Source organism: Heyndrickxia sp. FW510-T9 (genome assembly GCF_058781025.1).
Genome location: NZ_JBYSWK010000023.1, coordinates 1 through 43281 on the forward strand (window position 1 = coordinate 1; position 43281 = coordinate 43281).

Below are 43281 nucleotides of genomic sequence, written 5' to 3' on the forward strand. Positions count from 1 at the left end.
AAGGAACTAATATTTCACAATAAATACAAAACAAGAGAAGAAGCAAGAAAGAGCATTATTGAATATATTGTAAGCTTTTATAATTACAAACGTATTCATTCAACCAATAATTATATGTCTCCAATGGCATATGAGAAGCTATATTTTAAGCAACTATCTAACAAGGTGGGTTAGAGCCGTTACCTCGATATAAAAGTAAGGGAAAATCCCTTACTTTTATATCGAGGCCAGCAAGCGAATGCGCGGTAGGGAATTGTTAAAAATCTCAATTTGATTTGTCCATTTTCTTGACATAGTATCATTCCTTCATTAGTTCGGAGATTTATTTACTTTTTTCGATGCTCTCCCCCTAATTTACTACTCACCTCTTTAAGATCAGCATTCTTATAAAAGCTATTTTTCCGGGATTGTGAGGTTAATGCTTCAAGAGTTATTCTTTATTAATTTCACATTTTCCCCAAAGAAATTCTTCAACAAGCAGGAATTCCACTACTATTTAAGGAAATTAACATTAGAAAAGGAGGAATCATAATTGATTAAAAAAGAGCTGACCATTCCAATGAAAATTCTCTGTGACGTCGCATTACTAGATCGTCTACCGCAAAATCATCCTCAAAGAAATAAGGTAGAAATCGATTTTGCTAGGCAATTAGCTGGGTATCGTGGAGAAAAGAATCTGCGTTATCATTTAAACCTACTTCCGGAAAATGAATACCAAATTTTATTCGACCTTCGACTTAGTGTTCTAAATATTGATTTCCAGATTGATTGTCTTCTGCTATCCCCTTATTTCTCCACTATTTTAGAATCCAAAAACATCGCTGGCACCTTAATTTTTAACTCAAAATCCGAACAATGCATACGAATCTATAACGGAAAAGAAGAGGGATTCCCAAATCCAATTCTCCAAGCTGCGAGACATCGGTTACTACTTCAAAAATGGTTGAAACAGCATAAGTTCCCACCGCTTCCAATTGAATCTTTTGTTTCGATAGCCTTCCCTACCACTCTCATCAAATCCACAAATGACGATTATGCCATTTACGAAAAAGTCATTCAAGCTGAAGGTGCAATTCATAAAGTTGATAATATAAAACAGCTGTACAAAAAGGGAGTACTTAAGTCTAATCAGTTAAATGCATTATGTGAAATGCTAATTAATAAGCATTCACCACCAAATATGAATATTCTCGAAAAGTTTGAAATAAATGAAAGAGATTTAGTCAGAGGTGTAAAATGCCCGACTTGTCTATCAACAATAATGAATCGTAAATATGGAACATGGTTTTGCCCACGTTGTCAGACACATTCTAAAACAGCACACGTTCAAACTCTTGTAGACTATTTTCTTCTTTTCGGACCAAGTATAACAAAAAAACAATTTAGTGAGTTCACCCTTCTATCCAATCATAAAACCGCAGCATATTTATTATCCACTTCAACATTACCGAACACTCACCATGGAAATAAAAATTCTTACTACCCACCTTCGACCAATTGGTATTATGAAGATCCACGAATTAAAAAACTTTTATAGTGGTTACAATTGTCCGTTAATCAATAGTAATTATGACATTTGTCACCTGACATTCATGACATCTCTTACTAATCATAAACATCCATTAATAATAGAATAATCTCATAAGCTATGGAGGTGTCGTGGAAATGGTGGAAATTGTAAGTGTTCGGAATGTATCGAAAACATTTCATGAAAAAAAAGCAGTGAGCGATGTTTCTTTTTCCATAAAAAAAGGAGAGGTGGTTGCAATTCTCGGACCGAATGGTGCTGGTAAAACAACCACGATTTCGATGTTACTGGGGTTGCTGCACCCTACAAACGGTGAGATCAAGTTATTTGGTTTAGACCCAGCTGAAAAAAAGGTTCGTGAAAAAATCGGAACCATGCTGCAGGAAGTAAGCGTGATGAATGGGTTAAAAGTAAAGGAGTTGCTGGAGTTAATCAGAAATTATTATCCGAATCCTCTTTCTCTAAAAGAATTGATACATCTAACTGGTTTAACAGAAACAGATTTAAAAACCCGTGCAGAAAAATTATCCGGTGGTCAAAAGCGTAGACTTAGCTTTGCACTCGCTCTTTCAGGAAATCCGGATTTAATTATTTTTGATGAACCGACTGTTGGGATGGATATCACTTCAAGGAATCGCTTTTGGAAAACGATCAACCAGCTGTCCGAACAAGGAAAAACAATTATCTTTACCACTCATTATTTGCAGGAAGCGGATGACATAGCGGAAAGAATATTGTTATTTCACAATGGAGTGATAATTGCGGATGGAACTCCTACTGAAATTAAAGCTAGACTCACAAAACAAGCCGTTTCTTTTACTACAGACGATTTATTTCATTCATTAGAAAGATTGAACAAACATGCTGTTGTAAAAAATATTCATCGAAAAAATGATCGGGTGATTGTTCAAACGGATGATACGGATGCGGTTCTAGCTTTACTTTTTGAGGAAAAAGTAGGAGCACGGCAAATTCAAATTGAAAACGGAAAACTTGAGGAAGCTTTTGAACAGCTGACAAGTGAACACAAGGAGGTTATGTAAAATGAAGATTTTGCGATTGCAATGTAAAGCGGAGATATTACGGGTTTTGCGAAATCCATACTTTGTGTTTTGGTCCTTATTAATGCCTATTGTATTCTATTTTATTTTTACAAAGGTCGTAAACACAGGTGGACCAGATAAAGCTGAATGGCAAGCACATTATCTAATGTCGATGACAGCCTTCAGTGTAATGGGATCCTCGATTATGACGCTTGGGATTAGGATGGTGCAGGAGCGTCAGCAGGGCTGGGCAACTTTCATGAGGTTAACCCCTCTACCTGATACGGTTTACTTTTTTGCACAAATGATGGGGCAATCGGTTATCCACTTATTTTCCATTATTGTTATTTTTACAGTTGGTGCGATTATAAACGGTGTCTCTCTAACGATATCAGAGTGGATTTTCAGCGGAATGTGGATCTTGCTCGCATCCATTCCTTTTCTTGGATTAGGAACACTTATCGGATTAATGAGAAGAGTAGAAACTGCTGCAGGGGTGAGCAATGTTATTTATATGGGCATGGCAATTGCCGGGGGCATGTGGATGCCACTCGAAATCATGCCGAAAATCATGCAGTCTATTGGAAAATGGCTTCCATCCTACAATTTTGGAAATGGCGCGTGGGCGATTGTGCAAGGTAACGCACCTGAATGGAGAAATATTGTAATTCTAATAGCTTATCTCGTCTTGTTCATGCTACTATCAAAATATATTAGAAGAAAACAAGAAGCGGTGTGATCAGATAATGAACAAACTTAAGAAGTTCCGAGTTTTCCCTGAAAGATTCGGATTTTTCCCTTATGTATTTTTAATTTATCTCGCCTTACCCGGATTCTCTTTGTTACAAGAATCTGGCATAAAAATGGGCATCGGATACACTTTACTCATTGTATTCTTCATTACGTATCGTCAGCTATATTTCTGTATGCAAAAACCCAGCTTTACGTATTGGCTAGCAACAGAATTAGTCATTATTCTTATTTTTGGTTTGTTTTACGATCCTAATTATCTATTTATGGGATTCTTCCCAGCTAATTTTATCGGTTGGTATAGTGACAAGAAGAAATTTAATATAGCATTAATTGGGTTAATCATTGTTGAGATCCTTCCTATTATCCTCTCAGGAGTTCTTGCAGATCTAAGCAGATACTTATATTTTGTACCATTTATCATCATAATGCTTATTTCGCCATTTGGAGTAAGGTCTATGAACAGAAGGATGGATCTTGAAAAACAACTAGATCAGGCTAATGAACAAATTAAAGAGCTGGTGAAACGGGAAGAAAGAGTTCGAATCGCCCGTGATCTTCATGATACACTTGGCCACACCCTGTCATTAATTACTTTAAAAAGCCAGCTTGTTGGAAAATTAACAACGATTAACCCTGATCGTGCACAACTGGAGGCAAAAGAGATTGAGCAAACTTCCCGGGCTGCGTTAAAACAAGTCCGCGAGCTTGTTTCCCAAATGAGAGCGATAAGAGTGACAGAGGAGTTAACGGAGGTTCGGGAGATTTTTCAAGCAGCGGGAATTGCTTATCATTTTCAAGGTGATTCAGAATTACAGGATGTTCCTCTCCTTACACAAAACATGATAAGTATGTGTTTAAAGGAAGCAGCGACAAATGTAGTGAAACACAGCAAAGCACGCAATTGTTTCATTACTATCTCCTCTTCTCTTGAAAACATTAAAATTATGATAAAAGATGATGGAATTGGACTTTCGAATCTATATATAAGTGGAAATGGTATCAAAGGAATGGAAGAGCGACTAGCCCTTATTGATGGGACGATTACATTAACGAACGTAGATGGTGCCGTTTTAGAAATGGTTGTTCCGCTTGTACAGAAAAAAGAGAAGGAAGGTGCTGCCATTTGATTCGCATTTTTATCGCAGAAGACCAGCGTATGTTGCTCGGTGCACTAGGTTCCCTCCTTGATTTAGAAGAAGATATGGAGGTTATTGGGCAGGCCTTAAATGGAGAAGAAGCATTAACCTCTATCATAAAACTTCAGCCGGATATATGCTTAATGGATATTGAGATGCCTTTAAAAAGCGGTCTTGAAGTAGCTGAGGCATTAAAAAAATTAGATCTATCATGTAAAATTATTATTTTAACAACCTTCGCCCGTCCTGGTTACTTTGAGCGTGCCGTTAAAATCGGAGTAGATGGATATTTATTAAAGGATGGTTCGATTGATGAACTTGCAGATGCAATTCGTAATGTAATGACTGGAAAGCGAATATTTTCACAGGAGCTTATGTTTGATGTTATACGTGAGGAAAATCCGTTAACATCTAGAGAGCAGGAAATTTTGAAATTAGCTTCTGAAGGAAAAACAACAAAGGAAATTACCTCCATTCTATTTCTATCCTCTGGAACTGTTCGAAACTATATGTCGGAAATTCTGCAAAAATTAAATGCAAAAAATAGAATTGAGGCGATTAGTATTGCTGAGGAAAAAGGATGGATCTGAATGAAATGGAAAATAGCCATTGTCTCTATTATTTTTATTCCTATTCTTGTAATCTGTATTCTTTTTATCAAGTTTGAAAAACTCCCTGTATATACTTTTAAAGGTCAGAACCTTTATTATCAACATATTATTTTTAAGACGGATACAGATCTGTTCAAAAAATATGTAAATGAAAATCTCCAAACGGATGGTGTCATTGGGAAAACAGCAGACAGTAAGTTTTTTTGGTTTAAAACAACCGTCTATAAAGTAAAAGGGTTTGATAAGAATGATGTTGTTATTATCCGTGGCTTAATGTTTGATGATATTTTAAAAAGACAAAAAGACTGATGAAATCTCTCATCAGTCTCTTCTATTTGTCTAACTTCTGCTCCTATCAACTAGCAAACTTCCGGTCTTCTCTCTAAGATAAGTCAACATCGGCTCCTGAAAAACCTCGCCGTGTTTCCTTTATCTCAGTCGAAGCCCTACAGGTGAAATTAAAGTGCAAATTTCACTCGTTTGTACGTCGATGAACAGTCGCCTACGCTTTTCTATTTATGATGCATTTTAAACTCTAAAAATAACTCATTGTAGTGAGCTAGCATTTTCTTCCCAAGGTTTTTGTATACTTCAAGATTCTTCGTTTTTGTTAAATCTGGGTAAAAACGCTTGTCATTCGCTATTTCCTTTGGCAAATACTCCATCGCCTTTTTATTCGGAGTTGAGTAGCCAACGTATTCAGCATTTTTTGCAGCATTTTTAGGATCGAGCATAAAATTAATGAATTTATGAGCACCATCAACATTTTTGGCGGTTTTTGGAATGACCATATTGTCAAACCATAGATTAGAACCTTCCTTCGGCACTACATAATCAAGCTTATCATTCTGATCGATGATTTCTGAAGCATCTCCAGACCAAACTACACCAACCGCCGCTTCCTCATTAGCAAGCAGCATTTTAATCTCATCTCCAACAATCGCTTTAATGTTAGGAGTCAACGTTGCCAACTTACTTTTTGCTTGCTGAAGATGAGCTTCATTCGTATCATTCAAAGAATAGTGTAGGCTGTTGAGCCCCATTCCCATTACTTCCCTTGCACCATCAACTAAAAGGATTTGATTGCGAAGATCCTTACTCCATAAGTCATTCCAGCTCGTTAATTTTTTGCCGCCAAGCATGGAAGAATTATAGACTAGACCAACCGTCCCCCAAAAGTATGGAATGGAGTATTTATTATTTGGATCAAAGGACAGATTCATGAAATGTGGATCAATATATTTCAAGTTTGGTAGCTTCGAATGATCTATCGGAAGTAGCATATGTTCCTTTTTCATTTTATCCACTGCGTATTCAGAAGGTACGGCCACATCAAAAGTGGTACCTCCTTGAGCAAGCTTCGTCATCATCGCTTCATTTGAATCAAAGGTTTGATAAATGACTTTAATCCCTGTTTGCTTTTCAAACTTTTTAATTAAAGATGGGTCAATATAATCTCCCCAGTTATAAATCGTTAGCGTGTTTCCACCCGAAAATCCTTGAGTGGCATTAAGACGCGACACTAAAAACATCAATGCGAACGATACAACAAATATAATGATAAAAAAACGTGTGAGCGACTTCATTTCTTAACCCCCATTCCACTTGGGCGATTATTCCGTTGGTTAATAAAGTAATACCCGATAACAAGAATAATAGTAAACAAGAAAATAAGGGTTGAAAGAGCATTAATCGATAAGGAAATCCCTTGTCTTGCTCGTGAATAAATCTCCACGGAAAGCGTAGAGAAGCCGTTTCCTGTTACGAAAAAAGTTACCGAAAAATCATCAAGCGAATACGTAAGAGCCATAAAGAATCCAGCGAAAATTCCTGGGGTTATGAAAGGCAATATTACCTTTGTTAACACTTGCCACTGGCTCGCTCCTAAGTCTCTTGCAGCATCAATAAGTGTTGAACTCATCTCTTGCAATTTCGGCAGAACCATGATGACGACTATCGGAACACTAAACGCGATATGTGATAATAATACCGATGAAAAGCCTAATTTTATGCCAACAATCGTAAATAAGATTAAGAAGGAAGCACCGATGATTACATCGGGACTTACAATTAATACATTATTCAAGGTAAGTAATGTATTTTGGGTTTGTCGTCTTTTTACATATGTGATAGCAAGCGCCCCAGCTACACCTAATATTGTCGAAAGTGCTGCGGATAAAAGGGCAATAATAACTGTGTTTATTACAATAATAATAAGCCGTGTATCTTGAAAAACATCTTTATACCACTTTAGTGTGAAACCATGAAATCCATGCATCGTTTCTCCACTATTGAATGAATAGAACATTAAATAAAAAATCGGAGCATACAGGATAATAAATATGATAATCAAATATAAATTCGATAGTTTCTTTTTGCTGTTTTTCATATTATATCCCTCGCTTCCGAATTCCTGTTACAGCCATGATAATCGCCATCAAGATGATAAGGAAAACGGCAATGGTTGAACCCATACCCCAATCCTGTGTAACAAGAAAATGTTCTTCAATCGCTGTACCCAATGTAATAACGCGGTTACCCGCAATTAGTCGAGTAATCATAAATAGTGAAAGTGCCGGAATAAAGACGGCTTGACACCCAGATTTTACCCCATCAATAGTTAACGGGAAAATAACCCTTTTAAAAGTGGTCCATGCGGATGCGCCAAGATCCCTTGAAGCATCAACAAGTGAAGGATTCAATTCTTCCAACGAATTAAAGATTGGTAAAATCATAAATGGAATAAAGATATACACCGATACAAAAATAAAACTGAAATCGGTAAATAATATTTGCTTTGCCCCAATTCCAAGGAGCTTTAACAAAGAATTTGCTGTGCCATATGTTCCAAAAATACCAAGAAAAGCATAAGCCTTTAGAAGCAAGTTAATCCATGTTGGCAAGATAATTAATAATAGCCATAGATGTTTGTGCTTTGTTTTTGTTAATAAATAGGCAGTTGGATAGGAAATCAACAAACAAAAGGCAGTAATCAATAATGCATACCAAAAGGAGCTTAACGTCATTTGCATATATACCTTTGTAAAGAAATGACGATAGTTCGCGAACGTAAAATGACCCTCAATATCGAAAAAGGAATAATACACAATCAAAAGAATCGGAGCAACCACAAAGAGCACAATCCAAAGTACATAAGGAATCAAATAAAAATTACGTGTTCTACTTTTCATGGCCAGCCTCATTATACGCTTCGAGACGTTTATCAAATTCTTCCTCTGTCTCTCCAAATCTCATGACGTGGATCGCTTCTGGATCGAAATCTAGCCCAATCTCATCCCCTACTACTGCTTTTTTCGTCGAATGGACAAGCCACTCATTACCCGCTTCATCAAAGCAGCATATTTCATAATGAACACCACGGAAGAGCTGAGAATCTACACGAACCTGTAGTTTCCCTTGGTCTTTCTTCGTAATTTCTAAATCCTCTGGACGAATAACTACTTCAATAGCTTCATTTGACCTTAATCCTTGATCCACACATTCAAACGTTTTTCCTACGAATTCTACTTGAAAATCTTCTACCATTTTACCTGCAACAATATTGGACTCCCCGATAAAATCAGCCACAAAACGATTGATTGGCTCATCATATATATCTATTGGTGTTCCACTTTGTTGAATTTTTCCTTTATTGATAACAAAAATCTCATCGGACATGGCAAGTGCTTCTTCTTGATCATGCGTGACGAAGATAAAAGTAATTCCTAATCGTTGCTGCAATTCTCTTAACTCATACTGCATTTCGGTGCGCAGCTTTAAGTCCAATGCAGAAAGAGGCTCATCCAATAAAATCACCTGAGGTTCATTCACAATCGCGCGCGCAATGGCGACACGCTGCTTTTGCCCTCCTGACATTTCCCTAATTTCACGAGTTTCATAACCTTCGAGATTGACAAAGCGAAGTGCCTCTTTGACTTTAGCTGTGATCTCACTATTTTTCATTTTTTTAATCCGCAATCCAAAGGCTACATTTTCAAAGACATTTAAATGTGGAAAAAGTGCATAATCTTGAAAAACAGTGTTCACTTGACGCTGATTTGCTGAAAGCTGATTAATGATCTTCCCATCAAAATAAATTTCGCCTTGAGTTGGCTCTATAAATCCCGCAATCAACCTTAAGATCGTTGTTTTTCCGCATCCTGATGGACCAAGTAATGTATAAAATTTCCCTCGCTCAATTTCAAAGCTAACATCATCTAATACAGCAGGGTCATCATCATATTGCTTAGTCACTCCTTCAAAGCGAATAATCGTTTGTTCTACCATATAAGACACCTCCTTATAAATACGAATCTGTTGCTACAAGCAGCAATTCAGACTCTCCGTTATAGTCATTGCTAATTTGATGTATATCTGAAGCATGGAAGTAAATCACTTCGCCTGCTTTTGCATAATATATTTCTCTACCAAGCTGTACCTTTATTTTCCCTTTCAATACATAGGCAAACGTTTCTGAAAGTGATGGCTCGAATTGTTTGAATTCCCCTTCTTCCTGAAAGGTAAGGCGAATTGGCTCCATTTCCTTCTCATTTGATTCCGGAACAAGCCACTGGATATGGTAACCACGTTCTTCATCAATGAAATCGGTGAGATCTTCTTCCCCATACACAACCTTCTGTTCTCTTTCCTCTTCATCGAAGAACTGCTTAGGTGTGCAACCCAAAACTTCGAGTATGTTGAAAAAAGTTTCAATAGAAGGCGAGCTTAGGTCACGTTCTATTTGCGAAATATAACCTTTGCTTAAATCTGTCCGTTCCCCTAGTTCTTCTTGCGTCAGACCTTTTTTTAAACGCAGATTTTTAATTTTTTTCCCAAATTGCATTGTATGACCTTCCATCATGTTTATTAATACTAAACTTAAAGTCAATAAAGTTTATATATAGTAAACTTACAGTTTACTATTACCAATAAAATATTATATCTAACTATCGGAAAATTACAATGACTTTTTCGAAAGAATTTTATGGTAATAACTTTTCGCTATCTGTAGATGATTTGGGAATATGTGTTAAAATATTAACATTAGGAATTTTCAGTGTAGTGTTTCTTAATTTGGAGGAGGAACAGCAATTTGACTAAGAATGCACCCAGCCCACAAATAGTAATAGACAATACAATCTCACTCATGGATAAACCTATAAACATATCTTTCAAAGGACTAAATTCTAATCAAAAATATCGCATTGTCTTAAAAAGACGATCTGTAACATTACAAAATATTATTTACCGTAAATCAGAAGCAGATTTTATCGCGGATGAGAACGGCTGCATTTTTCTAGATAAACAAAGTCCCATTTCTGGATCCTATTCAGTTATTGATCCTATGGGTTTATTTTGGTCGATGGAGATTATCGAGAAAAGAGAAAATATTAATGAGCCATACGTTAAATTAGCACCGCATGAGTTCCAACTAATAGTTGAACAAGAAGGATTTGTCATAGCAGAAGAAAGCATAATCCGTTTATGGCATGACCCAAATATTTTATCTACCCCTGTAAGGGAAAATGGTTTGGTCGGTACATTGTTTCACCAACAAAATTCGGAACCTCGCCCAGGAATTATTATCTTAGGAGGTTCTGAGGGAGGAATCTATGAATTTCCAGCTGGACTGCTTGCCTCACACGGGTTTAATGTACTAGCCCTAGGTTATTTCGGAATCGAATCGCTCCCAGATCAATTAGTAAACATTCCACTTGAGTATATAAAAGACGCAATTCATTGGATGTTAGATAGAAATGATGTATTTACTGGATGGTTAGGAATACACGGAACATCAAGGGGAGGAGAACTTGCCTTATGGTCTGCAAGTATATTTCCAGAAATCAAAGCTGTTGTTTCGTTAAATGGATCATCTATTTCCTACGCTGGGATTGTTCCATGGTCAGATTCACCCTCTCTCCCTCCAGCATGGATATTTAAAGACAAACCATTACCATATGCCTCACCTAAAAATCCAGTGGAGATTGCACTTGCATGTAAAGAAATGTGGTATAGAAACGAGAACCCATTGCCAATTTGGTATAATGCCCTTTGCTCCGATAGAGATGTTCTTGAAAATGCCATTATTCCTGTTGAAAATATACAAGGAGAAATTTTACTGATATCAGGAGAAAAAGACGCTAACTTTGATTCAGAATGGGCAAATATGAAAGCGATCCAGCGCTTAAAAAGATATAACCATCCTTATGCGTATAAACAAGTCGTATATCCAGGGGCAGGTCATGAAATCAGCTTTCCTTACATCCCCATCCTTGCCAATACATTTTTCGGCGGGAACAAAAAGGATACTGTTAAGGCGAGCAAAGATTCTTGGTTTAAGACCATTACTTTTTTTAAAGATAGTTTTTATAAAACTACTAAAATTTCAATTGATTTCTATTGACCAAGTTTTTCATTTTCAATAATTTATGAATTTCTAAAACAGCCTATTACTATAGATTGCTATCGCGAAATCCCTTTTCCCTTTAAGCAGATAACTTCCAATAAAACATTTCAATTTCAATATTTTGGAGGATTCATCATGATCAAAGCTATCTTTTTTGACCTGTACGAGACCCTCATTACCGAGTGGGAAAATGGAGAAAGAAAAGCTACACATAGTGTGGAACTTCTTGGAATACACGAGGATACTTTCAAGAAAGAATGGAACAATCGAGTAGATAAAAGAATGGATGGAACTTTTGAAAATTACCAATGTGTATTAGTGGATATTTTACAATCACTAAAAATGTCCATTGACGAAAATGTGCTTGAAATAGTTGAAAAAGAGAGAGCCAAAGCAAAAGCCGTTCCTTTTGAGAACATTAACGAATCTATCATTGATGTACTTCATCAGTTGAAAACCGAAGGAATAAAAATCGGTCTTATTAGTAATTGCACACCTGAAGAGATTACAGCTTGGGAAACTAGTAAACTAGCAGGATTTTTCGATGATGTTATATTCTCGTACAAAGTAAAGTGTTCAAAACCGAATCCTGAAATTTATCTTACTGCTTGTCGAAATCTAAAAATCACCCCAGAAAACTCTATTTTTATTGGAGATGGCGGCTCCAATGAGCTACAAGGTGCTACCGATGTTGGAATGAAAGCCTATCATGCAACGTGGTTCCAACCTGAATGGATGGTAAATGAAAAAAACTTGGGGTTCCCGCAATTAAAGCACCCTTTTGAGCTATTAAAATTAATCAAATCAATGGTTTAAGGAGGATTAAAATGAAGGAAAAGGAATTATTTGACTTTTTTGTATCAGAAGCAGAAAAACCCTTCTCCGGCTGGGATTTTTCCTATATAACGGACACGGGGAGAATGGCTAGTGAACCAATGACATGGAACTATACAAGTGAAATTTTAGATAAGCTCAGAAAGGCAGATTCCCTTCTTGATATGGGAACTGGGGGCGGAGAATATTTGTCAAAATTACAGCCGCTTCCACGCAATACATTTGCAACGGAAGGGTATGAACCAAATGTTCCGGTTGCCCGAAATCGCTTGGAACCATTAGGGGTTAAAGTGATAGAAGTAAAAGATGATAACCACTTACCTTTTGATAATGAACAGTTTGATCTGGTTATCAATAAGCATGAATCCTATTCTGTTTCTGAGCTTTATAGGATATTAAAGCCTGGCAGCCATTTTGTTACCCAACAAGTTGGCGGCAAAGACCATTTGGATTTAAACAAAGCATTAGGGGCAATCGAAGACATTGGTTACTCTCATTGGAATTTACATTATGCCGTTCAAGAATTGAAAAGCGCCGGATTTAGCATTATCAAAAGTCTAGAACAATTTCCGTATACAAGGTTTTATGATGTAGGAGCACTGATCTATTATTTAAGTGCCATCCCTTGGCAAATTCCGGACTTCTCTGTTCAGAAGTACTTTGACAAACTATTGCAGATTCATTATCAAATTCAGGAACATGGTTTTATCGAGTTTAAAGAGCATAGGTTTTTTATTATAGCTGTGAAATAACTATCATATCAATTTCGAATTTTTGCAAGGAGCACAGTGGATAGAACTAATTAAAACACAAGGATTATAGACAATTTATGTGTTTCCCTGTGGGGCATTTCCGTCTTCTCCCACATGAAGGACACTTTATTCCACTTCTCCTTGGGTTTTGTCCTTCACAAACCCTGTGAGGGACACTTTATTCTATTTCGCTTTGTGTTTTGTCCTTCATCCACCTTGTGAAGGACACTTTATTCCGCTTCTCTTTGTGTTTTGTCCTTCATCCATCTTATGAAGGACACTTTATTCTAGTTCTCTTTGTGGTTTGTCCTTCATCCATTTTGTGAAGGACACTTTATTCTATTTCTCTTTGTTTTTTTCCCTCATCCATCTTGTGAAGGACACTTTATTCCACTTCGCTTTGTGTTTTGTCCTTCATCCACCTTGTGAAGGACACTTTATTCCACTTCTCCTTGGGTTTTGTCCTTCACAAACCCTGTGAAGGACACCTTATTCCACTTCGCTTTGTGTTTTGTCCTTCATAAACCGTACGAAGGACATTTTGTTCGAATACCTTCGAGCTATATCCTCCATTCCCTATTTGATAAAATGCTACCCTTTATTCTCCTACCCAGTGATACTTTTTTCGCACAATTACTGCTCACTTTTTACCTCATATCGTTGAATTAACTCAAACGGTCTTACTTTAAATGCTTCATAAGGTATATAGTTCGGATTTATTGCATCTAGCAATCTTGATTTAAAATGTGGGCGATTCACCCATCGATCAACATTTTGTTCATCCACTTTTGCAAAAAGAACTTCGGCCGTTTCGGTTTCATCCGGTCTAGGTGTACCCGATATATATTCACCACGGAAAACAATGCAGAAAATCCCGCTTGTTAAGCTTTGATAGACACCAGTAATCCCATTTAATTTCACTTCGACACCAGTCTCCTCCATGATTTCTCTGCGAATGGCGTCATCAAGGCGCTCCCCTTCCTCGACTTGACCGCCAGGCATTTCATATGTATCAGAACGATGATGGTTTTTAACTAATAGAACTTCACCCTTTTCATTCGTAATATATCCGCTAACCGAGACAATATGTTTTGGTTCATGGTAATTTCCGGTTGGGGCTAAGTATTCTTGGTAACTTTCCAAATACAAATTCCCTAGTTCTTTTCTTTTTTGCTGGGCTAGTCTATGTAATTCAGATTCTCTTATTTTCTCTTCAATTTCATGATAATGTTCTTGGCTTTCATATTCCCAGATCGCCATGATTTCATCTTGCTTTTCGTTGACCCACCTACCAATCAATTTTGCACCATGCTTCATTTGGTTAGGATAAAGATACTTGTGGAAAAAATCAGTAAATACCTGGACTTTTTCTGGTGAAACCTTATATACCTTTTTACGAAAAAACGCCATAATATCCTCCTGAATATTCTGTTAAATTTATACAATAAGTATTTCCAACTTTTTCATGTTTGTCAAATTATTTTGCATCGGAAAATATTGATGCTCCTAGTTTTATATGCTAATATTTTCTTAATAAAACATATACATAACACAGTAACTGACGACAAACGTGGAATCAACCACAAGGGAGCTGTGTTTTTTATAGAGTCGGGTCGTCTGGGCAGAGATAAGGAGGTATCACCATCCTTGTCTCTTTTATTATTTTAAGGGGGATTTTAACATGGAAAACCTTATATTGGACGGAAATGTAGTGGCTCAAAAAGTAAAGGATAGTTTAAAAGAAAGAGTAGCAGATCTAGTAAACAAAGGGGTAACACCAAGGTTAGCAACGATTTTAGTAGGGGACGATCCATCTTCGGAAACCTATGTAAGGATGAAGGGAAATGCCTGTGAAAAAATCGGTATCCAATCAATGAGAATACACATGCCAAAAGAAACAACTACAGAAGAGCTTTTGGATAAAATTAATGAATTAAATGCGGCCGAAACTGTTCATGGTATTCTTCTTCAACATCCTGTACCTTCTCATATTGACGAACGTAAGGCCTTTGAATCGATTGATATTCACAAAGATGTAGATGGTGTCACGAGCCTTGGATATGGTCAAACTGCTTTTGGGTTCGGAAAATATCCTTCCTGCACTCCGGCTGCTATCATGGAAATCTTAAATTATTACAATATTCCAGTCGAAGGTAAACATGCCGTAGTCATCGGCAGAAGTCCTATTTTAGGGAAACCTGTTTCTGCCTTACTTTTAAATAAAAATGCGACAGTAACAACATGTCACTCTCGAACTACTAATTTAGCTGATGTGGTTAGATTAGGTGATATTGTGGTAGCCGCTGTTGGAAAACCTAAATTTATTCAAGGAGATTGGATTAAAGAAGGTGCTATCGTACTTGATGCTGGCTATAACAAAGGCAATATTGGTGATGTTGATTATGATGCCTGTCTGGAATATACCAGTGCTATCACACCAGTTCCCGGTGGTGTTGGGCCAGTCACGATTTCGATGTTACTGAAGCATACGGTGGATGCTGCTGAAGAAACGATTAATAAGTAATGGTGGCCTTCTATGGTTAATAAGCCAAACAAACTCGCCAATTGGCGAGTTTTCTTTTTTGCAGAATTCGGGTCTTTCATCAACGAAAGCCCACGTTCATTAAGGTGGCATTTTTAAGTGAAGCATTTAATGTATTAATAATTTTATTATTATCAAAGCCCCAATAGTAGCCATTACTATCCATTACGATGTTATCGTCTATTATCCAAAGGCTACCGCCATAGGTAACATTATCTTTTGTTCTAATTAACAGTTTTTTGTATTGCTCATGTTGAGTTTGAGAAGGATAGTTATTTGGTTCAATTTCTGAGAATTTTTTCATCTTTGACACATTCTCTACAATCTTTATAACAGTATCTCTTTTCTTAATTTCATATGAATTATTTTCAGTTAGAACAATTATATCCTTTATATCGTTTTTGGAAAGATTAAAGCCCCAGATTGTTATATGTTTTTGCTGATACTGATAATAAAATAAAGAAACAATAATCATTAAAACAATTATTGATAAAACACGCCTTCTCTCTAATGTCATATTATCCACCCGGAATTCGTTAATTTCTAAATATTCACTCTTTATATTATCATAAAAATTATTAATAACCTACGAGATTTTTATTTAACAAAACTGTCCTAGCCTCCCTTATTAAAGAAAAGCGCGCAGATATTATCTATTTGAAATAAAAAGGTTATACAATTCTTAATTTTATGTATAATTAAATTAGTGAATTTGTTATATTAAGGAAGAAAAAATGTTCCTGAAAAGAAAGGGGAGGTTTTATTGAAAAAAGTTATTGTACCGTTCTTCATTTTTTTAGCCATAATTATCTTTGCTTTATTTCAGAATGGTTTTAAAGAAAAACAAGCAAATGCTAAGTCACTAAGTACAGAAGAAAAAATTGAACAGTTTATTGGTGCCACCACTAAGAACGAGAAGATAAAATCTATTGAAACTAAGGTTACACTAAATAAGGACTATTCGGCATTACTATTTGTTCAGAACAATAATAATGTAGGGTACGCTATCATGAAGAACGACAAACCTGTGACTGTTACACATGGAGACAACAAACAATCAGAAGACCAATTTAAAAAATATTTCATTGTTTACGGAGAAAAGCCAACTCCATCAAATACTAAACTAACAGTTAATATCGATCTTGGAAATAACAGAGAGGATATAGAGAAATCCTTTGAATTACAGGGTGGAAAGTATTACCTTTGTTTTTCGAAACTACCGAAAGACGTTCAAAATGCTAAAGTTGGACATGATGATTATGTATTTGAATAATCTATGTCTAAAATGATTTATACTATTGAAGAGACAGGAAAGCATGGCTATTCTATATGCGAATTGCTATGCTATTTTTTGTTCTATTTCCTAAGCATATTCTGATTTTGTGATTCAAAAGAGCACGTCTTAATCTTATACGATGTCCCTTTTATTTTTGTATCTCTATGATTGCATTTGAAGGCTTAAAACCATCTTTATTTCCGTGCACCAAATGTCCATATTTTGTTGGTATTTTGACATACTGAACTACTTTATTCTTATCAAGAAATACAAGTAAATATATATCATCTCGATAATCTATATTAGTTGGATCTTTAAATTTAACACCCAGCTGCTTATTTATAGTTTTTTGATCAGTGTAAGGAGTTATTAGATATGCTTTATCCCAATCGAAGTTCGTTAGGGAATTTAAGTCTATTTCCGTCACGCTATTTTTTCCTAAAGCAGAAATTATAGATTTCTCTAATTCTTTATTATGCATACCAATTACTTGCGAACAACTTACTAGAAAAACTAGTGAAAAACATATCAGAAATACAAATTTCTTCAATATACCACCTCTATTTATTGTACCTAAAAACCATTGGTCGTGTTTTGAGAACAAATAGCTTTCAGTAATAATATTATAAACATTTGTTCTTTCAACTAACCTGTACACCTTGGACTTATTTAGTTTTCTTCTTCAAGATAAAATATTCTATTACAAAAAAGAAAGCCAAGACAAACGCAATTAGACCGGTTGAAACATTCTGATTAAGTATTCCCTTAAATCCTAATGTAAACAATATTACAACAAACAGAGTCGCTACAATTCTAAGTACTAATAATCTCCCTTTATATAAATTCCCCATAATATCATCAACTTTAATATTATTGAAATGCCAAAGCCGTTTTAAAATAGTTTATTTTTCTAAACACGATTATTAAATAACTCATAGTCTTCTTCATTGGATAAATTTGAGGAAGTTACCCAAAACTTCTTAAAAAGTAGTTACATTCACTTTTTCACAATATAATGTAATTCAACAAATTGGTTAAAAGTTCTGGTACCTTTTAAATAAAGTTCTAACTGATAATCACCTTCTTTAAATAATGGAATTCCCTCTCCAATAATAGTTGGTGCTATTGTTAATATTAGTTCATCGATTAATTTTTCTTTTAAAAACGTATGTAATAAGTCTCCGCCGCCAACTAACCATATATTTTTTCCTTCTTCTTTTTTTATGTTATTAGTAAAGTCAATAATATTTTCATTTACAAACTTAACATCATTTGTATGGTTAAATGTTGACCTAGAAAAAACATAACAATCTTTATTTTTGTAAGGGAATTGATCTCCTTCATGTTTCATTATCCAATCATATGTTCTTTTACCTATTAAGATTGTGTCTACCGTTTCATAAAATTCCGAATAACCATTATCTCCTTCACCTTCAACTTTAAATAACCAATCTAAAGAGTCTTCTTTTGTTGCGATGTATCCATCCAAGCTCTGGGCAATAAACAATACTATCTTACGTTGGTTCATCATATTAAGCCTCCACTCCATACTCTAAATTCAGAATACACGTTCTCTATTAGTAGTTTAAAAAAGATGTTTCTCTGATTAGAACCTGTCTCTTAGCTCAAAAAGAAAATTCAACAAAATACTCTCATTACTTTATGAAGGGAAAAATTCCATAGGTTCCGTACAATGAACGTAACCATTTTTCTTATAATAATTAATAGAATCATCACTCGGCCAAACAATGACAAATTCATAATTGTTTTCTTTAACCCACTTATTTATTGAGCCTAGTAATTTACTTCCAACCCCTTTATTTCTATACTCCGGCATTGTATATACGTTGGTCATATAAGCAAATGGATAAGTTATTCTGCCAGGGCGTGGCACCTTTTGTATTAATTCTATGTATATATGCGAAACAATTTTTCCGTTATCCTCTGCAACCCAAATAAACCATTGATCTCCATTAAGAGCATTCTCTAAAAATGTTTGACATTCTTTTTCAAAAACATCGAATGATTCGTTTTTCTTACTTTCATCATGTTCAAGTGTAAAATCCCATCTCATCCTTATTAATTGTTTAATATCTTTTACTTCAGCAAATCTTATATTCATCAGAATTCCTCTCCATTTCAATAGATTAAAGCATTTCTATTAAAAGATGTATTCTATAAGAATGTAGAAAAATCCTTGTTAAAGAAACCTGCCACTTAAACAACAAAAAGGCGCTCTCTCTTAGAGATGCGCACATGTTAGCCTAAGTTATTTCTTCACAAACTATATTTTTTAATTACCAAAATCGATAATAACTATTCTTTAAACTTTACTAGTGTTATTTTGAAACCATTTTTCCTACATATTCACCAATTCTGTTCTGTACCTCTTTAAGTACCCTTGGTTCAGTATTTGGATGGTGATGTTGCAGGACTCTGTGCCTTATTACATGCATTTTTTTAATGTGTTTATTTGAAAAGTGTGTATGGTGGTGATTCATGTCATTTGGAAGATCAAATGTGTCAGCAATTTTCCTTACAACTATTCGGTGCAAACGTTTAATATAGTTCAGCATGTTTATTCATCTCCTTATAAAATTCATATGACAATTACTATTCTTTTGCCTTTGTAATCATCTCGTTTTCATGCTTTTTCAATATCTTTAAGTGGAAACTTTTCAACATCAATATGAAGTTTATTATTTTGAATCAAATTCCAGACTAGATTCGTCCCTTCTTGTAAGGCATCCGGTGTTAACCTAGCTCCTCCCTTATATTCTCCATCATTGTAGTGCGCACGGTATCAACGGAATGTGTAATTGAAGAGGTTTTCCTTCTAATAACCTTGAATTGAAAATTTCTCTAACACCTATAGAATATTATTTAAATATCACTCTAACATATATAGAGAAATATTTCAACATAAATCTATATATGTTAGACTAGTCTTGGAAACCTAGCTAAGGAGATAAAGATGATGGCACTTAATAAGGATGTAATTGTAGAGGAAGCCTTAGAATTACTTAATGAAAAAGGCATAGAGAATGTAAGTTTACGTGAATTAGCTAAAAGACTTGGTGTCAAAGCACCTACATTATATTGGCATGTTAAGAATAAAGCCAAATTAATCAATGAAATGTCAGAACGAATATTGCTATCTGAATTTCGTGAAATAAAACATCGAAATGTTGATGAATCTTGGCAAGAGTGGCTTATTAATTTATTTAATCAACTTCGTACAGCCATGCTCTCGTACACAGACGGAGCGCGCGTTATTGCAGGAGCCCATTTTTCCTTAACCATGTCAGGCGTAATGGAGGTTGCAATAAGGACGTTACTTACAGCAGGAGTGAGCTTGCGAAAATCACGTTTAATTGTATTGACTGCACAACACTTCACATTTGGACATGTAATTGAGGAACAGACTCCTCCTGACTCAAGCTTGAACGAAGGTTTTGATTTAGAACAGTTTAAGGAGAAACACCCTACTACAATAGCAGGTATCGAGGAATATTTCGGATCAGGGAAAACGCCTAGCGATCTTTTCAATGATGGATTAAAACTTATTATTAACCCATCATAATCTAACAGAACTTTCCTATACTATTTAATGTAACGACATGTTTAAATCATTTCTGTTGTTTAGTTGTAGCTGAACATTAAGTTAAATATTAACTATTATTAGGACAATTGGTCAACCAGTAAATCTGGCTGACCATCATATTTTTATTAAGAAAAACCACGTTAATTCAAAACATTGGATTTACTTTTTGAAAATATCAGCAACTAAATTACTAAATTCCGTTAAGAAAAACTGCAATTATAGTTGATCTACAGCACTTGTTTTTTCATAAATTCAACAGTTAACTAGAAACCATCCTGTTTCGTGCGGGAAATCTTTTCTCGATAAAGATTGGCCAGAAATCCATTGACGATAAGAAGTAATAGTACCGTCGTGGGAAACTATATAAATTTTTTCTTTTTGTAACAGCTTGCATTTCGAAATAAACTTTTCTGCAAATTTTATAAAATTACTTTCTGGCATTATATTTATTCCAGAAGTCCATAATTCAGATGGTATATCCATATCGATTTCAAATGTTGGATAATCTCCTTTAATTCTTTCTAAATCCATTATTTCATCGCAGGGCAATGTTTTTTCATCTGGAAGAATAGGGAACATTCGCGGTGAAACTAATGGAGTTACAATCTTACGGCAATCAATATTCTCACTCCAAATAAATGTTGTTTGCAGTGTTCTTCTAGTAGGACTAATAAAAATGACATCATTGTCAGTTAAAGGAAATTCATTTCTTAATAATTCTGCTTGTTTAACCCCTTTAGCTGTTAAGAAAGGATCTTTCGCCTGTAGGCTACTTGGTAAATCTAGATTATGCTCTCCTTGCCCGTATCGAATAAGTACCAATTCCACAAAATCACCACTTTTCATTATTATTTATATCTCTTTGTTTCCTTCAAAAAATATTAAGTAAGTATAGGTTTTATTTTCAATAAACCTATATCAACAGACGTCTCTATATATCCAACTATCTGGTCAAACTTAAATACATTAAGCTCTTCCTTTATAACTTCCTTATCGTACTCCATATCGCCTAAAACATAAGGAATGAATTCTTCAACATCCTTGGAAGTAACCTCTTGCAAATCTAAGATTGATGGAAAATGACTTAACGCTTTTCTCAATTCTTCTGTATAGCCATAGTACTCCAATAGTTTTCCGTTCAGTAATCTGAAATCGTTATGATATAAATTAGATATCTCTTTATTAGCTTCCATTCTATTTTTCAACCAAGGAAGATAAAAACCCTTCAACCATAAGTCATCAGCAATCAAATGTGTATAATATCCCAATATATAATGACTTTGCATTTGCGTACTATATTTATGTAAAAATCCATTATAATCAATGCATCTTGAATAATCTTGGGTTTGCCCTATATAGTAATGTGATAGGTCTTTTGGATAAACAGCATCTGGAGCAATTCCTCCTAGTAAAAACGGTGTTCTATCTCCTATCGATAGACACTCCGAAATTCTATTCGCAATAATTAAGTGCATAATTCTCGAACCCATTATTCTCCTCACCTTTCGATAATTTGCCTATTGAATATGTTCATGATTCTTCCTTTACATATGCTTATAGAGTAAATTTTAAAATATATACTCTTGCGACTAAGGAAAGCTTCACTACAGAAGATGCAAGATGACTAGCTTAACAAGGATTACAATCTATTTTTTTAAGATATACCTCTATATAGTTGCGGTTTGTAGCATTTAAACCACTAGGCAATTCGTTAAAACTAAAAAACTGCAAATCAATTGATTCAGTATAATCAATTGTTATGTTTCCTTTTGCTTTATAAGTTAAATAAACAGCGGTGATCGAATATAGTTCGTCTCCATTAGGCAACCTCAAAAAATATTCAGGTCCAGAGCAAATATCTAATAACTCCAATTCTTCAATTTCAAGACCAGTTTCTTCCTTAACTTCTCTCTTTGCAGTATCTTCTAAACTTTCACCGACTTCCATTAAACCACCAGGCAATCCCCAACTTCCATCATTTCTATGTTGTAGTAATAGTTCATTATCTTCATTAACAATTAATACTACGGAACCCGGTAATATTAATGGTCTATTACCTACTAATTTTCTTAATTCCATAACGTAACTCAATTGAGTTCCTCCTATGATAATAATTTTTTTACAAAGTATTCCGAAAAAAATCGGTTTAGTCTTTTTGTGAAATTTCGCCCTATACAGACCTATCCCTATGGTAGATTTTGTAAAACATGCGGTGATTCTTCTCTAACTCTCATCGTCTAATAGAAATATCTCTTGAATGCTTACTTATTCGCAGGATTTCATAGTATTTAGATATAGATAATATGGCATTATGAGATTAGTGGAGGAAATTCAGCACGGCTCCATAACCATAATGGAGTATGGACATCTATTGGTGCTATACCCGTTCCGGTGAGCGCCCTTTCCCAAGCTGAAGCAACTGTTTTTCGGTCTTCTACTGCGCCATTTAAAACTTCCTCCGTACATAATCCAAGTTTTACAGTAGCTTTTAAGATGTGTGTATCTGGTGCAATAGTGATAAGTTCCCGCGATTTCCAAGCAACATCGGTGTAACTCTCCAAGACATATAGCCAATAGTTAAATATCTTCGGTCCTGAGAGATAAGGAAATTCTTTTTTTCTTGAGCCTTGAATAATATTCTTCAATAAAGCAATATCCGCCTCAACAAAATCAATTAATCCTTGTACATTTCCTTTATCAGACGATTTCACTATTCCTTTTGCAACACGCTGCCAAATTTCAGGATGGCGATTTGGTTGTAGACCTACCCGATGCAAAAGCAAAGCTTCTCGTAATTCATCTAGATTACTGTTTACTACAATAGTTGGATTAAAAATCCATTTGTTCTCCGGATCCTGGTAAGCTTGCACCACCGATTCCCATAATTTATAAGAGTTTCTCTGATAGTTCAACGCCATTGCAAGAGTTAAAACATCCATTAACTCATTTTCTTTAACAATTCCAATTAATACATCCTCAGGCATTATTTCTCCACCTAAAAATCCATTGGAATGCATTTTTATTAAGCCATTTATATTATTTAAAAAGGTACTATCGCTCATCTTGTCCTCCGAAAATCTGAACTTATTTATCTATTAACTTCTCTATAAAAGGAAGATTCACCTTCTTAAGCCATTTAATGCTTTTTTAACAGTTAATCCATTGTATTAATCTAGAAAACCATCTTCATTATTTTCGAAAGTTAGAGGATCACTATCACAATTCCTGGGAAGTTTCTGCTCGAACAACATGAAAATGTTCTGCTACATCAATTCTGACAATAAGATGTCTCACCGATAATTCAAAAATTTAATCATAATGAACATGGATTGAAACGTATTCGTATTTAAGAACGTATAAATAGCGAGTGAATTTCGTTTAAATTCAGACTATTAAAACGGGGGATGTATTTTATGAAAATACAAAGGTTATTCACAATTAGAAACTTGTTTATCATTACATTGTTTGCCTCTTACTTTCTACCTTGGGTAAGCCGATTACAAGACATTTCAGATGTATCACTTACAGGATTTTACTATACACTTGCAATGTATTTGTTTTTATCACCGATTGGTCTTGTACTCTCCGCTATTCCAATACTATGTATTATCGTTATAATTCAAGAACTTAGATCAAAAAACACCTCGAAAATTCGTTTAGTAACGTCCATTTTAACAATTATTTTATTTTTTATTGCTATCGCTTATCACACTGTATCTGGAATGCTTATTGGAAAAACGTTCACCAATTCGCTTATTTATCAGTTATCTCAGATGCGTTACGGAGTGTATATAGCACTTCTTTCTTCCATATTAATTATCTTTGGAAATAGTAAGAATAAGGTTGAGTAAAGAAGCTATTTTATCTCCCACCGATTATCCTTATGAAATTTAAAGAAATCCATCAAAAAAGCAAAGGTAATCTCCTTTGCTTTTTAATGACTAATCGAACTATTATAGGCTAATTACTCGGCGGTAATGAAGAACTACTTGAATATCATCATTTAAATACTTCATTTTGTAATATAATTATTTTTTCCCCATTATCGGCTTTCGCAATTTCTTTCGTATTTTCAACTAACCGAAAAATATTATCACAACACTGTTTGGCACCCATGACTAATAATGGTACACCAATGAAATCTATTTTTAATCCCCTGGAAAAAAAGCCACCAAAAGACATCGTGATAGGTACAGTTGGTGAGGTATTAGAGAAAACAACTTTTTCCTTAAATTGAAATTTATCTTCAAGTAATAATGTCCATTCTTTTAGTGCTTTAACAACAAGCTTACTCCTTTTTCTTCCAATCGAATATACAGAGTTTCCCTCATCATCAATCCCATGGAAAATAAGTTTTCCAAAATCCTCTTTCGTTAATTTATTAAAATATTTCACATCTAAAATTTCTTTTGTAGTTAGTTTCTTTTCGGATTGAGGTAATTGCTTTAAATGATATGCAGCCGCCAAAGATGTGGTATGTGTCCCGCCATAATCATTATAGATATATATCATGGTATCATCCCTAATATGTTTTATCTAAAGATATTATGGTCAATAATTGCTTTCTCAATTCAATTTTATAGTTAATACTGTTCCGAAAATACTTCAATTACAAGCATCCCTTGTTAAAGGCATGCACATTAAACTCAAGTTATATCAATCTTCTTGGATTTGTATAAGATTACCGCAAGTATCATCAAATCTTGCATAAGTTCCCCATTCCTCTTTTATTGGTTTTATAGTAAACTTTACACCGAGCTTTTCCAATTTCACGTACTCTTTTTGAACATCTTCTACAAAAAAAGAGGTGATAGGGATCCCTTGTTCATATAGAGCTTTTTGATATGTTTTGGCAGTAGGGTTTTCGTTAGGCTCTAGAAGTAGCTCAATATCTCCTGGTCCATCAGGAGATACAACAGTTATCCATTTAAATTCGCCCACAGGAACGTTGTGCTTTTTAATAAAGCCCAGTACCTCTGTATAAAACTTTAACGCCTTGTCTTGATTGTCAACAAATACACTAGTAAGTTTTATTTTCATAATAATCCTCCCTTTAAATGAAACTTTCCTTTTAAATTTCTAACATCTCACTTTAGCTTCTCGGTTGTTAGGTATCCTATTTATTATTCAATAAGAATCATTCCATATTCTCGTACAATGAACTAATTTATTCGCTTGGAAAGAAAGTTTATATATATCTGGCATAGCAAGGTTCTTCCAAAATGAATAACTATATTGTTCATCAAAATAATTCATAATAAGTACCATGATATTTCCATGTGTTCCAATCACAACGTTTTTCCCTTTAAATTTTTCTAAAATCATTTTAGTAGCTTTTATGCCTCTTTGCTGAGCTATCTTGTTTGATTCTCCACCTTCCCAGGAGAAATCAGGGTTATCCCAAACCTCTTCAATCGCCTCTTCAAAATTATTAACAGACTCTTTTGCTAGCTTCCTTTCTTTAAAATCATCTATAATTTGAATTTCCTTTTTAAGGATAACAGCTATTCCTTCAACCGTTTGAATCGCTCTTAAATATGGACTTGCTACAACGTGATGAATATTTTCTCCCCTTAGTAACTCCTTAACTTTGATTGCATCTTTCATTCCTTTTTCTGATAATGGCCTTTTAAGTTCCTCTGGTGTATATGTAGAATGGGCATGTCGAACGAAATATAAATTTGTAATCATAAAAACCCCCAAAAACATCTTGATTGCAACTTTAATTAGAAACCGATATTTATTGTATTTTCGTTACAATATATTGGATGTCTTCTTCCACTAACTCGTAATAATAGCAAATATTAAAAAAGTATAACAAATAGGAATGTTATGTTAAATTGAATTATATAATCCTATGTCATTTATAGGAAGAATTCTTAAACTCATAAAGGAAAGGTGTTAACACGTTGAAATTTTTAAATTTTCTATTGGGCGGATTGTGGTGTTTAATTTTTCAATTATTTTTCGGAGGTATTCTTTATTTCACTTTTAGATTTATTGCAATATTTTTCCCCGAGAACAGTGCACCTCTTATTATAGAAACCATTATATTTGCCGGTATATATGGAGCAGGCTGGTTTATATACTGGAAAATGCGTTCTGTTTTAGGCATTAAAGTTTCCTTAAATTCGAAAGAGCTCATTTGGTATATATTCATGGCCATGCTGCCAATTATCATACTCTTAATTATATTTAACCCTATACCTTACCCGGATGCTATGATTCCAATTTCATTTGAAGAATATCGATATATTTTTACGCTCTATGTTACAACACTCCTCGTATATCCGATTTATTCTTTTCTATTAAATCGCTACGTTTTTTCTAGCAAGACAAGTCAAAGTAGAAAAACAACCATTACGGTCACATTCATATTTTTATTAGGTATCAGTTGCGCCTACATAAGCTGGTCAATCATGCCGTTGATCTATAAAAGCTATTAATTCGCTTTATAGATTTAAATCTAAAGTACTCTAATCACCTATCTAATTTTCTTTGTTGTTTAAACCGCTTTTTTCTTAAAATTTTACTTGATATACCGTTTTCTTATTCAGAGCTTAGCTGAATAAGAAAATGGGCTACTATTTCAGAGGATTTAAAGCTTTTACGTATACAATTAAAATTCGCAATTGAACTTTTATCAAGCCATACTAAACCAATCAATGAATAACATCTAATTCATCTTTTCTCATATTATTATGGTAATTATCTTATGAAAAATACTAAAAATAAGAATTGCCAAATATAAAATCCCCACAGTTATTGTACAAGCACGAACAATGTCATACCGTTTTTTAATTGGATTAATATATTCTTTTAAATCTGTAATTGGCTGTTCTTCTGTTTCACTTGTAGAACTTCTATTGGCTAATAAGAAGAAAACTATACCGAGCAATCCAAAAGTGCTACTACTTATAATATGTGTTAGACGCAATATAATGGCTACTAACGCTATCAATATTCGAATAATAAAAAGATATTTTAATATTTTCATTGTATCCCCTGATTCCCCGAAATTTTCATTTAATATTCTATTCTTTTCTAATAATTTCTACATTTTTTTCAAGAAACCTTCTCGCTATCACAATAAAATGCCCCCAGTAGGCAGCAGAAATCATTTAAGTTATAGGCACTGCTAAATTTTAATATTGATAAATCACTCATATTAACGGAAACCAAGCTAATATAGGATTCCATTCTTTTTAAACAAGCGCTATCAGTAGTTTAAAAATGTCTATTTTCTTTTTTGAACATTTTATTTCTGATAATAGAACTAATTTTATAGCGTGGGATTAAGAATAATAAAATCACAAGAATACCAATTGTATTACTGAAATCTATGTGGAACTTAAATAAGTAGTAAGTAAAAAAATAAACACAGTAAACAGATAAAGCAATTAAAAAATAATCAAGTATTGCTATTTTCATATACTTAGCTGTCACTACATATATAATGCCGATTAATAATAAAAAACCAAAATCAAACAAATCCATAAAGCCCCCCCTATTTACAGCTTCATTCCAATTCTATTGCATTTTTTAACGTTCTTCCTCTCCTAAACTATTTATTAAAGAAAATTACCCCAATCTAAATGCTTTATATCTTCCACCCTTTTAACTTCTTTTCTAAACCACTCCATATTTCCTGCAAAACGTTCAGAACAAGGAAATTCAATTCGTGCTACACGATTTCCTTGGATACATCTAATTACTCCATTGTAAAAAGGTTGGCTCTTTGGTTTTTCCTGATAAGTAGAAACATATGGAACAATCTCATATCGGTAGTCTATTGCAAGTGAATCAAAATGTTTTTTAGATACAACTTCCTTAATATTTTTATAAGTAAACTCATCTAAATCCCATCGAATTATACAATCTCCATCTGGAAGCTGAACCTTCAACTTAAGGTATCTCCCGATTTTATCCTTTGATACCTCTACGATTCGAAAGTTATTTAAATTTATAGACATACCGACTCTCACCAACCTACTTTTTTTCTACCTACCTAATTAGTAGCATTAATTCGCCTTTCCCTCTTGAATTACCTACCCCGTTTTGAATATCAAAAAAGCTTTACTCTTCATTGAAGTTAAGCACGCTGCTGATTGAAAACTGACATTAATTTTCTTCACAATGAGGTAGGGCTATCAGGAAGCGTAACGGCAAGAATTATATAAATAAGAAGACTAGCCGGTAAAAAAATAAAAATTAATCTTACTCCCAATGATGATATACCAAAATACTCAGCAATACCTCCGCAAACTCCAGATATAGCCTTATCCGTTGATGATTTTTTTAATTTCATTTTCAATTACCCCCAATTCATAATTTCAATAAGTAACATACTTTCCATAGGATTTACGTATTTGTAATAAAAAAGTTTCGATTCTAAATCAAACCATTGTTGTACTAGACTTTCCCTCACCTCAATAAAGTGAATCTAAATAGGGTTAAATTAGATCACCATTTACAATTTAATTTATAAAAAAAATTCATTTTACTAATGCATCGTCAAGGCATAGTATTAGGTTAAAATCAACGTGTTGAAAGGAGTTAATATGAGGGATATTAGAGTTTATCATGTGGATGCGTTTACTGTGGAGAGATTTGGAGGTAATACAGCATGTGTAGTATTAGATGCAGAAAAATTAACGGAAGCTGAGATGCAGAGTATCGCAAAAGAATTAAATTTACCGGAATCCGTTTTCTTACTACCTTCAAATAAAGTAAACACGGATTACAAAGTAAAGTTTTTTACTCCTACTGAAGAAATCAACTTTTGCGGCCATGCTACTGTCGGGTTAACGTGGCTATTGGCGAATGAGTTTGACCTAGCTGAGAAAAAAGATGGGATTGTGTTAGAAACAAATATAGGTAATGTACCGGTTGTATGGCATAAGGAAAACGGAATAGTAACGGATGTGGAAATGACACAAGTTAAGCCAAAAACTCAAGATTTCACAATGGACCATGAAGAGCTTAGTCAACTGGTCGGGGTACCTTTTGAAAGTATTGACTTAGATTATCCAATCAAACTAGCAAATACGGGAAATTGGCATTTACTTGTTCCTGTGAAACATCAAAGTGATATAGACAAAGCAACACCAGACTTAGCAAAGTTAGGGATACATAATAAGGAAAATAATATTAGCACAACACATTTATATACTTTTAACACTACGAAGGATTATGATTTATATACGAGAGATTTTGCACCGGGGGTTGGCATACCTGAAGATCCTGTAACTGGAGCTGCAAATGGTGCACTAGCTGGGTTCCTTTATTTAGAAGGCATACTCCCTCAAGATAAAACGACGCATCTGAAAATTGCTCAAGGCAATGCGATAGGAAGACCTGGTACGCTTTATGTGACAGTCATCCCGACTGAATCAGAACCAATCATCAAAGTTGCTGGGGCAGCCACCATCACTATTCGTGGTATCTTAACATTCTAAATATCCCTGCTTGAATTGGAAGCCACCTTAAGGATTTCCAATTCAAGCTCGAACTACAACTTAGAATCCAATTTTTGATGACTCAAAGAGTGTTTCTTCATTATTAAAATCAAGTGTTCAAGAGAATACCATTTGGACGAAGACGACTCATCATTATTTCATCAATAAATCTACCGTGAGCTTTTAAACTACCTTTCTTTTTACCTTCTACTGTAAACCCAAACTTTTCATACAGTGCTTGTGCTCCAGGATTTGTAACAAGAACGCCAAGCTCCACTCTTTCAAGCATTAACCAATTGTCTGCTAAATCAAGTATTTTCGAAAGCAAGGCTTTCCCAATTCCTTTTTTATGATATTGACTATCTACTCCGATAAATATATCTCCTGAATGAGATCTCCGACCTTGCCCCTGAGTTAGACCTACAAATCCAACAACTTTACCATTAAGCTCGGCAACAAATTCAAATTGATTATGGCTTAAGTTACGCAATCTATTTTCCATAGCGTCCAATCTCATACTAGGGAGAAAAACCATATACTGTAGAACCGCGTCTTGAGTACAGATACGATGAATTGCACTTGCATCATTTATTTGTACAGCACGAATTGTAACTTCCATCACCATTACCTCCTTTGTTACTAAAAAGAAAAAGTATAATTTAGAAGTTCGTTTTACAATGTAAAAATTCCTGCTCCTTCACTGCAGTCTGGTGAATGGTCTGTAAATCCTCAGGATATACCGCGTGTTTTTGTAAATAATAAGAGTGTTAAATACTAAATGAAGGAGGACTTGTATGCAACAGGATCAACAAGCAAAGAAAAACATGACTTCTATGAAACAAGAATTTACCGGAACTGATGCACAGAAAGTAAAACAAGAAATTCAAAAAGATGTAAGCGCAGGACAAGGAGCCATGACTTCCCGAGAAGCAGGAGCAATGCGCGATTAAAAAAACAGCTGAAATTCAACATAAAATTTTTGCTCAAAAGATCTAAAAGTTTAGAAAGATCTCTAGAATAAGGATCACTTTTTCATTTATTTAGGAAAAGTCGTGAAATCTAATTAAATATCTCTATTATCTAAGCTAGTCAAGACATTGCATCAAAATGTAATACCTAATTGAGATTCTCTTGGATTTTTTTAGAATAACAAAAAATGCTAAATCAAAGCACCCTCTCATCTCACTTCCTTTAATTCAGAAATCTTGTCTTTAATTTGAGTAACCAGCGATAGTAAAATAAGCGGAGATATTTCCGTTAAATGCAGAGTAGAGCTCTTTCCGGGGTAAATAAAGGGAGGTTTTCCGCTTAAGCAATGAGAAATTACCAATTTTCACGTTTGTTTCAGTCAATAGGGGAAATTTCTCCTTCTATTTAAACTATTTTTAATCAAATTTACTCATTAAGGGGAATTTCTCCTTCTATTCAGATCTGGTGCTTAACCTGATCCCTAACCGATAAGAACGGACCCTCACGACCCCAGATGCAGGAATCAGCATCTTTTTATCGACTAGTTGAGTAAGTACTTTTCTTACCGTCTTGCCACTTAGCTTCAAATACTTCTCGACTTCTATAGGGAATATGGCCTCTCCTTTTCGAATTGCCAGCCGGAGCACTTCCTTTTCAGCAAAGGATAGAGAGGTCTGGTCCAGTTCATCCCCCAACCATCGGCCAATCACTTGCTGAATAATCTGTTGGCATCGACGAGGCTTTTCTTTAACTTGGTCATAAGAAAATCGGATCACAGTCCATCCGTCAATCACCAACTGGTTTTGACGTTCCAGGTTGTCGGAAAACTGCCATCTGCTTATGTTCTTTAGGTGAGGGCCATACCCGTCGATTTCAAGGCAAATCTGGATGGCGGGACGAATATAAGCAAAATCCAAATACCTTTTGCCATCCTTGAAATCATCGACTTCATATTCTGGATGAAGATACTTGAAATGGTAAAATAAAGGCCACCATACTTGCTTCAAAAACAACGTTTCAGCCTGATTGTGACCTTCTTGCAAGCGCCGCAACCGTTCACCGATTCTTGCCTGCAAATGCGCATTCAAAAAGGCCCGGTATTCTTCTTCAAATCCCATGGCATTCCTCCTCCTATCCAATGGTCATGTCTTTTACAGGACCCTTAATATCCTATTGCCAATAATTCATTTAAACAAATTTAGTGGACAAACTACAAAAAATTATGCAGTTAGCCAAAATGACCTGACTAATTTGGAAACCGATCTTTCCTCAATTTCTTCTACTATCAAATTTTGGTGTTATCTTCAGTGACCTTTATCTATTCCTTAATCAGAGTCATAAAATCATATTCAGGAACTCCATACTTCGCAAACATCTTTTCCCGATACTCTTCAAATGATAAATGAAAATTTTCTGGTAGGTAGTCAAATTGTATGGGATATACTCCGTTTTCATAAGAAAGATCCACAACATGGGCATTTAATCTGCATTCATATTCGACGACACGAATGAATCATCTACATTATTTTTTCATTTGAACTTCGGAAAGATTTTTTAAAAAAATAAGAGTGAAAAAAGAAGTTTAATGTGTCTTAAATTGGAGAAATTAACAAAGACTTGCAGAGTAGCTAATACAATAAGAAAATTCAAGGAAGAATTTGAGGATAGAACTATTTTTAGTTTAATAGAATTCTTATATTTGTCAATCTATTTTCTTTATATTTCGACAATACCATTCTTATCATTTCTATTTACGTAAAGAAATATTTACTGAATTCTGACCCAACTAAAAACCGCCAATATTGATTGACGGTTAATTTTAACTATTTATCGTTGTATAATACCCGCTAAGACTTGGTCGACAAATTCACCTGAAACGACTTCCGCTTTGGATACTCTGGCATCAGGATTGATATCTTTCAAGGTGCTTCGTAGTATCTCTACTGCTTGATCGGTCGATGCTTCATCCGAATTAGAAATCACTATACGGTAATCAAGTTCGTCCACGTTGTAATAAGTGACAGAGACAAACCCTGGTAAAGATTTTAAGAAGGGGTGAATTTCTTTGACCCCCTGTTCATACTCTTCGTCTGATTTGTTCACTGTGTTTTTAATGTATACTTCGATACCAAATGGCCCGTGCATTGAAACACCTCATTTCAATACTTTTTTAGTTTGGTTGCCTTGCAGTCTAATAGTAGCATTTGATTTGTGCAAAGTATGTTGTAATTTCCCATAGATATAAATTAAAATCGACAAAACAGATGTAAGCGAAGGACAAGGAGCCATGGCTTCTCAAGAGGCAGGAGCAATGCGCGATTAAACAACCATTCTAGTGGTTTTTTCTGCTTCAAAATTAAAACAACCGCAAATGGAGCAGTTTTTAATCTTTCTTTTCCGTTATAAAGTAGAAAAATTTATACTTTCTTTCTTTTTAAAACGCTGTTATCCAGCTTTTTTTAAGCGAAAATATCATTGAACAGTGCCCGTCCCCCCACTCCGAAAATTTCCTCACCGATTGTAAAAAGACAAAAAAATTGATATACTATTTTTTATTGGTATCTGGTATACCAGATACCAATATGTATCCTTTATTAGATTTTAACTACTACTATTATGATTAAGGATGAAAATAGATGACTTTCTTAAAGGCAGAACAACCGCAATTGTTTAAAGATCATGCATATAAAGAATTAAAAAAAGGAATTATTCAACACGAAGTCAAACCTGGTTCCATGTTAAATGAACGCTCACTTAGTGAAAGCCTTGGAATTAGCCGGACCCCATTAAAATTAGCTTTGCAACAGCTAGAACTAGAAGGCTGGATTCAATCTGTACCAAGAAAAGGGATTTTTATCAAAAATATCAATAAGCAAGATGTTGATGACGTTTTCCAATTACGTAAGGCTAATGAAGTATTGGTTATTGAACTACTAATTCCACTTCTTGATAACGAAACAATTTCTAAGATTGAGACGGTGGATAAGCGACTATTTGATATCAAGGAAGACCCTTTAAAATTTGTGTACTGTGATTCTTCCTTTCACTTGTTGTTAGCGGAGTTAAGTCAAAATCTTCGACTGTATCAATTAATCCAAAACCTTACCGATCATTTTAATTGGTATGGATTCGCTGCAATAAAGGCAGGACTAAGCTTAGATAAAGTTTATTACGAGCATAAGTTAATTATTGAGGGACTAAAGGAGAGGAATGTACGCCAAACAACGGATGCTGTTTTGAATCATATTGATAACACGTATAGAACAATAATAGATAGCCTTAAGGAGTGAATAGAAAGTTTGAGAAGGTAATCGTCTACAAATCACATTTTTTATCCGATGAACGATATTGTCCATTTTTATAAGAAAGAAGGGAAGTTGTTTCCAAAAAGAGAGACAACACAACATGAAAATTCTCATCATCTTTTTACAAGTTTGTATTTTATATATCTTTTCCTTCATTGGAACCGTAATTCATAATTTTTTCCACCTAATTATTCCGGGTAGTATCATAGGACTCTTATTACTTTTTATTTGTTTATGTTTAAAAATTGTTCCAGTAAAGTGGATTGAAAATGGAGCTCACTTTTTGCTAAGTATATTAATGTTATTTTTTATTCCTACAACAGTTGGTATTATGAACTATCCTTCGTTGCTGTCTATTCACGGTACACTGCTCGTTTTAGCCGTACTATTAAGTACCGTCATTTCCATTGCAATAGCAGGAAAGACAGGTCAATTTTTTGAGAAAAAAGCACAAAAAAGAAAGGATGATAAAGAATGCAGCAAGTTCTCCTCGCATTCTGCATGATTTTATTTACTGTCGTTGCTTATTTTGTGATGACTAGAATTTATAAACGGTATTCTTATCCGTATTTAACTCCCGTTTTAACTGCGACTGCTATTATTATCATGATCCTTTTAGTGTTTCATATTCCTTATAAAAGCTATATGATTGGCGGGCAATGGATTAGTTCCCTTTTGGGTCCATCCGTTGTAGCACTTGCTTACCCTTTGTATAAACAACGTCATTTTTTAATAAATCACTTATTCACCATATTGGGTGGGGTTTTGGTTGGTGCTATTTCTGGAATGGTCAGTGTTGGCCTCCTGGCTAAAATCCTTGGGATTAATCATACATTAATACTTTCCATTATTCCTAAATCTCTCACTACACCTGTTGCAATTGAAGTAGCTAGAGGATTGGGAGGAAATCCGTCAATGGCAATTGTCGGTGTTATGATTGCAGGAATCTTTGGCGTAATAGCTGCTCCTACTATCTTTAAATTGCTGCGAATTCATAGCCCCATTGGCAGAGGGATCGCTCTTGGTAGCGCATCACATGCTATTGGGACTTCAAAAGCAGCTGAATATAGCGAACTAACCTTTTCAATGAGTTCTGTTACAATGGCATTATGTGCAATCATTGGCTCCTTTCTAGGCCCAATTGTCGTGTGGCTACTTCATATTTGAGTACCCCTCACGAATAAAATAGCATTTCCTTATACATGTAGGTGGTCCAATCACCCTATCTAAAAGAAGTCCAATTTCCTCTATTTGCTCTTTGTAAATTGGACTTTTTATCTGATAAAAATGGATTCAGCTAATTTTTAACGTTATATGTTTGGTTAATTGCGTATTTTTGAGTTGTTGGTGAATATGAGTTTATTATCCCTATTTGATCATAATCAAAAGAACTGCGTGTTTTTAACATTAAAAAAATGGGAAAGGCAGCCTTCTTCCCATTTTAAAGAATATTAGATTTGGAATTTAGAAATAGATTCCTGAAGATCAGTAGCCAGTTTGCTTAACGAAATAGCAGATGCAGTGATCTCTTCCATTGAGGCGTTTTGTTCCTCTGCCGATGCTGCAACGTTTTGAGTATTCCCTGCTGATTGTCTTGAGATTACAGCAACTTCTGAAATCATGTGAACCATTTCTTCTGTTCCCGCATTCACTTCTTCAACAATTGCAGAAACTTCTTGTGTTTGGGCAGTTATACCATTTATCATTTGAACAATTTCCTTGAATGAATGGCCCGTTTCCGTTACTTTTTTAATACCTTCGTTTACAGATTCAGTTCCCTCATTCATAGATTGAATTACGCGATTAATTTCACTTTGTATTTGTTGTATCAGCTCTTGTATCGATTGTGTTGCTTCCCCAGATTGTTCGGCTAATTTACGGACTTCATCCGCAACCACTGCAAAACCTCGACCGTTTTCTCCTGCCCTTGCAGCTTCAATCGCAGCGTTTAAAGCAAGCAAATTGGTTTGAGCAGAAATCTGTGAAATTAAGTCTACAATACTCCCAATTTCATTTGATCTTATACCAAGCTCGTTTACAATTGTTGCTGTTTTCGTCACCTGCTGATGTACCGTATTCATTTGTTCTACAGTTTCAATAACCCCTAAATTTCCTATTTCAGCTTTTTGATTTGTATTTTCACTTAGATCTCTAACTGTTTGAATTGAGCCAGCCATCTGCTCCATTCCATTTGAAATTTCTGTTACTACTTGATTTGCTTGATCTGTATTAGTAACTTGTTTTTCAGATCCGTAAGCCACTTCTTGAATGGCATTCGTAATTTGTTCTGTTGCTTTAGTAGTTTCTTCAGTACTTGCTAACAATTCTTCTGATGAAGCTGCTACCGTCTCAGCAGTTGCACTAACATGACGTATTAACTCCGCTAAGTTAAAATTCATTTGATTAAATGATTTAGCCAATTCGCCAAGTTCATCTTTATTTTTAATAACGACAGGTTCCATTGCTAAGTTTCCATTTGCTACCTGTTCTACATTTTTGGTTATTTTCTCTATAGGTTTTGTGATCATTCGCGACACAATATAAGCTATTAATAATCCAGTAAAGATAGCAATGATCAATATAATAATACTTTGTGTTTTTCCACTATTATATATTTGATCTCCTTCTTTACTTGCATTAATACTATTATCTTTATTAATTTTCACTAGCTTATTTAAATCAACTTGCATACTATCAGAAATATTCCTTGATTGTTGAATAATTTCAATAAGCTTATTTCCGTTATTTGAACCAGCTCCATTGATAATATCCATATTTCTTCCTAAATCAACGAATGATTTGTGTAGTTCTTCATAATCCTTCCACTTATTAACTAATTCATTAAAATATTTACGATCCTCATCAAGGTAAATCGTTTTTTCATAAATGTTTAATGTTTGATTAACCTTTTCAATAGTCGTATTCATCTCTTCTTCAAATTTATCCATTTGCTGAGCATCTGGTTCAAGAGTAAGTCTATATTCTAATGCAAGAAGATGTTCTGTTCGATAGTTAATATCGTTAATTGCATTGATTGCAGGTAACCATTTATTTGCAATTATTGTTGATTGATGATTAATATTTTCCATCTTGGTAATAGATAACCATCCTAAAGAACCCATTAGAATTAAAATAGATATAAAGCCAAGATATAGTTTCTTTCCTACTGAAAATTTCAATTTCATAGTTACTAGTCACCTTCCTTAAAGTTTTATTGATCGAGATTGATCGTGATATAAGTCAAATTGCAATTCTTTTTATCGGATTTTACTTTATAAACTTTCATCAATTGCCCCCCTTTTTAAAATCTTCCTATTTTTAATATATATATCGACAAATTTCCCATATTTATCGACAAAAATTAATTAATATCGACAAAAAACTTCCTTCATTCGACATATTTCCGACAAATTATAAATTATCTATAAAAGCTTTAAATAGAATTTGTTAGGATAAAATAACCTGATTTCTAGTTGGAAATAGACAGCAATATATGAAAAATGGATTTTTCTAGTAATCACGTTATTGGAAGAAGGAAAACTATGTATATAATTAGTAATGTAAGTTTAGGGTTTTTATGTAATAATTATTTTATAGAAATGTAAATTTACAATTCATTCATAGTGGAAGTGGGGATCATAATGGCAACGGGAACACATACAGTAGAAATTCCAGTAGATGTACAAGCAGTTTGGGAATATGTCAGTGATCTTGAAAAATGGGCAACAACAGTACCAGCTTATAAAGAACATGAAATCATAAATGACAAGCAATCTATTTGGACATTTGAAGGTAGTGTGAAAGGTATTAAAAAAACAGTACAATTGCAGGTAGATATTACAGAATGGAACGAACCTTCAAATATTAAGTTTGAAATAAAAGGTTTATCAGATAATTTTACAGGAAGCGGTAACTTTACTGCAGAAGATGTTAATGGTAAAACAACAATGACTTGTACCGTGGAAGTCCATGCAGGCGGATTATCGGGTGCGGTGCTAACACCAATTATCAAATGGGTTGTTCCAAAAGTAGCATCTCGTTTAACAGAATCTATCGCACGTAAAATTGCAGTATTCTCATAGTTTTCAAGTATTAAAAGTCGCTTCTTTTTGGAGTTACCTCCTCTGAAGCAAAGATGGTAACCAGAATACATCATTAAGAATTTTACTAGAAATTTTATAATTAGTGAAAAAGGAGGCTGTCCAAATAAAATGGACGACCTCTTTTTTTCGTTGTGTCACCCATTTACCAACCTTAAATCTCCGCTTTACCATCATTTGTGATACGGTTCTCCGTAATTTATCTAAATGCGGTTTTTATTGTTTAATTAAAGTTAGTACATAACTTAATTAAAAAAGGTAGGATCATGGGTGTCATTTTATTAGGTAATTTCCATGCTTTCAATTACGACAGGAAACATTAACTTGCATTTTTGTTGAACTTACAAAGAAATTAAATTATCTTTCTCCTAAGAGATATAAATTAACCTGAACAAATCAACGAGGTGAGAAATAAGAATGTCAATTTTAGATCAAAATATCCCAAATGAATACTGGAATGCCATTATTACGAATGACGAGTTATATGATGGGCTTTTTTTCTATGGAGTTAAGACAACTAACATTTATTGCCGTCCTTCCTGCAAATCAAAAGAACCAAGAATTGAAAATATTGTCATCTTTCATCACCAAGAAGATGCTGTTCACAACCAATTCCGTCCGTGTAAAAGATGCAAGCCTGACTTATTTATACATCCGAATGAAGAAATCATAAATGAACTCGTTGAATGGATAAATTATCATTACCACAGGCCTATAACATTAGAAAAGTTAGCCTCCATAAGTAATATAAGTCCATTCCACCTGCAAAGAATGTTTAAGCATTTAAAAAAGATGAGTCCGCTTGAATACATTAATAAGGTCCGCCTAGAGAAAGCCACATCCTTTTTAATAGACACAGATAAAAGTATCACTGAGATTGGAATGGAAGTCGGGTTTTCGAATTCCTCCTACTTTAGTACATTTTTTAAAAGAGAAACAGGATTTACTCCTGTGTTGTTTAGGAAAAAATATAAGACAAAATAATAAAAATATAACAGCAAGAATTTGAAAGTAATCTTCCTCCTGAAAATAATATACTTACTTTGCATCAAAAATAGGTGGAGGACGTGAAGTTATGCATAAAACAATTGATCCTAAGATATTTTATTTTGGAACCCCAGTGGTCCTGATTAGTACGTTAAATGAAAACGGTACTCCTAATTTAGCCCCAATGTCATCAGCATGGTGGTTGAATCAATCATGTATGCTAGGGATGAGCGGGAATTCCCAGACTGTCACAAATTTAATTAGGGAAAGAGAATGCGTTTTAAACTTACCTTCAGCAGCATTAGTCAGTTCTGTCGATAAGTTAGCTCTAACAACTGGAAAAAAACAAGTATTAGAAAATAAACGAAAAATGGGTTATGAATATGTAGAAGATAAATTTGGAAAGGCGAATCTTACTGCAAGTCCCGCTCAATTAGTGAGAGCACCAGTTGTAAATGAATGTCCTGTTCAGCTAGAAGCAATTGTTAAGAACATTCATTCATTTGATGAACCTAGTGCGATCAAGGCGATAGAAGTGGAGATAATAAAAACACATATTGACGAATCTATTTTAGTAGAAGGAAAGGAAAATTATATTGATCCTGAAAAATGGAAGCCTCTTATCATGAACTTCTGTGACTTTTTTAGTTTAGGAGAAAAAATACATCCTTCCCGGCTAGCAAAACCATTTATTTCTCAATTTGAAAACGTTTAATAAGATGAAGTCTGCATCTCTTGAAGCGTTTTGTTAGCCAAAAAGTACAGTAATATCCATCTAAAAAGAAAAGTAAAACAGAGAAACATTTACGTTTTATGAAAAAGGCGAATAAAGATTTAGCAGCCCGTTCTTTCTATGGTTAACTTTACTAAAAATTTCAAAAAACTAGAAACATGATAAAGCCCAGATGTTATCCTACTGGGCTTTATTTCAAGTTATATACGGGTAGATTTAATATCGACTTTTTTCTCGGCACTATTTAATTTTCATGAGACAAACAATAAAAGTAATTTTACAAATAACTTGAAGAAATTAACAAAAACATTAGCGATAACTTACATAAACCAATAAAAGAACTTTAATTAAGATATTAGAAACCGACAAAATAAAAAACTGATTCATAACTATCTATGAGCTATGGATCAATTCTTTTTTAGTTTATGCGGATAATTATATTATGAATTTTTTTAACCTTACCAATGAATTATTACTTTTCCTCTTGATCACCATTTTCACCCTTATTTATTGCACGACCGTCTCCACCAACCGCATGCTGTTGTTTCGTATTAGAACTTCCTATGGCCGAATTAGTACCTCCCGTACTATCGATTCCGCTGCCGCTTGCCACCTGAGTAGCCGACGACTGTTTTTCACCCTTATTTATCTGATTATTGATGATGATAACAATTTCTCCGTTACCATCCCAGTCTTTATGCTGTTCATGGGGTTCCGTCTGCTCCCCTTTCATACCGCTGTTTCGAGCTACCCCATGTGCTCCCACACTTTGCTGTTGATCGGTATTCGAGGCATCTATTGTTCTAAAAGACCTATGTATACATATTTTGTTAGAGGAAACATTCGTTATTCGAAGTGGAAAAAGATTTATTAAACTACCAAAAAAATTATGTATCTTCGGATAACACCCAACAAAATTGATTACATTTTAAAAAAAGGGGGAGTAACCTAAATGAAATTGAAAAATGCCGGAAAAGTTTTTGTGATTTTTTTAATCATGTTTAATCTTATTGTATTATCTGTTCAAGCAAGTACAGGTGACCGACAAACGCCGTACTCCGCGTTTAAAAAACACAAAATAACCTATCAGTACGATTCGTCTTATCCAAAAAGAACGATGGAGTTGCAGCTGAAAGAAATTTATAATGGGGACGAAGCTAATCGAATTATTCATAATGAATTCAAGGATAATCCTCAGCCGAAAGCTGATGAAGAGTGGATTTTGATGAAATTTCATATAAAATATGTTACCGGGCCGGAGGAATTACTTCCAATGGGCGACTTCATTTCTAGTTATACGGATCAAAATTTCTTCACACCAGATGGAAAGCAAATTAAAAACCCTGGGCCGGCTCCATTATTTTTTGATGAATTTGCTGGCTATGATGAATTCTCAGTAAATTTATACCCCGGGGGTGAATCAGACGTCATTTATCCCATTCTTGTAAAAAAATCAGTTGGTGGATATCCCTTGTTACGAATTAAAACAAACTCAGACAATAATGGGGATTCATATGCTTGGTTCAACACAAATCCAAAATACGTGGAGCCAATTGATGCAACGAGCGTTCAATTGAATAAAACAAACATCCGCTTAGGTGCCGGAACCTCCGAAAAACTCACTGCAGTCATTCAACCGGAAAATACCACTAACAAAAAAATAACTTGGGCAAGCAGCAATAGTACTGTTGCCAAGGTCAATACCGATGGAACCATCATCGCTTTAAAAGCTGGTAGTACAAAAATTACAGCGAAAACTTCCAATGGGAAGCTTGCAACTTGCAGTGTAACGGTTGTTCCTGTTTTAAGCGTTGTTTCAAGCACCGGAAAATCCGTTGTCAATAATGCGGTATTAAATAAAAATATTACAGTTAAAATAACTAATAATAAATTAAATTCAAAGGCTGTAACAAAGAATGGAAGCAAAATTACTTGGCCATCCTCCAACACATTTACGAAAGACGGAAAATACAAAATAACAGTGAAGGATGGCTACGGAAAAACATACACATATAGTTTCACGATTGATAAGAAAACTCCATCAGTTCCTACGGTAAATAAAATTACAAGTAAAACCACAAACGTTACCGGTACAACCAAAAAGAGCGCGACCGTATATATTTACAAAGGAAACAAATGTCTTGCCAAAGGAATTGTCAACAATAAAGGAAAGTACCAAATAAAAATAAAAACACAACCGAAGGGAACGACACTAAAAATCTTTGCTAAAGACGCTGCCGGCAACCAAAGTAAAACTAAAACCATTAAAGTAAAGTAATAATATGAACGGTGTAAGGCATCATGTGATAATTCACAAGGTACCTTACACCGTTTGTTTTTAATATAAGTCATCATCTTCATCAAAAAAGAAAGAGCAGTTTTGTAACGGCTCTATCAAAAGTATAGTTATTAAATTCAGCCCGAAAATTTATTCCCTAGATACTGTTACAATTTTTGTTACACTAATTCTTCCTTTTTTATCTTTTGCACTCACATATACTTTCGTTCCAATTCGTTGCTTCGGAATTGTCACTTTGTAATTACCCTTCACGTTTGCTTTAGCTGTATATGCTTTTTTTCCGATTTTTACAGTGATTGTGGCTTTTGGCTCTGTTTTTCCCGCCATTAAAGTTGATTTATTATTTATTTTATTGACCGTTGGCATATTTGGGGCAATTCTTATCACTTTAGTACTAATTACAGCACTGACATTTCCTTTGTTATCTTTTGCTTTGATTGTAATTACTGTTCCTGTATTTTGGACCGGAATTGTCACTTTGTAATTACCCTTCGCATTTGCTTTAGCTGTATATGTTTTTGTTCCGATTTTTAAAGTGACTATGGCTTTTGGCTCTGTTATTCCCGCTACTAAGGTTGATTTATTATTTACAGCATTGACTGTAGGCATATTAGGTGCAGCTCTTATTACTTTTGTACTCATTACGCTACTTACATTTTCCTTACTATCAGTTGCTGTGACTGAAATAGTTGTTCCTGTATTTTGGACTGGAATTGTCACTTTGTATTTACCAAGTCCATCTACTTTAGCTTTATATACTTTTGTTCCGATTATTACGGTGATAATTGCTTTTGGCTCTGCTTCTCCCTTCACCAAAATTGATTTATTATTTACTGGGTTGACTCTTGGCATATTAGGTGCAGCTCTGATTACTTTTGTAGTCATTACGCTACTTACATTTTCCTTACTATCAGTTGCTGTGACTGAAATAGTTGTTCCTGTATT

Annotated in this window: 51 protein-coding genes, 1 pseudogene and 1 riboswitch; of the genes and pseudogenes, 24 read left to right on the forward strand and 28 right to left on the reverse strand. The window is 34.4% G+C overall.

Going from position 1 to position 43281, the window contains the following annotated elements:
* From AC3WJF_RS12870 to AC3WJF_RS12900, 7 genes are all read left to right on the forward strand, one after another.
* The coding region (locus AC3WJF_RS12870; RefSeq protein ID WP_492452889.1) for an IS3 family transposase at positions 1-174 on the forward strand (174 nt) is incomplete at its 5' end.
* A gap of 358 nt (positions 175-532) precedes the next feature.
* Positions 533-1537 (forward strand): nuclease-related domain-containing protein, encoded by a 1005-nt coding sequence (locus tag AC3WJF_RS12875; RefSeq protein WP_492452769.1) that lies wholly within the window; start codon positions 533-535, stop codon positions 1535-1537.
* Positions 1538-1665: 128 nt separating this feature from the next.
* A complete protein-coding gene (locus AC3WJF_RS12880) occupies positions 1666-2571 on the forward strand; it encodes an ABC transporter ATP-binding protein (protein ID WP_492452771.1) in 906 nt (301 codons plus the stop codon).
* A 1-nt stretch (position 2572) separates the two neighbouring features.
* The gene (locus AC3WJF_RS12885) at positions 2573-3310 is read left to right on the forward strand and encodes an ABC transporter permease (protein WP_492452772.1); all 738 of its coding nucleotides are present in this window, start codon (positions 2573-2575) and stop codon (positions 3308-3310) included.
* A 7-nt stretch (positions 3311-3317) separates the two neighbouring features.
* A complete protein-coding gene (locus AC3WJF_RS12890; RefSeq protein WP_492452774.1) occupies positions 3318-4451 on the forward strand; it encodes a sensor histidine kinase in 1134 nt (377 codons plus the stop codon).
* A complete protein-coding gene (locus AC3WJF_RS12895) occupies positions 4448-5050 on the forward strand; it encodes a response regulator transcription factor (protein WP_492452775.1) in 603 nt (200 codons plus the stop codon). The genes AC3WJF_RS12890 and AC3WJF_RS12895 overlap by 4 nt, the downstream gene beginning before the upstream one ends.
* Positions 5051-5380, forward strand: a complete 330-nt coding sequence (locus tag AC3WJF_RS12900; RefSeq protein ID WP_492452777.1) for a hypothetical protein — start codon at positions 5051-5053, stop codon at positions 5378-5380.
* Between the two features lie 203 nt (positions 5381-5583).
* Here the strand turns inward: AC3WJF_RS12900 and AC3WJF_RS12905 are convergent, their stop codons facing one another.
* Genes AC3WJF_RS12905 through AC3WJF_RS12925 form a run of 5 tightly spaced genes read right to left on the reverse strand, consistent with a single transcriptional unit; the run spans position 5584 to position 9914 of the window.
* The gene (locus AC3WJF_RS12905) at positions 5584-6657 is read right to left on the reverse strand and encodes an ABC transporter substrate-binding protein (protein ID WP_492452779.1); all 1074 of its coding nucleotides are present in this window, start codon (positions 6655-6657) and stop codon (positions 5584-5586) included.
* A complete protein-coding gene (locus AC3WJF_RS12910) occupies positions 6654-7460 on the reverse strand; it encodes an ABC transporter permease (RefSeq protein WP_492452780.1) in 807 nt (268 codons plus the stop codon). The genes AC3WJF_RS12905 and AC3WJF_RS12910 overlap by 4 nt, the downstream gene beginning before the upstream one ends.
* A 1-nt stretch (position 7461) precedes the next feature.
* Positions 7462-8262, reverse strand: coding sequence for an ABC transporter permease (locus tag AC3WJF_RS12915; RefSeq protein WP_492452781.1), 801 nt, complete (start codon positions 8260-8262; stop codon positions 7462-7464).
* Positions 8252-9358, reverse strand: a complete 1107-nt coding sequence (locus AC3WJF_RS12920) for an ABC transporter ATP-binding protein (RefSeq protein WP_492452783.1) — start codon at positions 9356-9358, stop codon at positions 8252-8254. Before AC3WJF_RS12920 ends, AC3WJF_RS12915 begins: the two co-directional genes overlap by 11 nt.
* Before the next feature lie 13 nt (positions 9359-9371).
* Positions 9372-9914, reverse strand: a complete 543-nt coding sequence (locus AC3WJF_RS12925) for a helix-turn-helix domain-containing protein (protein ID WP_492452785.1) — start codon at positions 9912-9914, stop codon at positions 9372-9374.
* Between the two features lie 249 nt (positions 9915-10163).
* On the opposite strand from AC3WJF_RS12925, the gene AC3WJF_RS12930 reads away from it, so the two are divergent.
* The 3 genes from AC3WJF_RS12930 (at position 10164) to AC3WJF_RS12940 (ending at position 13063) form a co-directional block, all read left to right on the forward strand.
* Positions 10164-11474: an acyl-CoA thioesterase/bile acid-CoA:amino acid N-acyltransferase family protein gene (locus AC3WJF_RS12930; protein WP_492452787.1), complete on the forward strand. Its 1311-nt coding sequence runs from the start codon at positions 10164-10166 to the stop codon at positions 11472-11474.
* A gap of 138 nt (positions 11475-11612) precedes the next feature.
* Positions 11613-12293: an HAD family hydrolase gene (locus AC3WJF_RS12935; protein WP_492452789.1), complete on the forward strand. Its 681-nt coding sequence runs from the start codon at positions 11613-11615 to the stop codon at positions 12291-12293.
* 11 nt (positions 12294-12304) lie between these two features.
* Complete coding sequence (locus AC3WJF_RS12940; RefSeq protein WP_492452791.1) at positions 12305-13063, forward strand: class I SAM-dependent methyltransferase; 759 nt, start codon at positions 12305-12307, stop codon at positions 13061-13063.
* Positions 13064-13696: 633 nt separating this feature from the next.
* On the opposite strand, the gene AC3WJF_RS12945 is transcribed toward AC3WJF_RS12940, so the two are convergent.
* Positions 13697-14473, reverse strand: coding sequence for an NUDIX hydrolase (locus AC3WJF_RS12945; protein ID WP_492452792.1), 777 nt, complete (start codon positions 14471-14473; stop codon positions 13697-13699).
* Positions 14474-14607: 134 nt separating this feature from the next.
* Positions 14608-14693: riboswitch (ZMP/ZTP riboswitch) on the forward strand.
* Between the two features lie 51 nt (positions 14694-14744).
* Between AC3WJF_RS12945 and AC3WJF_RS12950 the strand changes: the two genes are divergently transcribed.
* A complete protein-coding gene (locus AC3WJF_RS12950) occupies positions 14745-15587 on the forward strand; it encodes a bifunctional 5,10-methylenetetrahydrofolate dehydrogenase/5,10-methenyltetrahydrofolate cyclohydrolase (RefSeq protein WP_492452794.1) in 843 nt (280 codons plus the stop codon).
* Between the two features lie 79 nt (positions 15588-15666).
* Here the strand turns inward: AC3WJF_RS12950 and AC3WJF_RS12955 are convergent, their stop codons facing one another.
* Complete coding sequence (locus AC3WJF_RS12955) at positions 15667-16122, reverse strand: hypothetical protein (RefSeq protein WP_492452796.1); 456 nt, start codon at positions 16120-16122, stop codon at positions 15667-15669.
* A gap of 246 nt (positions 16123-16368) precedes the next feature.
* Here AC3WJF_RS12955 and AC3WJF_RS12960 point away from each other — a divergent pair, with 246 nt between their 5' ends.
* Positions 16369-16878, forward strand: coding sequence for a hypothetical protein (locus AC3WJF_RS12960; protein WP_492452798.1), 510 nt, complete (start codon positions 16369-16371; stop codon positions 16876-16878).
* Between the two features lie 151 nt (positions 16879-17029).
* On the opposite strand, the gene AC3WJF_RS12965 is transcribed toward AC3WJF_RS12960, so the two are convergent.
* The 4 genes from AC3WJF_RS12965 to AC3WJF_RS12980 all read right to left on the reverse strand — a co-directional run bounded on the left by AC3WJF_RS12965 (position 17030) and on the right by AC3WJF_RS12980 (position 19457).
* Positions 17030-17431, reverse strand: coding sequence for a hypothetical protein (locus tag AC3WJF_RS12965; protein WP_492452800.1), 402 nt, complete (start codon positions 17429-17431; stop codon positions 17030-17032).
* 447 nt (positions 17432-17878) lie between these two features.
* Positions 17879-18412, reverse strand: coding sequence for a dihydrofolate reductase family protein (locus AC3WJF_RS12970; protein ID WP_492452802.1), 534 nt, complete (start codon positions 18410-18412; stop codon positions 17879-17881).
* Between the two features lie 129 nt (positions 18413-18541).
* Positions 18542-19003 carry a GNAT family N-acetyltransferase gene (locus AC3WJF_RS12975; RefSeq protein ID WP_492452803.1) on the reverse strand — a complete coding sequence of 154 codons (462 nt, stop codon included), beginning with the start codon at positions 19001-19003 and terminating at the stop codon, positions 18542-18544.
* Between the two features lie 217 nt (positions 19004-19220).
* Entirely contained in the window at positions 19221-19457 is a 237-nt protein-coding gene (locus tag AC3WJF_RS12980; protein WP_492452804.1) for a hypothetical protein, read from the reverse strand.
* 398 nt (positions 19458-19855) lie between these two features.
* On the opposite strand from AC3WJF_RS12980, the gene AC3WJF_RS12985 reads away from it, so the two are divergent.
* Positions 19856-20464: a TetR family transcriptional regulator gene (locus AC3WJF_RS12985; protein WP_492452806.1), complete on the forward strand. Its 609-nt coding sequence runs from the start codon at positions 19856-19858 to the stop codon at positions 20462-20464.
* A 273-nt stretch (positions 20465-20737) separates the two neighbouring features.
* Here the strand turns inward: AC3WJF_RS12985 and AC3WJF_RS12990 are convergent, their stop codons facing one another.
* The 4 genes from AC3WJF_RS12990 to AC3WJF_RS13005 form a co-directional block, all read right to left on the reverse strand.
* Entirely contained in the window at positions 20738-21331 is a 594-nt protein-coding gene (locus tag AC3WJF_RS12990) for a histidine phosphatase family protein (RefSeq protein WP_492452808.1), read from the reverse strand.
* Positions 21332-21366: 35 nt separating this feature from the next.
* Entirely contained in the window at positions 21367-21975 is a 609-nt protein-coding gene (locus AC3WJF_RS12995; protein WP_492452810.1) for a hydrolase, read from the reverse strand.
* Between the two features lie 139 nt (positions 21976-22114).
* On the reverse strand, positions 22115-22576 hold the full coding sequence (locus AC3WJF_RS13000; RefSeq protein ID WP_492452811.1) for an NUDIX hydrolase: 462 nt from the start codon (positions 22574-22576) through the stop codon (positions 22115-22117).
* 218 nt (positions 22577-22794) lie between these two features.
* A complete protein-coding gene (locus AC3WJF_RS13005; RefSeq protein ID WP_492452813.1) occupies positions 22795-23547 on the reverse strand; it encodes a hypothetical protein in 753 nt (250 codons plus the stop codon).
* A 351-nt stretch (positions 23548-23898) separates the two neighbouring features.
* Here AC3WJF_RS13005 and AC3WJF_RS13010 point away from each other — a divergent pair, with 351 nt between their 5' ends.
* Positions 23899-24336: a hypothetical protein gene (locus AC3WJF_RS13010; protein ID WP_492452815.1), complete on the forward strand. Its 438-nt coding sequence runs from the start codon at positions 23899-23901 to the stop codon at positions 24334-24336.
* Positions 24337-24484: 148 nt separating this feature from the next.
* On the opposite strand, the gene AC3WJF_RS13015 is transcribed toward AC3WJF_RS13010, so the two are convergent.
* From AC3WJF_RS13015 to AC3WJF_RS13025, 3 genes are all read right to left on the reverse strand, one after another.
* Positions 24485-24997, reverse strand: coding sequence for a DUF3189 family protein (locus tag AC3WJF_RS13015; protein ID WP_492452817.1), 513 nt, complete (start codon positions 24995-24997; stop codon positions 24485-24487).
* Positions 24998-25141: 144 nt separating this feature from the next.
* Positions 25142-25525 (reverse strand): VOC family protein, encoded by a 384-nt coding sequence (locus tag AC3WJF_RS13020; RefSeq protein WP_492452819.1) that lies wholly within the window; start codon positions 25523-25525, stop codon positions 25142-25144.
* An 87-nt stretch (positions 25526-25612) separates the two neighbouring features.
* A complete protein-coding gene (locus AC3WJF_RS13025) occupies positions 25613-26176 on the reverse strand; it encodes a histidine phosphatase family protein (protein WP_492452821.1) in 564 nt (187 codons plus the stop codon).
* 218 nt (positions 26177-26394) lie between these two features.
* Between AC3WJF_RS13025 and AC3WJF_RS13030 the strand changes: the two genes are divergently transcribed.
* On the forward strand, positions 26395-26931 hold the full coding sequence (locus AC3WJF_RS13030; protein ID WP_492452823.1) for a hypothetical protein: 537 nt from the start codon (positions 26395-26397) through the stop codon (positions 26929-26931).
* 245 nt (positions 26932-27176) lie between these two features.
* Here the strand turns inward: AC3WJF_RS13030 and AC3WJF_RS13035 are convergent, their stop codons facing one another.
* The 4 genes from AC3WJF_RS13035 to AC3WJF_RS13050 form a co-directional block, all read right to left on the reverse strand.
* Complete coding sequence (locus tag AC3WJF_RS13035) at positions 27177-27482, reverse strand: hypothetical protein (RefSeq protein ID WP_492452825.1); 306 nt, start codon at positions 27480-27482, stop codon at positions 27177-27179.
* Positions 27483-27712: 230 nt separating this feature from the next.
* Positions 27713-27982 carry a hypothetical protein gene (locus tag AC3WJF_RS13040; RefSeq protein WP_492452827.1) on the reverse strand — a complete coding sequence of 90 codons (270 nt, stop codon included), beginning with the start codon at positions 27980-27982 and terminating at the stop codon, positions 27713-27715.
* Between the two features lie 74 nt (positions 27983-28056).
* Positions 28057-28458: a hypothetical protein gene (locus AC3WJF_RS13045; protein WP_492452829.1), complete on the reverse strand. Its 402-nt coding sequence runs from the start codon at positions 28456-28458 to the stop codon at positions 28057-28059.
* A gap of 158 nt (positions 28459-28616) precedes the next feature.
* Entirely contained in the window at positions 28617-28799 is a 183-nt protein-coding gene (locus AC3WJF_RS13050; RefSeq protein ID WP_492452830.1) for a PspC domain-containing protein, read from the reverse strand.
* Between the two features lie 247 nt (positions 28800-29046).
* Here AC3WJF_RS13050 and AC3WJF_RS13055 point away from each other — a divergent pair, with 247 nt between their 5' ends.
* Positions 29047-29943 carry a PhzF family phenazine biosynthesis protein gene (locus AC3WJF_RS13055; protein WP_492452832.1) on the forward strand — a complete coding sequence of 299 codons (897 nt, stop codon included), beginning with the start codon at positions 29047-29049 and terminating at the stop codon, positions 29941-29943.
* A gap of 109 nt (positions 29944-30052) precedes the next feature.
* Here the strand turns inward: AC3WJF_RS13055 and AC3WJF_RS13060 are convergent, their stop codons facing one another.
* Positions 30053-30562, reverse strand: a complete 510-nt coding sequence (locus AC3WJF_RS13060; RefSeq protein ID WP_492452891.1) for a GNAT family N-acetyltransferase — start codon at positions 30560-30562, stop codon at positions 30053-30055.
* A 175-nt stretch (positions 30563-30737) separates the two neighbouring features.
* On the opposite strand from AC3WJF_RS13060, the gene AC3WJF_RS13065 reads away from it, so the two are divergent.
* Positions 30738-30893: a hypothetical protein gene (locus AC3WJF_RS13065; protein ID WP_492452834.1), complete on the forward strand. Its 156-nt coding sequence runs from the start codon at positions 30738-30740 to the stop codon at positions 30891-30893.
* A 471-nt stretch (positions 30894-31364) separates the two neighbouring features.
* Here AC3WJF_RS13065 and AC3WJF_RS13070 read toward each other — a convergent pair whose 3' ends face one another.
* Both AC3WJF_RS13070 and AC3WJF_RS13075 read right to left on the reverse strand, forming a co-directional pair.
* Positions 31365-32030, reverse strand: a complete 666-nt coding sequence (locus tag AC3WJF_RS13070) for a putative endonuclease domain-containing protein (RefSeq protein WP_492452836.1) — start codon at positions 32028-32030, stop codon at positions 31365-31367.
* 709 nt (positions 32031-32739) lie between these two features.
* Positions 32740-33057, reverse strand: coding sequence for a hypothetical protein (locus AC3WJF_RS13075; RefSeq protein WP_492452838.1), 318 nt, complete (start codon positions 33055-33057; stop codon positions 32740-32742).
* A gap of 491 nt (positions 33058-33548) precedes the next feature.
* Between AC3WJF_RS13075 and AC3WJF_RS13080 the strand changes: the two genes are divergently transcribed.
* The 3 genes from AC3WJF_RS13080 to AC3WJF_RS13090 all read left to right on the forward strand — a co-directional run bounded on the left by AC3WJF_RS13080 (position 33549) and on the right by AC3WJF_RS13090 (position 35384).
* Positions 33549-34202 (forward strand): GntR family transcriptional regulator, encoded by a 654-nt coding sequence (locus AC3WJF_RS13080; protein WP_492452840.1) that lies wholly within the window; start codon positions 33549-33551, stop codon positions 34200-34202.
* A 115-nt stretch (positions 34203-34317) separates the two neighbouring features.
* Positions 34318-34722: a CidA/LrgA family protein gene (locus tag AC3WJF_RS13085; protein ID WP_492452842.1), complete on the forward strand. Its 405-nt coding sequence runs from the start codon at positions 34318-34320 to the stop codon at positions 34720-34722.
* Entirely contained in the window at positions 34692-35384 is a 693-nt protein-coding gene (locus AC3WJF_RS13090; RefSeq protein WP_492452844.1) for an LrgB family protein, read from the forward strand. The genes AC3WJF_RS13085 and AC3WJF_RS13090 overlap by 31 nt, the downstream gene beginning before the upstream one ends.
* Positions 35385-35668: 284 nt before the next feature.
* Here the strand turns inward: AC3WJF_RS13090 and AC3WJF_RS13095 are convergent, their stop codons facing one another.
* Positions 35669-37402, reverse strand: a complete 1734-nt coding sequence (locus AC3WJF_RS13095) for a methyl-accepting chemotaxis protein (protein ID WP_492452846.1) — start codon at positions 37400-37402, stop codon at positions 35669-35671.
* Positions 37403-37858: 456 nt separating this feature from the next.
* On the opposite strand from AC3WJF_RS13095, the gene AC3WJF_RS13100 reads away from it, so the two are divergent.
* From AC3WJF_RS13100 to AC3WJF_RS13110, 3 genes are all read left to right on the forward strand, one after another.
* Positions 37859-38299 (forward strand): SRPBCC family protein, encoded by a 441-nt coding sequence (locus AC3WJF_RS13100; RefSeq protein WP_492452848.1) that lies wholly within the window; start codon positions 37859-37861, stop codon positions 38297-38299.
* Positions 38300-38734: 435 nt separating this feature from the next.
* Positions 38735-39301, forward strand: a complete 567-nt coding sequence (locus tag AC3WJF_RS13105) for a bifunctional transcriptional activator/DNA repair enzyme AdaA (RefSeq protein WP_492452850.1) — start codon at positions 38735-38737, stop codon at positions 39299-39301.
* A 91-nt stretch (positions 39302-39392) separates the two neighbouring features.
* Positions 39393-40019: a flavin reductase family protein gene (locus AC3WJF_RS13110; protein ID WP_492452852.1), complete on the forward strand. Its 627-nt coding sequence runs from the start codon at positions 39393-39395 to the stop codon at positions 40017-40019.
* 490 nt (positions 40020-40509) lie between these two features.
* Here AC3WJF_RS13110 and AC3WJF_RS13115 read toward each other — a convergent pair.
* Positions 40510-40836 (reverse strand): annotated as a pseudogene (locus AC3WJF_RS13115) (hypothetical protein); the annotation flags it as partial.
* Between the two features lie 153 nt (positions 40837-40989).
* On the opposite strand from AC3WJF_RS13115, the gene AC3WJF_RS13120 reads away from it, so the two are divergent.
* Positions 40990-42315: an Ig-like domain-containing protein gene (locus tag AC3WJF_RS13120; protein ID WP_492452854.1), complete on the forward strand. Its 1326-nt coding sequence runs from the start codon at positions 40990-40992 to the stop codon at positions 42313-42315.
* Positions 42316-42465: 150 nt separating this feature from the next.
* Here AC3WJF_RS13120 and AC3WJF_RS13125 read toward each other — a convergent pair.
* A partial coding sequence (locus AC3WJF_RS13125; RefSeq protein WP_492452856.1) for an Ig-like domain-containing protein occupies positions 42466-43281 on the reverse strand: 816 nt, incomplete at its 5' end.

Excerpts from the sequence above, each read along its gene's own strand:
- AC3WJF_RS12890 (WP_492452774.1), top strand. The coding sequence starts at position 3,318 with ATGAACAAACTTAAGAAGTTCCGAGTTTTCCCTGAAAGATTCGGATTT.
- AC3WJF_RS13025 (WP_492452821.1), bottom strand. The coding sequence starts at position 26,176 with ATGATTACAAATTTATATTTCGTTCGACATGCCCATTCTACATATACA.
- AC3WJF_RS12910 (WP_492452780.1), bottom strand. The coding sequence starts at position 7,460 with ATGAAAAACAGCAAAAAGAAACTATCGAATTTATATTTGATTATCATA.
- AC3WJF_RS13005 (WP_492452813.1), bottom strand. The coding sequence starts at position 23,547 with ATGAGCGATAGTACCTTTTTAAATAATATAAATGGCTTAATAAAAATG.
- AC3WJF_RS13085 (WP_492452842.1), top strand. The coding sequence starts at position 34,318 with ATGAAAATTCTCATCATCTTTTTACAAGTTTGTATTTTATATATCTTT.
- AC3WJF_RS13015 (WP_492452817.1), bottom strand. The coding sequence starts at position 24,997 with ATGATATATATCTATAATGATTATGGCGGGACACATACCACATCTTTG.
- AC3WJF_RS12925 (WP_492452785.1), bottom strand. The coding sequence starts at position 9,914 with ATGCAATTTGGGAAAAAAATTAAAAATCTGCGTTTAAAAAAAGGTCTG.
- AC3WJF_RS13105 (WP_492452850.1), top strand. The coding sequence starts at position 38,735 with ATGTCAATTTTAGATCAAAATATCCCAAATGAATACTGGAATGCCATT.
- AC3WJF_RS13040 (WP_492452827.1), bottom strand. The coding sequence starts at position 27,982 with ATGGATTTGTTTGATTTTGGTTTTTTATTATTAATCGGCATTATATAT.
- AC3WJF_RS13075 (WP_492452838.1), bottom strand. The coding sequence starts at position 33,057 with ATGCACGGGCCATTTGGTATCGAAGTATACATTAAAAACACAGTGAAC.
- AC3WJF_RS13100 (WP_492452848.1), top strand. The coding sequence starts at position 37,859 with ATGGCAACGGGAACACATACAGTAGAAATTCCAGTAGATGTACAAGCA.
- AC3WJF_RS13055 (WP_492452832.1), top strand. The coding sequence starts at position 29,047 with ATGAGGGATATTAGAGTTTATCATGTGGATGCGTTTACTGTGGAGAGA.
- AC3WJF_RS12900 (WP_492452777.1), top strand. The coding sequence starts at position 5,051 with ATGAAATGGAAAATAGCCATTGTCTCTATTATTTTTATTCCTATTCTT.
- AC3WJF_RS12970 (WP_492452802.1), bottom strand. The coding sequence starts at position 18,412 with ATGATGAACCAACGTAAGATAGTATTGTTTATTGCCCAGAGCTTGGAT.
- AC3WJF_RS12975 (WP_492452803.1), bottom strand. The coding sequence starts at position 19,003 with ATGAATATAAGATTTGCTGAAGTAAAAGATATTAAACAATTAATAAGG.
- AC3WJF_RS12950 (WP_492452794.1), top strand. The coding sequence starts at position 14,745 with ATGGAAAACCTTATATTGGACGGAAATGTAGTGGCTCAAAAAGTAAAG.
- AC3WJF_RS12940 (WP_492452791.1), top strand. The coding sequence starts at position 12,305 with ATGAAGGAAAAGGAATTATTTGACTTTTTTGTATCAGAAGCAGAAAAA.
- AC3WJF_RS12995 (WP_492452810.1), bottom strand. The coding sequence starts at position 21,975 with ATGGGTTCGAGAATTATGCACTTAATTATTGCGAATAGAATTTCGGAG.
- AC3WJF_RS13060 (WP_492452891.1), bottom strand. The coding sequence starts at position 30,562 with ATGGAAGTTACAATTCGTGCTGTACAAATAAATGATGCAAGTGCAATT.
- AC3WJF_RS12955 (WP_492452796.1), bottom strand. The coding sequence starts at position 16,122 with ATGACATTAGAGAGAAGGCGTGTTTTATCAATAATTGTTTTAATGATT.
- AC3WJF_RS12880 (WP_492452771.1), top strand. The coding sequence starts at position 1,666 with ATGGTGGAAATTGTAAGTGTTCGGAATGTATCGAAAACATTTCATGAA.
- AC3WJF_RS12945 (WP_492452792.1), bottom strand. The coding sequence starts at position 14,473 with ATGGCGTTTTTTCGTAAAAAGGTATATAAGGTTTCACCAGAAAAAGTC.
- AC3WJF_RS12885 (WP_492452772.1), top strand. The coding sequence starts at position 2,573 with ATGAAGATTTTGCGATTGCAATGTAAAGCGGAGATATTACGGGTTTTG.
- AC3WJF_RS12980 (WP_492452804.1), bottom strand. The coding sequence starts at position 19,457 with ATGCTGAACTATATTAAACGTTTGCACCGAATAGTTGTAAGGAAAATT.
- AC3WJF_RS12985 (WP_492452806.1), top strand. The coding sequence starts at position 19,856 with ATGATGGCACTTAATAAGGATGTAATTGTAGAGGAAGCCTTAGAATTA.
- AC3WJF_RS13070 (WP_492452836.1), bottom strand. The coding sequence starts at position 32,030 with ATGGGATTTGAAGAAGAATACCGGGCCTTTTTGAATGCGCATTTGCAG.
- AC3WJF_RS12915 (WP_492452781.1), bottom strand. The coding sequence starts at position 8,262 with ATGAAAAGTAGAACACGTAATTTTTATTTGATTCCTTATGTACTTTGG.
- AC3WJF_RS13080 (WP_492452840.1), top strand. The coding sequence starts at position 33,549 with ATGACTTTCTTAAAGGCAGAACAACCGCAATTGTTTAAAGATCATGCA.
- AC3WJF_RS12920 (WP_492452783.1), bottom strand. The coding sequence starts at position 9,358 with ATGGTAGAACAAACGATTATTCGCTTTGAAGGAGTGACTAAGCAATAT.
- AC3WJF_RS13095 (WP_492452846.1), bottom strand. The coding sequence starts at position 37,402 with ATGAAATTGAAATTTTCAGTAGGAAAGAAACTATATCTTGGCTTTATA.
- AC3WJF_RS12935 (WP_492452789.1), top strand. The coding sequence starts at position 11,613 with ATGATCAAAGCTATCTTTTTTGACCTGTACGAGACCCTCATTACCGAG.
- AC3WJF_RS13110 (WP_492452852.1), top strand. The coding sequence starts at position 39,393 with ATGCATAAAACAATTGATCCTAAGATATTTTATTTTGGAACCCCAGTG.
- AC3WJF_RS13120 (WP_492452854.1), top strand. The coding sequence starts at position 40,990 with ATGAAATTGAAAAATGCCGGAAAAGTTTTTGTGATTTTTTTAATCATG.
- AC3WJF_RS12905 (WP_492452779.1), bottom strand. The coding sequence starts at position 6,657 with ATGAAGTCGCTCACACGTTTTTTTATCATTATATTTGTTGTATCGTTC.
- AC3WJF_RS13090 (WP_492452844.1), top strand. The coding sequence starts at position 34,692 with ATGCAGCAAGTTCTCCTCGCATTCTGCATGATTTTATTTACTGTCGTT.
- AC3WJF_RS13035 (WP_492452825.1), bottom strand. The coding sequence starts at position 27,482 with ATGAAAATATTAAAATATCTTTTTATTATTCGAATATTGATAGCGTTA.
- AC3WJF_RS13045 (WP_492452829.1), bottom strand. The coding sequence starts at position 28,458 with ATGTCTATAAATTTAAATAACTTTCGAATCGTAGAGGTATCAAAGGAT.
- AC3WJF_RS12990 (WP_492452808.1), bottom strand. The coding sequence starts at position 21,331 with ATGAAAAGTGGTGATTTTGTGGAATTGGTACTTATTCGATACGGGCAA.
- AC3WJF_RS13010 (WP_492452815.1), top strand. The coding sequence starts at position 23,899 with ATGAAAATACAAAGGTTATTCACAATTAGAAACTTGTTTATCATTACA.
- AC3WJF_RS13065 (WP_492452834.1), top strand. The coding sequence starts at position 30,738 with ATGCAACAGGATCAACAAGCAAAGAAAAACATGACTTCTATGAAACAA.
- AC3WJF_RS13020 (WP_492452819.1), bottom strand. The coding sequence starts at position 25,525 with ATGAAAATAAAACTTACTAGTGTATTTGTTGACAATCAAGACAAGGCG.